The organism is Streptomyces sp. NPDC003038, from assembly GCF_040611115.1.
Lineage (GTDB): Bacteria > Actinomycetota > Actinomycetes > Streptomycetales > Streptomycetaceae > Streptomyces.
The window spans coordinates 55,523-111,205 of the sequence record NZ_JBEXNN010000002.1 but is presented as its reverse complement, the minus strand read 5'-3'; the positions used below and the strand labels follow the sequence as shown (position 1 = coordinate 111,205).

The following is a 55,683-nucleotide window of genomic DNA, read 5'->3' as shown; positions in this document are numbered from 1 at the left end:
TCCAGCTCGTCGAGGAGGGGCTTGACCAACTTCTCGTTGCGGCCTGAATAGATCACCAGTCCGGCGTCGTCCTCGTCGCTGCCGCAGCCTGCGACGGCGGGGAGGAGAAGCGCTGCCGCGAAGAGCGCGGACAGCCGTCGGGCCAAGGGGCGTCGCATGGGATGCCTTCCTGCGTGTGCAGCGTGTGCGGCGTGGTCACAGCGAGCAGCGTGAACCTGTGAATGCCCAATAAGTAAGGTAAAGCTAACCTAAAGGTCAAGAGTGACGCACGCAACGTTTTGATCGCGTCGAACAGGCGGCGGAGCCGACCCTACAGGTGTATTTCCTATGGATCTTCAATGGGCAGGATGTGACATCTCTGTGACTATGCCGTGAGGTAAGCCTTTCCTAAGATGCGCTGCGTGATAGCCGATTCCGGCCTGCTCCCAGGCGCACAGACCGTCCCGTTCGCAGTCGGCCTCGCCGGCCACGGCGACCGCACGGCGGTCCTCACCCCGGACGGGCCGGTGACTTACACCGAGCTCGCCGAGCGCGTGGGCGCGACCGCCCGCCGCCTCGGCCCGCACCGCCGCCTGGTCCTGCTCGTCGGCGCCAACACACTCGGCGCGCTCGTCGTCCACCTCGCGGCCCTCGCCGCCGGGCACCCCGTCCTGCTGGTGCCGGGCGACCATCCCGAAGCCGTGCAGTCGCTCATCGACGCGTACGACCCGGACGTGGTGGCACGCCCCGACGGCGGCGAGTGGGTTCTCGACGAGCGGCGCCCGGTCTCGGCGCACGTCCTGCACCCGGACCTCGCCCTGCTGCTGAGTACTTCCGGTTCGACCGGATCGCCCAAACTCGTCCGGCTCTCGCACGAGAACCTGCAGGCCAACGCGGAATCGATCGCCGCGTACCTGGGCATCGTGGACACCGACCGCGCCGCCACCACCCTGCCCATGCACTACTGCTACGGCCTCTCCGTCATCCACAGCCATCTGCTGCGCGGCGCCGGCCTGATCCTCACCGACCTGTCGGTCGCCGACCCCTGCTTCTGGGAGCTGTTCAGGTCCGGCCGCGGATCGACCTTCGCGGGCGTCCCGTACACCTTCGACCTGCTCGACCGGGCCGGCTTCGCCACGATGGAACTGCCCCACCTGCGCTACGTGACCCAGGCGGGCGGGCGGCTCGCGCCCGACCGGGTCAAGCGGTACGCCGCTCTGGGCCGGGCCGCGGGCTGGGACCTGTTCGTGATGTACGGCCAGACCGAGGCGACGGCCCGCATGGCCTACCTCCCTCCGGCCCTCGCCGAGACCCGCCCCGAAGCCGCCGGAGTCGCCGTCCCCGGCGGTTCCTTCCGCCTGCGGCCGCTGCCGGACTGGCCCGGCGAGGACACCGGCGAGCTGGTGTACGCCGGACCCAACGTCATGCTGGGCTACGCCCACACCCCTCGGGACCTCGGACTGGGCCGGACGGTGGACGAGCTGCACACCGGCGACATCGCCCGGCTCGCAGCGGACGGGCTCTACGAAATCGTCGGCCGCCGCAGCCGGTTCGTGAAGATCCTCGGCCTCCGGATCGACCCCGGACAGGTCGAGGCGCTGCTCGCCCGGCACGGCTTCACCGCCCTGTGCGCCGGCGACGACGAAGCCCTCGCCATCGCCGCCCTGGGCTCCGGTGCCATCGGTCCCGCCGAACTCGCCCCCGCGGGAGTCGGTCCCGACGAACTCCCTCCCGCAGGAATCGGTCCCGCCGAGATCAGCCCCGACGAGATCGGTCCCGACCCTGTCCGTGCCGGCGGCATACCCGCCGGTGCTTCGGACGCGCGCCGGATCCGGAAACTCGTGACGAGCGAGTGCGGTCTGCCGGCGCACGCGGTCCGGGTCCGCGTGCTGTCCGAGCTCCCCCGCCTGCCGACGGGCAAGCCCGACTACCGGGCCGTACGCGAGTCGGCCCGCCCCGCCCGCGAGGCCGCGGCGAGGCCGGCGCCCGCCCCCGGCGCCACCCCCGAAGCCCTGTGCGCCCTGTACGCGCTGATCCTCGACCGGTCCCCGGCCGACGTGACGCGGGACAGCTCCTTCGTCAGCCTGGGCGGGGACTCGCTCTCGTACGTGGAGATGTCACTCCACCTGGAGGAGCGGCTCGGCCACCTGCCGCCGAACTGGCACACGACGCCGATCCGTGAACTCAAGGCCCCGGAGCGCACGACGCCCTCCCGCGGCCGCGCCCTGGAGACCGGGGTCGCGCTGCGCGCCATGGCGATCTTCTGCATCGTCGGCTCCCACATCCACGTCTTCGGGATCAAGGGCGGCGCGCACCTGCTGCTCGCCCTCGCGGGATACAACTTCGCCCGCTTCCACCTGACCACCACCGAACGGCGCGAGCGGATCCGCCGGGTCTGGATCAGCATCGCCCGCGTCGCGCTGCCGAGCATGGCCTGGATCGGCTTCGTCCGCCTCTTCTCCGACGACTACACCCTGGCCAATCTCCTGCTGCTCGACAGCGTCCTGGGGCCTCCGGACAGCAAGACGGGCATGCACTTCTGGTTCATCGAGGCCCTCGTCTACATCCTGATCGCCGCCGTCGCCGTCCTCAGCCTGCCCGTCGTGGACCGGGCCGAGCGCCGCTTCCCGTACGCGCTGCCCCTGTCGCTGGCCGCCGTGGGTCTGCTCACCCGGTACGACCTCCTCGGCCTGCCCGACCGTACGCGCATCCCGGACGCGATCACCGTCTTCTGGCTGTTCGCGCTGGGCTGGGCCGCGGCGAAGGCCGGTACCGTACGCCGGCGCCTCGCGGTCACGGCCGTTGCGCTGGCCACGGTGCCCGGCTTCTTCCCCGGCGACCCGGGGCGGGAGGCGATCATCGTCGCCGGATTCGCGCTCCTGGTGTGGGTCCCGGCCCTGCCGAGCCGGGAGCGGATCAACCGAATGGCGGGTTTCCTGGCGACAAGTTCGCTGTACATCTACCTGACCCACTGGCAGATCTTCCCGCTCATCGACGGCTTCTCCCGGCATCTGGCGTTCCTCGCCTCGCTCCTCTTCGGCGTCGCCTACGCCACCGCCGCGACCCGCTTGATGCGGGCGCTGCCTTCGCCGCGCCACTGGCGGCCGGTGCGCCCCGCCCGTCCCGGATCGGGCCGTTTCAGCGCCGCCCGCCTCACCCGGCCGGCCGCGCCCGTGACGTCGTCGGCACGCCGGGCGCACCCACTTCCTGATAAGTGTTCCGGATAACTGTTATCGAGGCGGCCCTCGATGGTCTCCGAAGCATTGGGCATCATCGACCGCCGGTACGGACAGGGAACATCACATGAGTACTCAGGACACGGCAGCGCTGGTGGCTGCGGCCCGCGCGGGCGATCCCCGCGCGCAGGACGAGCTCGTCAGCTCCCATCTGCCGCTGGTCTACAACATCGTGGGGCGGGCCCTGAACGGGTCCTGCGACGTGGACGACGTGGTGCAGGACACGATGCTGCGGGCGCTCGACGGGCTGGGCGGCCTGCGGGCGGACGAGAGCTTCCGGTCCTGGCTCGTGGCGATAGCGATGAACCGGGTACGCGCGCACTGGCAGGCCGGCCAGAGCGGCTTCGGCGCGAGCGGCCTGGAGGCCGCCGGGGACGTCGCCGACCCGGGCGCCGACTTCGCCGACCTGACCGTCGTACGCCTCCAGCTGGCGGGGCAGCGGCGCGAGACGGCCCGTGCCACGCGCTGGCTGGACCCCGACGACCGGGCCCTGCTGTCCCTGTGGTGGCTGGAGTGCGCGGGGGAGCTGACCCGGGCCGAGGTGGCCACCGCGCTGGAGCTGTCTCCGCAGCACACGGCCGTACGGGTGCAACGCATGAAGGCGCAGCTGGAGTCGGCGCGGGTGGTGGAGCGGGCCCTGGAGGCGCAGCCGGCGTGCGAAGGGCTGCGGGCCGTGGCGGCGGGCTGGGACGGGCGGCCCTCGGCTCTGTGGCGCAAGCGAATAGCCCGGCACGCGCGTGAATGCGTACGGTGCTCCGGGCTCTGGAGCGGTCTCGTGCCTGCGGAGGGACTGCTGGCCGGACTGGCCCTCGTACCCGTCTCGGCGGCCCTGCTGGCAAGCGTGCGCCCGGCTGGAGCGGCCGGCTTCGACCTCGCGGGCACGGCCTTCGCCGACGGCGGTGCGGCGGACTTCGCCGACGCGGCGACCCAGCTGTCCCCGGCCGTGTCCGGCCCGGGCCGGGCGGCCCGGCGTCGCGGGGGCGAGCCGGGCACGCCGGACGGGGGCGATCCGGGCGCGGCCGGGCGCGGCGCGGTACGCAAGCGCCGGCGCGGGCGCGGGCGTCGCAGGGTGATCGGCGGCGCGGTGATCGCCGCGTGCGTCGCGGGCGGCGGCCTGGCCTACCTCGGCGGGCTCCCCGGTTCCGGTGGCCCCGGGCCCGACTCGGGCGCGGACGCCCCTCTGGCGGCGCTCTCGGCCACCGACTCGGCCGGCACGCCCTCGGGGGCGGCCTCGCCCTCGCCTTCCGCGTCCTCCTCCCCCTCGCCCTCCGCTTCACCGTCGCCGTCGGCCTCCGCTTCTCCCAGCCCGTCCGCCGGGAGCCCCGGTGCGAGCCCCAGCCCGACCCCCGCGCAGACCCGCGGCAACTCCCCGACGCCGCGCGCCTCGGCGCCGTCCCCGGCTCCCGCGCCGCAGGGCGCGGCGGGCCAGGTCGTGGCTCTGGTCAACAAGGAGCGGGCGGCGGCCGGCTGCGGCCCCCTCAAGGAGGACGCGCAGCTGCGTGCGGCCGCCCAGGCGCACTCCGCCGACATGGCGGCGCGGGACTTCTTCTCGCACACCAACCCCGACGGTGAGGACCCGGGCAAGCGGACGACCGACGCCGGCTACCGCTGGTCGACGTACGGGGAGAACATCGCGAAGGGGCAGCAGACTCCGCAGCAGGTCATGGACGCCTGGATGAAGAGCCCGGGACACCGCGAGAACATCCTCAACTGCTCCTTCAAGGACATCGGCGTGGGCATCCACCAGGGCGCGGGCGGCCCGTGGTGGACGCAGAACTTCGGCGCCCGCTGACCCGGCCGTCCGCTCCGCCGGTCTGAGCCTCTCCAGAGCCCGGGCCGGTGTCGGCGCGCCCTCACCGTGGCGGGCGCGCCCGCCTCGCCCGGTTCGCCGGCCGCCCGACCGCCGCTTCCGGCCGACTCTGCCGTGTGACCCCCTCCATAGCCGCCCGGTTCCACCGGATGAATTACTGGCAAGTAGGCTTTAGGTCGCAGATCTTCCCGTCCGAGACGTCGGAGCCGCGCCGGACGGGAAGATCATCCAACTAGTTCTACCGGCAACTTATCCGCAGATGTCCTGATAGCGGTCAACTGCCGTCCGCATCCTGGTACTTCTTCGGGTCATGAACAAGATCACCCGCCGTCGGGCCCTCGGGACCACCGTCGGCGCCCTCACCGTCTTCGGCCTCACCGCCGCCACCGCCAAGGCCGTCTCCGGGCCCGCACGACCCGCGCCCTCGGGCGCCGACGAGGTCTACCGGGGCCGCCGCATCCAGATCGTCCCCGGCGGAGGCGGCCAGCACGGCGGCCACCACTCCCCCGGGCTCCCCACCGTCCGCATAGACGGACGGGAACTGCACGTGATGCGCAACGCCGACGGCAGCTGGATCAGCGTCGTCAACCACTACGAGACCTTTCCCGACCCCGTCTCGCTCGCCCGAGCAGCGGTCCGCGAGCTCCAGGGCGCGGCTCTCGTCCCCTTCGGAGGCACGGCATGACGGTCCGCAAGAACCAGGCCGCGCTCACCGCCGAGGAGAAGCGCGCCTTCACGGCGGCCCTGCTGGAGCTCAAGCGCACCGGCACCTACGACCGCTTCGTCACCACCCACAACGGTTTCATCATGGGCGACACCGACTCCGGCGACCGCGTCGGTCATCGCTCACCCTCCTTCCTGCCCTGGCACCGCCGCTTTCTACTGGAGTTCGAGGCTGCGCTGCAGAAAGTGGATCCGGGCGTTTCGCTCCCGTACTGGGACTGGACCACGGAGCGCACCGCCCGCTCCTCCCTCTGGGCCGCCGACTTCCTCGGCGGCACCGGCCGGGCCCGCGACGGGCAGGTCCTCGACGGGGCGTTCGCGTACGCGGCGGGCAAGTGGGACATAGGCGTACGGGTGGACGGACGTGCGTACCTGCGCCGCGCGCTCGGCACCGGCGTCGCCCAGCTGCCGACGAAGGCCGAGGTGGAGTCCGTACTCGCCATGCCCGTCTACGACACGGCCCCCTGGAACAGCTCCTCGAACGGCTTCCGCAACCACCTGGAGGGCTGGCGCGGGGCCAACCTGCACAACCGGGTGCACGTATGGGTCGGCGGACAGATGGCCACCGGGGTCTCCCCCAACGATCCGGTGTTCTGGATGCACCACGCCTACGTCGACAAGCTGTGGGCCGAGTGGCAGGCCCGGCATCCGCAGTCCACCTACCTGCCCGCCGCGGGCACCGCCGACGTCGTGGACCTGAACGACACGATGCGGCCGTGGAACGACGTGACCCCGGCCGACATGCTGGACCACCGCAAGTTCTACACCTTCGACACCGAGCCGGCCGCCGGCCCGGCGGCCGCCGCCAGCCAGCGGTAGTGCAGCTCGGGGCGGCCGACCTGGCCGTAACGGGGGGTGCGGTCCGCGCGGCCGGTGTCCACCAGGTGCTCCAGGTAACGGCGGGCGGTGATCCGGGAGATTCCGGCCGCCTCGGCCGCCCCGGCTGCGGTCAGCCCCTCCGGCGCCGCCCGCAGCAGCGCGGCGACCCGGTCCAGGGTCGGCGCGCTGAGCCCCTTGGGGAGTTCGGCGGGACGGGGCGCGCGCAGGGCGGCCATCGCCCGGTCCACGTCGTCCTGCCCGGCCGCCTCGCCCGCCGTCGCGCGGAACTCGGCGTAGCGCAGCAGCCGTTCGCGCAGGGTCGGGAAGGCGAAGGGCTTCAGCACGTACTGGACCACGCCCAGCGAGACGCTCTCGCGCACCACGGCCAGGTCCCGCGCCGAGGTCACCACGATCACGTCGAGGGGGTGTCCGGCGGCCCGCAGCCCACGGGCGAAGCGCAAGCCGTGGCCGTCGGGCAGCCCCAGGTCGAGGAGGAGCAGGTCGACGCGGGTCCGCTCCAGGGCCCGCGTGGCCTCGGCCAGCGAGTGGACGACGCCGACGGCGGTGAATCCGGGCACCCGGCCGACGTACAGGGCGTGCGCGTCGGCGGCGACCGGATCGTCTTCGACGACCAGCACCCGGACGTCGTCGCGGCCGCTCACGCCGACCCGCCCGCGGCGTGCGCGGTGCCCCGGTGCGGCGGCAGCGGCGGCTGCGGCTGCCGCGCCGCCGGCAGGCGTACGGTGAACTCCGCCCCGCCGTCCTGACCTTGCGCGGCGCTCACGTCGCCGCCGTGGCGCTGGGCCACCTGGCGGACCAGCGCGAGGCCGAGGCCGCGGCCCTGCCCCTTGCCGGACCAGCCCCGGCGGAACACGTCCACTCCCTCGGGCAGCCCGGGGCCGTTGTCGGCGACCCGGAGCAGCAGCTCGTCCCCTTCGGGGCGCAGGGTGACCGCGACTCGCGCACCCGGGACGGCGGTGACCGCGTCGACGGCATTGTCGATCAGGTTGCCCAGCACGGTGACCAGGTCGCGGGCCGGAGGTACTCCGCTGCCGTCGATGGCGCTGCTGTCCGGGGTGACGACGAGTTCGACGCCCCGTTCGTGCGCCTGCGCGGCCTTGCCGAGCAGCAGCGCCACCAGCACCGGTTCCCCCACGGCGGTGACCACCTCGTCGGTGAGGGCCTGGGCGAGTTCCAGTTCGGCCGTGGCGAAGTCCACCGCCTCCTGGGCGCGGCCGAGTTCGATGAGGGAGACCACGGTGTGCAGCCGGTTGGCAGCCTCGTGGGCCTGGGAGCGCAGCGCCTGGGTGAAGCCTCGCTCGTGATTCAACTCGCCCGTCAGCGCCTGTAGTTCGGTGTGGTCGCGCAGGGTGACCACGGTGCCGCGGCGGCCGCCGCCCGCGACGGGTGAGCTGTTGACGACGAGCACCCGGTCGGCGGTCAGGTGTACCTCGTCCACCCGCGGCCGGTCCGCGAGCAGGGCGCCCGTGAGGGGCGCGGGCAGCCCCAGGTCGGTGACGCCGGAGCCCCTGATCTCACCGCGCAGGCCCAGCAGCTCCCGCCCGGCGTCGTTGATCAGGGTGATCCTGCGCCGCCCGTCGAGCATCAGCAGGCCTTCGCGGACCCCGTGCAAGGCAGCCTGGTGGTAGTCGTACATCCCGCTCAGCTCGGCCGCGTTCATGCCGTGCGTGTGGCGGCGCAGCCGGGCGTTGACGATGTAGGTGCCCAGGCCGCCGAGGGCGAGGGCGCCCGCCGCCACCCAGGCGAGCACGGAGAGCTGCTCCGCGAGGCGGTCGCTGATCGCCCGGACGGTGATTCCGGCACTGACCATGCCCACGACCCGGCCGCCGTCCGTCAGCGGGGTGACCACGCGGATGGAGGGTCCGAGGGTGCCGGTGTAGGTCTCGCTGAAGGTCTCGCCGCGCAGGGCCGGCGCGGTGTTGCCGAGGAAGGGCTCGCCGATGCGGCGCGGGTCGGGGTGGGTCCAGCGCCGCCCATCGGGAGCCATGATCGTCACGAAGTCCACCCCGGAGTCGGTACGGACCCGCTCCGCGTAGGGCTGGAGCGCGGCGGAGGGGTCACTCCCGCGCCCCGCCTGCCGTACGGCCTCACGCACCGACGGGGAGTCGGCGACCGCGTGGGCGACCGCCGCGGCCTGGCGCCGGGCGGCCTCCTCGGCCTGGCCGCGGGCGGTGGCGTAGGCGAAGACGGCGCATCCGGCGACGACCACGGCGACCAGCAGCACCTGCATGGCGAAGAGCTGGCCGGCGAGGCTGCGCGGGGGCCGGGGAAAGCGGAACATGGCGCTCAGTGTGCACCCGGCCGTGAACTCAATGAACGCAAGGGTGACCGGGGTCACAGCGGCGGGTGATGGTCTCCCGGAACGTATTTCACCACCAGGAGGCGACGTGGCCGCCAGGCGCGACAAGACCCACTATCTCTACATCGCGGTGATCGCCGCGGTGCTGCTCGGCATCGCCACCGGCTTCGCCGCACCCGGCGTGGCCGTCGAGCTCAAGCCGCTGGGCACGGGCTTCGTGAGCCTCATCAAGATGATGATCTCACCCGTGATCTTCTGCACGATCGTGCTGGGCATCGGCTCGGTCCGCAAGGCCGCCAAAGTGGGGGCCGTGGGCGGGCTCGCCCTCGGCTACTTCATGGTGATGTCCACGGTGGCGCTGGCGATCGGCCTGCTGGTCGGGAACCTGCTGGAGCCGGGCAGCGGACTGCACCTGACCGAGGCGGCGCGCAGCGCCGGCGAGGCCCAGGCGAAGGCGGGCGGGGCCGAGACCACGGCCGAGTTCCTGCTGGGCATCATCCCCACCACGCTGGTGTCCGCCTTCACCGGCGGCGAGGTCCTCCAGACACTGCTGGTGGCCCTGCTCTGCGGGTTCGCACTCCAGGCCATGGGCTCGGCGGGCGAGCCGCTGCTGCGCGGCATCGGCCATGTGCAGAAGCTGGTGTTCCGCGTGCTCGCCATGATCATGTGGGCGGCGCCGGTCGGCGCCTTCGGGGCGATCGCGGCGGTGGTCGGGGCAACCGGCATCGACGCGCTGAAGTCCCTCGCCGTCATCATGATCGGCTTCTACGCGACCTGTCTGCTCTTCGTGTTCGTGGTGCTCGGAACGCTGCTGCGGGTCTGCACCGGGGTCAGCGTGTTCGCGCTGCTGCGCTATCTGGGCCGTGAGCTCCTGCTCATCCTGTCCACCTCCTCGTCCGAGTCGGCGCTGCCGCGGCTGATCGCGAAGATGGAACACCTGGGCGTGTCGCGCCCGGTGACCGGGATCACGGTGCCGACCGGATACTCCTTCAACCTGGACGGAACCGCGATCTACCTGACGATGTCCTCGCTGTTCGTCGCGGAGGCGATGGGCACGCCCCTCGCGCTGGGCGAGCAGATCTCGCTGCTGCTGTTCATGATCATCGCGTCGAAGGGCGCGGCCGGGGTGACCGGCGCGGGCCTGGCCACCCTCGCGGGCGGGCTCCAGTCACACCGGCCCGAACTCGTGGACGGGGTCGGTCTGATCGTGGGCATCGACCGGTTCATGAGCGAGGCGCGGGCGCTGACGAACTTCGCGGGCAACGCCGTCGCGACGGTGCTCATCGGGACGTGGACGAAGGAGTTCGACCGCGAGCGGGCGACCGAGGTCCTCGCGGGGCGGCTGCCGTTCGACGAGACGACGCTCGTCGACGACGGACACGGGACGCCGCCTGCCGAGTCCCCCGAGTCCGGTACATCGGATGAAACCCGTGGATCCGCCGGAACCGGCGGGACGGCTACCGCCGTTCCGGTCCGGTCGGACAGCGGCAAGGACGGCGTCCCGGTGTAGCCGGTACGCCCGCACGGGCCGACCGGGCAGGGCTCGCCCCCACGGTGCCCAGCCCGGTCGGCCCCGCATTCCCCACCGCACGCGCACACCGCACCCTCACAGCGCACGCGCACACCGCACCCTCACAGCGCACGCTCACAGCACACTCGCCCCAATAGTCGGTTTTCGGCCACCGGTAAACGAACTGCCGTGTTGTAAAAGGTACTTCCATATCGGGGCATGCGTCTGACATCTTGCGTCCACCACTCGTTTCGTACGACCCGGCAGGTGCCACCCGCACCACCGGGTCATCGGAGGACGCATTGATACCCCACATATCCAGCCGACCTCGACGTACTCTGGTGCTGGCCGCCGCACTCGGCGCCTCACTGGCCTTCGGAGCTCCCGCCGCGCTCGCCGGCACCGCCCCGGTCTCCCCCTCCGCTCCGGCCCCCGCTCCCGCGCCGGCCGCCAAGGCCGCGGCGCCGACTTCCCAGAGTGCGACCTGGGTTGCCGGCACCCGCGCCTACCTCGTGATCACCGCCCCCGGTGACAGCTCGGCGGTGCGCTCCGCCGTCGCCGCCAACGGCGGCACCGTCTTCTCGTCCTACGACGCGATCGGCGTGATCGTCGCCCACTCCGCGTCCAGCGGCTTCGCCGCGACGATGCGCGGCGTGAGCGGCGTCCAGCAGGTCGGCGCCACCCGCACCTCGGACGTACCGGCCGACGCCTACAACCCGGCGCTGCCCGCCAACCCGGCGCAGGCCACCACGCCGACGGGCGAGCCGGTCCGCGCCGACATGACGCAGATCAAGGCGGATCAGGCCTGGGCCGTCACCACCGGCTCCGCCACCGTCAAGGTCGGCATCCTGGACACCGGTGTGGACGACCAGCACCAGGACCTGGCGCCGAACTTCAACGCGGCCGACTCCGCGTCCTGCGCCTACGGCAAGGCCGACACCCGCGCCGGCGCCTGGCGGGACGTCGGCACCCACGGCACGCACGTGGCCGGCACGGTGGCGGCAGCGAAGAACGGCAAGGGCGTCATCGGCGTGGCCCCCGGGGTGAAGATCTCCTCGGTCCGCATCGCCGAGCCCGGCTCCTCGCTCTTCTTCGCCGAGAACACCATCTGCGGCTTCATGTGGGCGGGCGACCACGGCTTCAAGGTCACCAACAACAGCTATTACACGGACCCGTGGCAGTTCAACTGCCCGGACAACGTCGACCAGGCCGCCATCATCGAGGGCACCCGGCGCGCCCAGGCGTACGCCGAAGGCAAGGGCTCGCTCCAGGTCGCCGCGGCGGGCAACTCCAACTACGACCTCGCCAACAAGACGACGGACTCCGAGAGCCCGAACGACTCGACGCCGGTCACCCGCACCATCACCAACGCCTGCATCGACATCCCGACCGAGCTCCCGGGCGTCGTGACGGTCTCCTCGATGGGCACCGCCACCGCCAAGGCCTCGTACTCCAACTTCGGCAAGGACGTCATCGACGTGGCGGCCCCGGGCGGCGACGCTGTCGGCATCTACAGCACCCTGCCGGGCGGCAAGTACGGCAGCATGAGCGGCACTTCGATGGCCTCCCCGCACGTCGCGGGCGTCGCCGCGCTGCTGGCCAGCACCAACCCGGGCATCACCCCGGCCCAGATCCGGGACAAGCTGGCCGTCCAGGCCACCGACATCGCCTGCCCGTCGGACAGCCGCTGCACCGGCACCACCGCGAAGAACGCCTTCTTCGGCGAGGGCCAGGTCGACGCCCTGAAGGCGGTGGGCGGCACCACCCCGCCGACCGGCAAGTACTTCGAGAACCTCGGTGACTTCGCCATCCGCGACAACACCACCGTGGAGAGCCCGCTCACCGTCAGCGGGGTGACCGGCAACGCTCCGGCCACCCTCAAGGTGGGCGTGAACATCGTGCACACCTACATCGGCGACCTGAAGGTGGACCTGCTGGCCCCCGACGGCACCGTGTACACGGTGCACAACCGGGCCGGCGGCAGCGCGGACAACATCAACCAGGTCTACACCGTGAACGCCTCCGCGGAGGTCGCGAACGGCACCTGGAAGCTCCGTGTGAACGACAACGCCGGCGGCGACGTCGGCAGGATCGACTCCTGGAACCTCACCTTCTAGCGAGACGCCGCAGCGCCACAGCGGGGGCCATCGGGGAGCGGTACGACCGCGCCCCGGTGGCCCCCGCCGTCTTTCCGCATCCCGGCGCCACACCCTTGCTCCCTCCTGTCCGCGCCCCCTCATACCCGCGCTCCGCCCGCTCCCCGCACGGCTACCTGGTCCGCAGCACACAGTCCCCGCACAGCCCGCCGCCCGGCACCTGGTAGTAGAGGCAGCAGCTGCGCCGTACGAAGGCGACCCCGAGCCCTTCCTCGTGGATGAAGGTGCCGGTCCCGGCCAGGGCCCCGCCATCGGCCAGCAGGCCGGCCGCCAGGTTCACGGCCGCGTCGCCCGGAACCCGGTCGATCAGTACCCGCACCGCTCCCACCAGCCCCGACGCCGCATTCCCCCGCAGGACCTTCGGCGACACCCCGAACCGCTCCCGCAGGCCCGCTTCGAGCTGCGCCAGATGCGCCAGGACGTTCTCCCCGAGCGCCTCGGCCGGGAGGTCCCCGGGCTCGGGCAGCCACAGCTCCAGGGACCCCGCGTCCGGCAGCCGCCACCACACCCGGCCGGCGGCCAGATCGGGCACCCGCCCGCCCAGCGCGGCGCACCCCAGCCCGAGCGACCACAGCCGCGAGGCGATCCCGAACTGCGCGGTCGAGGCCGCCACGCGCCCCGCCGCGCTGCCGATCCGCCGCCCCACCTCGGCGACGTAGGAGCCGAGGTGGTCCCCGTACAGGTCGGTGAGCGGCCGAAAGCCCGGCCCGGGCGGTTCCGTCCCGTACGGCACGGTGAAGAAGGGCCCCACGGCGGCGAGTCGCCGCAGTACGTCGTCCATACGGGGATGATCTCAGGCGGCGACGGCGGCTCAGAGCCCGCCCAGGAACTCCAGCAGGGCCCGGTTGAAGGCCTCAGGCTGTTCCACGCCCGGCAGGTGGCCGGCCCGCTCGATGACCGTGAGCACCGATTGCGGCATCAGCGCGTGCAGGGCCTCGGCCTCAGCGACGGGGGTGTAGACGTCGTCCGCGCCGACCACGATCAGACAGGGCTCGGTGGCGCCGGCCAGCACGGGCCGGTAGTCGGGGCGCTCGGCGCGGCCGCGCAGCGCGGCGGCCGCCCCCTCGGGGTCGGTCGCGCGCATCATCGCGCTGACGCGCGCTGCGGCCTCGGGCATGCCGGCGACGTTGTACGGAGCCAGCATCTTGTCGATGACCTCTTCGGCGTACGGCCGCATGCCCTCCGCGAGCAGCCGTTCGGCGAGCTCCCGGCGGGCCTTCTTCCCGTCCTGCGTCTCCGGCACCGGGGAGGTGTCGGAGAGGACGAGGGCCCGTACCAGACCCGGGTGGCGCAGCCGCATCTCCATGGCGATCTGCCCTCCCATGGAGACTCCGCAGATGACCGCCTGTTCGACGTCCAGTCGGTGGAGCAGAGCGGCGATGTCATCCGCGAGATCGGCGAGCAGAGCCATGCCGGGGAGCACCGGGCTCTGCCCGTATCCGCGCAGGTCAGGGGTGATGACACGGTAACCGGCAGCGGTCAGGGCGGCCGTCTGGGGGGCCCACATGGTGCGGTTGAACGGATGTCCGTGGATCAGGATCACGGGCGCTCCGCCACGGGGGCCGAAGTCGTCGAAAAACAGTGCCGCGTCGTTGCCTTCAAGGGGGTTCATGAGATCACGGTAAGGGGCTACATTGAGCCACTCGCGTTCACCTGACCGCCTGTTGCCTTTCACTCGTGTTTTGCACGGGGGGCGACGTCAGAAACGCAGACTGTGCAACCACCCCACCGCCCAGAAAGACCGAAGGCTCCGTGCCCGTACCCGTACTCCTCGCCGGCCGCACCGTGCGGCTCGAGCCCCTCGCCCCCCACCACACCGAGGCTTTGGCCATGGCCGGGGCCGAGGATCGTACGACTTACGCCTTCACTCCCGTACCCCACGGCGTGCAGGCGTCCCACGAGTACATCGACCGCGCCCTCGCCGATCAGGCGGCGGGTCGATCGCTCCCGTTCGCGGTGGTCAGAGCCGTCGACGGGCGGGTCGTCGGTTCGACCCGGTTCCTGGAACTCGACTACTGGCAGGGGCCGCTGGTGTGGCCCGCCGTACCGGGGGTCCCGTTCGGCGACCCGGCGACGGCGATCCCCGATGCCGCGGAGATCGGCAACACCTGGCTGTCCCCGGGCGCCCAGGGCACCGGCCTCAACACCGAGGCGAAGCTGCTCATGCTCCGCCATGCCTTCGAGACCTGGGGCGTCCGGCGGATCTCGCTGCGCGCCGACGCCCGTAACGGCCGCTCGCGAGCCGCGATGGAGCGGCTGGGATTCACCTCCGAGGGGGTCCGCCGAGCCCATTCGCGAGGGCTCGACGGCGCGGTCCGCAGTACCGCCTTCTATTCGGTCCTCGACGAGGAGTGGCCGGCCGTACGGTCGATCATCGAGCTGAGGATGTCGGCCGCCGGACAGCGCAAGCGGCGACGCAAGACGCTGGTCCCGGCGTAACGCCGGTGTCCCGGCCCCGCCCCGGTCCTCCTCGCCCGGGGACCGGGGTGCGGGCCGCCGCCACGAGCCGGGCAATGACCTCCCCCAGGGCGCCCCAAGAATGGGGAAAGTGCGCAACCCCGGCGCTCTTGTGTTCATCCTTCGAACGGAAGGACCCAGCCGCCAGAACACACCGCCCCATGGGGCAGCACCAGCCGGAGAGCAACCGCACATGTCGTACTCACCCGACGGACAGCACCAGGCACACCGGCCGGAAGGGCAGTACCAGCAGCAGCCGTACCAGCCCCCGGGTGGGCCGCAGCCGCCGCAAGCGGAAGGCGTGCACCGGCCGAAGTCCCGGGTTCGTCGCTGGGTGATCGCGGGCGCGTCCGTCCTCGCGCTGGCGGGCGTCGGGGCGCTCGTCATGAACCACTTCGAGATACCGCCGTTCACCGACAAGGGCGAGGCCGTGTCGTTCGGTCAGCCGCCCGCCGGCGGCTCCGGCCAGGCCGGCGGCGCGGCCCAGCAGCCCGCGGGCTCCAAGATGCTGATGCCCACCGGCCCGGCCGCCGAGTTCAAGAACTCCATGACGCTGCCCGACGGCACACACGTCGCCGTCACCACGCTGGACGGCAAGAAGTCCGGATTCAAGGGCAAGGTCTGGGTCTGGGCGCCCAAGGAGTACGACGACCCGAAGTTCGCCAAGAGCGGCTTCCCCGTCATGATCGCCCTCCCGGGCGGCGCCGGTTTCCCGAACAACTACTGGATGGGTACCGACCTCGGCCTCCAGACCAGCATCGGCAAGTGGTACGCGGAGGGCAAGAGCAAGCCCTTCATCCTGGCCATGCCGGTGCTCAACCCGGAGCCGGACGACAAGGGCATCTACTGGGACGGCTCCGACATCCCCGGCCAGCCCAAGATGGGTACCTGGCTGACCGAGGACGTGCCGGACCTGGTGAGGGCGAATTTCCGCACCGTCAAGTCGCGTGACGGCTGGGCCTTCATGGGCTCCTCCACCGGCGGGTTCGCGGGTCTGAAGGCCGTGCTGAAGCACCCCGACAAGTTCAAGGCCGTGATCGCCTCGGGCCCGGACATCGTCCCGGACTCCCCGCTGTGGAAGGGCCACGACAAGGAGAAGGCGGACAACAACCCGGAGGTGCTGGCGAAGCAGCTCATCGACCGCAAGGGTCCGGACGTGTACCTCGCCTTCCAGGTCGGCGACAGCGAGAACAACAAGAAGACGCTGCCGGACGTACAGAAGTTCATCGCCACCTACGGCAACAAGGGTCCGGTCCACACCGAGCTGAGGGTCATCAAGGGCGGGCAGCACAACGCCAAGACCTACGTCCCGAACATGGGCGAGGGACCCATCCAGTTCATCAGCAAGGTCATGGAAGGACCTGTCGAGTAACCGACGGCGCCTCGACCGCCTCGGGCACCGCCCGGTCGGGCTCCGGCCCGCCGAACACCTTCGGCGGGCCGTCGCCGTTCCAGGGCGCCCAGCCCGGATCGCCCGTCACGGCGAAGGCGACCCAGGCGGCGTGCATCTCGTCGGCCAGCGCCTGCGGAGCATGGGGACCGGCCAGCCACGCGGCCTCCGGGACGTCGAGCGTGTCGAATACGAAGCCCAGCTCCAGGGCGTGGCAGGCGCCGAGGCCGGGGACGCCGGAGCGCCAGGCGAACTCGTAGACGAAGCTCGGCGCCGCCCGCCGGGCCCCCGCGATCCGCCGCAGCGGGTCGCGCAGCAGCCGGTCGCCGAGCAGGTGTCCCGCGAGGTCGGCCGGGCCGGCCCCGGGCAGGGCGGCGCGCAGCGCCCGTACGGCGGTCCGGTCCTTGCCGCTGCGGGCACGCGCCAGCGCCACGGCGAGGGGGCCCAGCCGGTCCAGCAGCCGCATGGCGCCGGTCGGGGCGAGCCAGAGCCGGTGCTCCTCGGTGGTCCAGCCCAGCAGCAGCGGTACGTCACCGGAGGCGGCCGAGCCCACGAGGGCGTCGAGGGGGGCGCCGGGGATCGTGTCCGGGTCGGTGACCAGGCCGAAGGCGGGGCCGCCGACGAACGGGTTCGACTTGCGCAGCACGGCCGCCTGGGCGGCGAGCAGGGTGGGGCGGCCGACGGCGGCGAAGGCCTCGGCGGTGGCGGGGATCTTGAGCAGCGAGGCCATGCGCCGGACCATGGCACGGACCCGGTCGCGCGGCAGGACCTCGGGGGCTCCGCTCTGCAGCACGGCCCGGGAGAAGAGCCCGGCCGCGCGCGGGGCGGCGAGGAGGGAGCCGATGCTGATGGCTCCGGCGGATTCGCCGAAGACGGTGACGCGGGCGGGGTCTCCGCCGAATGCCTCGATGTTGTCCCGGACCCAGGTGAGGGCGGCGATCTGGTCCAGCAGGCCGCGGTTGGCGGGGGCGTCGGGGAAGAGCCCGTAGCCGAGGACGCCGAGGCGGTAGTTGACGGAGACGAGCACGACCCCGTCGCGGGCGAAGGCCGAACCGTCGTAGACGGGCACGGCAGACGAGCCGCGGGTGAGCGCGCCGCCGTGGATCCACACCATGACGGGGAGCCGGGCCGCGGGCGCCGGGTCGGGGGTCCACACATTGAGGTTCAGGCAGTCGTCCCCGGGGATCTCGGGGTCGGAGAGCAGGGCCGCGAACGGTTCCGGGTAGTCCGCCTTGGGCGCGGTGGGGCCGTACGCACCGGCGTCGCGTACGCCGTCCCACGCGGCGGGGGGCGCTGGCGCCGCGAAGCGCAGGGCGCCGACGGGCGGGGCGGCGTACGGGACGCCCCGGAAGACGGCGGTCCCGCCGGCCCCGGTCCGGCCCTCGACCACCCCGTACCCGGTTCTGACGCGGGGCCGGCCGCCGCCGCGCGCTGCGCTCATCGCATCCTCCTGCAGTTCCGACTTCCGGACGCCGGCTTCCCGACGCCGACTTCCCGACCCCGGCATCCCCGAATCCTGGAGCCCCGGGCGCCCCGGAGGGCTCACGCCGGGGTTCCGCGCACGGTCGCACAGACGTCCAACGGGTGACAAGGCGTGACCGTGCCCCGGCCGGGCGCGGTTGGACCGGCATGCGATCCCTGCGTATCCACACCGTACGAAGCATCGTCCGGGCCGGCTCGGTCCCCGTCCTCCTGCTGGCGGCCGCGGCACTCGCCGGCAGCCCGGCCCACGCCGCCGAGCCGGACTTCCAGTACGTCGGCCAGGACGACCGGGTCCACGGCCTCACCGCGCCGAAGGGCTGCGTCGAGGCGGAGGGCGGTAGCGCCCGGGCGGTCACCAACAAGACCCTGGGCACCGCGACCCTCTACCGGGAACCGGGCTGCGCGGGCCCTCCGGTGGCGGTCCTGCAGCCGGGCGCCGTGACCCAGGTGCGTCCCTACTTCGCCTCCGTGCGCTTTCCCGTCACCGGGTAGGCGCAGCGACCGTGACCCTTGGGCCATCGATGCGTTGTATGCCATGTCAAACGCCGCAGTTTCCGCGGCGTCCCACATCTCACGAGGAGATCTTGATGTCGCGTATCGCGAAGGCATTCGCCATCACCGCTGTCGCCGGTAGCGCCGTGGCCGCCGGTGCGGGTCTGGCCGTCGCCGATGCCGGAGCGCACGGTGCGGCGGTCGGCTCCCCCGGTGTCCTGTCGGGCAACCTGCTCCAGGTCCCGGTGCACGTCCCGGTCAACGTCTGCGGTAACACCGTGAACGTGATCGCCCTGCTGAACCCGGCGTTCGGCAACACGTGCGTCAACCAGTCGGACGGCGGCGACCACCACACCTCGGGCTACGGCCACTGATCGCCTGATCGACGAAGGGCCCTCGCCTTAGGCGGGGGCCCTTCCCCGTGTGCCGGGTGCCGGCTGCGCACCCGGCGGTCGGCACACCTCACAGCCCTCATTCGTAGCGGTACAGGCCCCGGTGCCCGAGCATCTCGCGCGGGGTGACGTCCCACGGGGGCATCGGCTCGTCCAGGGCGATGACCCGGCCGCGCTGGAGGTCACCCACGGTGAGCGGGGCCGCGGGCAGGTAGCCGGACCGGGGGTGCTTCTGCTGCCAGCGGTCCCAGATCAGGTCCACGAAGGCGTGGTGCAGCCAGAACACCGGGTCGTTGGGCGCCGTGCCGCCCGTCATGTGGCCGCCGATCCACTGGTGGACCTTGTTGTGGTTGCGCCAGCGCTCGCTCTTGGGGGCGGCCCAGCCCTCCAGCTTGTTGCGGAAGCCGCCGGCGGTGGCGGTGGAGTCCCAGGGGGAGACGTCGTAGGTGGGGTCGTCGATCGCCCACTGGAGTTCGGCCGGGGTCGGCAGGCTGATCGGGTTCTGCGGGCGGCCGAGGTTGCGGGTGAGGAAGCGGGATTCCGTGATGCCGACGGTGACGGTCCAGTTTCCCTTGTCGTGGGCGAACGGCCCGGTCATCACCTTGCGGTCGCTCGCGCGGCCGGTGCCGCCCAGGAAGTCGTCGGCCCAGAGGGAGGAGACCGGGCTGGTGTCGGTGGTCCAGTCCCAGTACGGGATGGAGACGCCGGAGTCCACGCGCCTCAGCTGCTTCTCGAACTCCAGCAGATAGCGCCGGTGCCAGGGGAAGAAGGACGGGGACATGTGTCCGACGCGGAGCTTGCGGTCCCGGTCGGGCACGAAGTACTTGTCGTGGGTGCGCACGAACTCGTCGTAGACGCCGTTGCGCTTGAGCTCCAGCACGGCCGCCGTGAAGCGCTTCTTCTGGGCACTGCTCAGGTTCTTCTGGTTCTGCCGGACGTACAAGGCGGGGCTCCTCCCGTCAGCCGTGGTGCGGGGCGGACATGGCCAGCTGGGCCGTTCCCAGTTCGTCGACCGCGGCACGGGCCAGTTCCAGCGGTGTCGCGAAGGACTGGAAGTGGTTGATCCCGCTGAGATAACTACCGTCGGCACGCCGCATGACGTGCAGCGGACGGCCGTCGATGCGGACCCCGGCTCGGTCGACCGCGATGTGCCGGCCGCGGTACGTCTCCTCCGCGAGCGGTGCCGGGGTGAGCGTCTGCCGGGGACGCCGGGCGCGCAGTACGGGGGCCAGGGCAGCGGCCGTGCCCGCGAGCACGGCCGCGGTGAAGGCCGTACGCAGGAGCGCACGGCGGGTCAGAGGTGCGGCGGCGATTGCTGCGTACATACGGTCTCCCTCGCTCGGTGGCCGGCGGCTACGGGTCTAACGCCGCGCGGCGGGCGAGGTCACACGTGAGGGTGCTGGTAAAGGAGCGCGGTGGGGTGCAGGCGGCCCGCGGGGTCGGTGGCGTAGTCGGGAATGGTGCAGGCGGCGTCGGTGCGGCTCCCGGCGGGGCCTTCGCCGGTACGCGAGACCCAGAGCGCGAGGGAGCCGTCCGCCACCCCGCTGCCCCGGCCCGGTGCGGGCCGGGGCAGCGGGGTGGCGCCGGCCGGGGGGCGAGCGGGGGCGCGGCGGGGGCCGTCTCCGCGCGGCGGCGCCGCTTACGGGGCGGGGAGTTCCGCGAAGTCCGCGACGAGGCTGCGGTGGTGGCCGGCCGTGCCGAGTGCGAGGGAGTCCGCCTTGGCCCGCTTGAGGTAGAGGTGGGCCGGGTGTTCCCAGGTCATGCCGATGCCGCCGTGCAGCTGGACGCACTCCTCGGCGGCGCGTACGGCGACGCCGGAGCAGTAGGCCTGGGCGACGGCGACCGTGAGCGGCGCGTCGGGCGCCTCGGTGGCGAGGGCGTCGGCCGCGGCCCTGGCGGCGGCGCGGGCGGAGGCCACGTCGAGCCAGAGCCGCGCGAGCCGGTGTTTGAGGGCCTGGAAGGAGCCGATGGGCCGGTTGAACTGGTGGCGGCCGCGGACGTGGGCGACGGTCTGCGTCAGGCACCACTCGGCGAGCCCGAGCTGCTCGGAGGCGAGCAGTCCGGCCCCGGAGAGCAGCGCTCCGGCGACGGCCGCGCGGGCGGTGCCGGGGTCGGCGAGCCGGACGCCTGCGGCCGCGTCGAGCGTGACGGTGGCGAGCGGGCGGGTCAGGTCCAGCGGGACCAGTGCCGTCAGCCGGACCGAGGAGGGGGCCCGCTCACCGGAGGGGTCGGACGAGGCGGACGGGTCGGACGAGGTGGACGAGGCTGGCGGGTCGCACGGGACCGCGTACAGCCCGGTGTCCGCGAGGACCAGCAGCACATCGGCGGCCACCGCGTCCGCGACGGAGGTGACGGTGCCGGTGAGGGTCCCGCCGGTCTCCCGGACGGCGGCCGGCAGGGACGCGCCGGAGGCCAGGGTCAGCGGCAGGGCCGGCACGCAGACCTGTCGGCCGGATGCCGTCTCCCGCAGCAGACCCGCGACTTCGGGGGCCGCCGTGTCGCACCCGAGCAGGATCTCGGTCGCCAGCACACCGCTCGTCAGATAGGGGACGGGCGCCACCGCCCGGCCCAGTTCCTCCAGGACCACCGCCGCTTCGCGGTGGCTCGCGCCCTGGCCCCCGAGCTTCTCGGGGACGAGGAGCCCCGCGGCGCCGATCCCGGCGGCCAGGGTGTGCCACAGGGCCGGGTCGTACGGCCGGCCGCTCTCGGCCCGGGTGAGGACGCTCGCGGGGTCGCAGCGGTCGGCGAGGAGCGAGCGTACGGCCGCCCTCAACTCGTCCTCCGTCTCGGAGTAGAGCAGGTCGAAGGGGGCACTCGGGGCGCTCGGGGCTGTCGAGTCGGTCATCGGGCCAGGTCCTTCCAGGCGAGGTCCTTGTCGTCGCGCGGCTCGGGGGGCAGGCCGAGGACGCGTTCGGCGACGATGTTGAGGAGGATTTCGCTGGTGCCGCCCTCGATGCTGTTGCCCTTGGCGCGCAGGTAGCGGTAGCCGGCGTCGCGGCCGGTGAAGTCGACCAGTTCCGGGCGGCGCAAGGTCCAGTCCTCGTACAACAGCCCTTGCTCGCCGAGGAGTTCCACCTCCAGGCCGCTGATCTCCTGGTTGAGGCGGGCGAAGGTGAGCTTCATTCCGGATCCCTCGGGGCCCGGCGCCCCGGCCGCGAGCTGCTGGCGCAGCCGCTCTCCGGTGAGGCGGGCGACCTCTGCCTCGACCCACAGCTCCAGCAGGCGCTGGTGGAGGGCGGGGGTGCGCAGCTCGGGGCGCTCGCGCCAGGTGGCGGCGACCGGCGCGATCATGCCGCCCTCACGCGGGATGCGCATACCTCCGATGGAGACGCGTTCGTTCATCAGAGTGGTGCGGGCGACCGCCCAGCCCTGGCCGACGGCGCCGAGGCGGTGGCTGTCGGGGATGCGGACGCCGGTGAGGAAGACCTCGTTGAACTCGGCCTCGCCGGTGATCTGGCGCAGTGGCCGGACCTCGACGCCGGGGGCGTGCATGTCGCAGAGGAAGTAGGTGATGCCCTGATGCTTGGGGAGCGCCGGGTCGGTGCGGGCGATCAGGATGGCCCAGCGTGCGGTGTGGGCGCTGGAGGTCCACACCTTCTGCCCGTCGACGACCCACTCGCCGGAGGCCTCGTCGAGGGCGGCGCGGGTGCCCAGGGCGGCGAGGTCGGAGCCGGCGCCGGGTTCGCTGAAGAGCTGGCACCAGACCTCCTCCCCGAGCCACAGGGGTCGCAGGAAGCGCTGCTTCTGCTCCTCGGTGCCGTAGGCGAGGATCGTGGGCGCGGCCATGCCGAGCCCGATGCCGATCCGGCGGGGGTCGTTGTCGGGGGCGCCCGCGGCCTCCAGCTCGCCGTCCACGACGGCTTGGAGGGCTCGGGGGGCGCCCAGGCCGCCGAGGCCTTCGGGGTAGTGGACCCAGGCCAGTCCGGCGTCGAAGCGGGCGCGCAGGAAGGCGGTGCGGTCGGCGTCCGTGGGCGGGTGCGTGGCGGGCGCGTGTGCGGCGAGCAACTCGCGGACCCGGGAGCGCAGTTCCTCGGCGGTGACGGTCATCGGGCGTCACCGCCGTCGAGGGCCGGTACGACGACCAGTCGGCCGGTGGTCGTGCCGTCGGCGAGGCGTTGCACCGCGTCGGCGGCTCCGGCGAGCGGGACCCGTTCGGTGACCAGCGGCTTGATGACGCCGGCTGCGGCGAGCCGGGTGAGCTCGGCGTGGCAGGCGGGGACGGAGGCCGGCTCCTTGGTGGCGTACAGGCCCCAATGGAGACCGAGGACGGCGTAGTTCTTCACCAGGGCGTGGTTGAGGGCGGGGGCGGGAATGGTGCCGCTCGCGAAACCGACGACGACGATGCGGCCCTCGAAGGCGACGCACTTGGCGGAGGCGGTGTAGGCGTCGCCTCCGACCGGGTCGTAGACGACGTCGGCGCCGCGTCCGCCGGTGAACTCCTTGACGCGGGAGACGAGGTCCTCACTGGTCCGGTCGATCACCAGATCGCAGCCGAGCCCTTCGGCCGTGCGGGCCTTCGCCTTGCCTCCGACGACCCCGATGACGGTGGCGCCGGCGGCCTTGCCGAGCTGGACGGCGGCGCTGCCGACCCCGCCGGCGGCGGCGTGCACGAGGAGGGTCTCCCCGGGCTGGAGACGGGCCCTGCGGTGCAGGCCGAACCAGCCGGTCTGGTAGCCGATGTGCAGGGCGGCCGCCTCGGCGTCGTCGAGACCGTCCGGCGCCGGGAGCAGGGCGCGGGCGGACGCGGTGACGCACTCGGCGAAACCGCCGTGCGGAAGGCTGGGGGTGGCGATGACCCGGCGGCCGTCCTCGGTCTCGCCGCAGATCTCGACGCCGGGGGTGAAGGGCAGCGGTGGGCGGATCTGGTACTGCCCTCGTACGAGCAGCGCGTCGGGGAAGTTGACGTTGGCAGCGAGCACCTTGAGCCTGACCTCGCCCTCGCCCGGCACGGGTTCGGGAACCTCTTCGAGGCGCATGGCCTCTCGGGGTTCGCCGGGGGTATGTACTCGCCATGCCTGCATCCGGGGCCTCCAGCCGCCGTCGAGGAACCACACTCCGCTGGCATACTAAGCGGTCGCTTGCACATCTGGGAACCACTCGGTCCACCGCGCTCGCGGACCCGCTTCCAAGCGGTCTACACCATTGCGACGACCGCCGGGTCCGAACGGGAAACAGCGGCGCGGCCGGGATCGCGGTCCGGACCGCGCGAGCGGGCGGGCGTGCACCGCCCGGAGCGGAAGCCGGAACCGAAACCGTCACGGCCATGGCGATCTCAGCGCCCGCGCGCTATCGATGCCCCATGACGGACTTCCGCCCGGCACCCCCTCAGCGCGGCCTGCCCGGGCCACCGGCCCTCGGGGCCGCCGCCCTGCCCCCCGGAACGTACGCGGGCCAGGTGGTCCTGGTCACCGGCGGCGGCACCGGGCTGGGCAAGGCCATCGCGGCCGAATTCGCCCGGCTCGGCGCGGACCTGGTGATCGCGAGCCGCCGCGCCGGGCAGCTCAAGGCGGCGCAGGAGGAATTGGCGGCCGTCCCCGGCGCGGGCCGGGTGACGGCCGCCGTATGCGACATCCGCGACCCGGAGCGGGTCGCGGAGGTCTTCGACGCGGCCGAGGCGGCGCTCGGACCGCCGGACGTGCTGGTCAACAACGCGGCCGCCAACTTCCCGAGCCCGGCGGAAGACCTGTCCGCCCGCGCGTGGCGGGCGGTGGTGGACATCACGCTGACCGGCACCTGGTTCATGACGCGGGAGTTCGGCCGCCGCCACCTCGCCGCCGGCACCCCCGGGTCGATCGTGAACATCGGCGCCTCGTACGCCTGGACCGGCGGGCCGGGCTTCGCCCACAGCGCCGCCGCCAAGGCCGGGGTGAAGAACCTGGTGGAGACGCTCGCCGTCGAGTGGGGCCCGTACGGCATCCAGATCAACGGGCTCGTACCCGGCCTGTTCCCGCACGCCGACATGGCCGAGGACATCCGGGAGGGCCTGGAGCGCGCCGCGCCCGACACCAAGGACGCCCGCCAGCCCGCCCTGCGCGTGGGGGCGCCCCGCGAACTGGGCTGGGCGGCGACCTTCCTGGCCTCGCCCTACGCCCGGTTCGTGACCGGCCACACCCTGGTGGTCGACGGTGCGAACTGGCAGCGCCGCGCGCTGGTCAATCCCGAGGTCGTGCCGGTGCGCACGCAGTTGGGCCGCGGCCCGTTCAGCCCGTGAACCGGCCCCGGGCGGGTCGTGACCCCGCACCGCCGGGGTGACCCCGCACCCCCGGGTCCGGCCCCCCGGCCTCAGCCTCCCGTGAAGTGCGGCGGGCGGCGGGCCGCCTTCGCCCCGTAGCCCTCGCGGCAGTCGTCCGAGGTGAGGGTGAGAGCCGCGGTCATCGCGACGCGGTCGAGGGCGGCCGGGAGGGCGGCGTCGGCGTAGGCGTCGATCGCGCGCTTGATCCCCTGGACGGCGAGAGGGGCGTTCGCGGCGATCTCCGCCGCCAGCGCGCGGGAGCTGGACTCCAGATCGGCTCGGGCCACGACCCGTTGCACCAGATTCAGGCGCTCGGCCGTCGGCGCGTCGATACGGCGGCCCGTCAGCGCCAGGTACTTGGCCCAGCCGGCGCCCGCCTCCCGCGCGATGCGGAGGTCGCCGCCCGCGTCCACCGCGACCCCCAACCGCGCCTCCGGCAGGGCGAAGACCGCGTCGTCGGCCGCCACCCGGACATCCGCCATCAACGCCAGCTCGAAGCCGAGGCAGTACCCCTGTACGGCGGCCACCACCGGCTGCGGGAGCCCGGCGAGGACCGCGAAGCGCTCGTGGACCCAGCGGATGCCCTCGTAGAAGTTGCGCGTCCGCTCGGCGGCGGATCCGCCCGTGATCGCGCCGCCGGGGGCGGTCACGTCGATGCCCGCGCAGAAGGCCCGGCCCTCGGCCCGCAGCAGGACCACCCGTACGGCGGGGTCGAAGCGGATGCGGTCCGCCAGCAAGCCGAGCTGACGGGTGGATTCCCAGCTCCAGCCGTTGAGCCGGTCCGGGCGGCAGAGGGTGAGAGTCGCGATCGCGTCCGCGACCTCCAGACGGATGCGTTCCTCACCCTCGGCGATCTCCGTGGTGACGGTGTCGATCACCTGGTCCGCCCCTCCCCTAACTGACGACTCGTCAGCTTAGCGGTGGCAGGTCAGCGCGGGAAGACCTCGAACGGGACCGCCGGACGGCCGCCGAACCGGGCCGCGGCCTGCTGGGCGTAGCCGGTGAGGAAGGTACGGACGTACTCCTGCGGATCCTGGTCCGTCAGGCCCTCGATGTACGCCTTGTGCTCCAGCAACGACGTCACCGAACGCTCCAGTCCCGGACCGGCGTCGGCCGCGTGCGTCGGGGTGTTGGAGCCGGCGACCGCGACCCAGCGCACGCCGTCCCACGGCTCCAGGCCCTGCTCGGTGATGAGTTCGGGGAAGATCCACCGGTTGCCCGCATCGGCGGCCGCGTCCAGGGTGGCCCGGCCCACCGCCTTGTGATCAGGGGTGTTCCAGGCGCCACCGCCGCCCACCCCGCCCCATGTGTCACGGTGGTTGAGGGTGATCACCAGCTCCGGGCGGTGCCGGCGGATGGCCGCGGCGATGTCCCGGCGCAGGTCGAGGCCGTACTCGACGATCCCGTCGCGGTAGTCGAGGAACTCCACCACCGATACCCCGACGACGGCCGCGCTCGCGCGCTGCTCCGCTTCCCGCAGGGGCGCGCAGTCGGCGGGGGCGAGGGTGTCGATGCCCGCCTCGCCGCGCGTCGCCAGGAGGTAGACGACCTCCCGTCCTCCGTCCGTCCAGTCCGCGATCGCGGCCGCGCAGCCGTATTCGAGGTCGTCGGGGTGGGCGACCACGGCGAGGGCGCGCTGCCAGTCGGTCGGCATGGGCTCCAAAGGCACGGGCTGATCCAGTTGTTCGGTCATGCGTCGCACAATAGGCGAACGGACCGGCCCGGGACCGCTCCGGCCGCGGGTGGAGCGGTGGTCCCGGCCCGCCCGTGCGGGGACCGTGCGGTGCGGCCGGTCCCGGGGCCCACCCGGAATCCGTCAGGTTCCCGCGCCCGCCGGAGCCGGCGGTGAGCCGGCCGGGGCACGGGTACGGCCGCGCCGGGCCGTCCCGCGACGCCGCCGGGGCCCCATCTCTCCGTGGCCTACGCCTCGTCGCGTACGAGCGCCAGCAGCCGGTCCAGGACGCGCGGGCCGCCCGCGCGGACGCCGTCGTGCTCGAACTCGTCCGTCACCCAGGTGCGCAGGCCCCGAATGGCGCGGGCGGTGCTCAGGGAGTGCGCGGTGTCGACGTACATGTCGTCGTGGTAGACGGCGGCCGCCACCGGAACCTCGTTGGCGGCGAGGCGGGCCGGGTCGTAGAGGGGTTCCCAGCCGGTACGGGCGGCCAGTAGTTCGGCGGTCTCGCGCAGCGGGGCCAGGGCCGGATCGACCGTGAAGTGCCAGGGGTGGACGGTCTCGCCGGTGAAGAGGAGGGGCTCGTCGCCCGCGAGGGACGTGGCGGCGTCGAAGCGGGGATGGCCGGCGCGGACCCGTTCGGCAGTCCAGCCGGTGGGCGTGGCGGGGTCCTGGGCGTAGATCGACTCGTGGATCAGCGCGCACAGCGGGTGCCCGGCGAAGGAGAGGAGGCCGCGGGCGCCCTCCAGGAAGGCGTCGCAGAGCGCGGGGCCGGCGGAGGTGGGGACGAAGGCGTCCTCGAGCAGGTAGTGCAGCTGGTGGCTGCCGTCGCCGGCGCCGAGGAGGATGCCGAGGGACTGGAAGCCCTCGACGGTGAGGCGGTAGCCGCCGGGGAGTTCGGCCGGGTGCCGCGCCAGGTGGGCGGCGATGCGCCGGGCGCGGTCGACGTCCATCGGGTAGCGGGCGTAGTGGGCGAGGTTCTTGCGCTCGATGCGGGGGTACGCGGCCTCGTACACCTCCTCGGCGGTGGCGGTCAGGGAGGGGAGTCCGCCGGTGATCAGGGCGGCGGTGAGGCCCTCGGGCGCGGTGGAGAGGTAGCGGGTGGCGCAGAAGCCGCCGAAGCTCTGGCCGAGCACGGTCCAGGGCGCGCCGCCGGTCAGGCCGGGGCGGATGGCCTCGGCGTCGCGCACGATGGAGTCCGAGCGGAAATGGGCGAGGTAGTCGGCCTGCTGGGCGGGGCCGCCGCGCAGGGGCAGGGTCTGCCGGCTCACCGGCGTGGAGCGGCCGGTTCCGCGCTGGTCGAGGAGCAGGACCCGGTATTCGGCGAGGGCCCGCTCCAGCCAGGCCTGACGGCCGATGAACCGCCGGGCGCCGAAGCCGGGGCCGCCCTCCAGGTACAGCAGCCACGGCAGGGTCTCGGGGTCCTTGCCGGCGGCGACGACCTCACGGGCGTAGAGCTCGATCTGCTCGCCGTCCGGGCGGGCGTGGTCGAGCGGAACGGTGAAGTGGTGGTCGGTGAGGACGACACCGGGCTGGCGGTAGGTGTGGGCTATGGTCACGGACGGCCCCTGGGGGTGAGAGGTGCGGTGGCACGCGCCCCGGCCGGGTCACGGACGGGGTACGGACGGGGTACGGATGTGGCGGTCGGCCGAGTCTAGTACGGGGTACCGAAGCGGCCCGGGGCTTACAGGTGAGCCGCGCGCCCGGCGGTGGGGCACGCGGTCAGGACGGTCAGCGGCCCGCGGGCAGCGGGTCAGCCGGGGCCGGAGGTCGACGGGTCAGAACGCGACGACCGAACGGAGCACCTCGCCGCGTTCCATCCGCGCGAATGCGGTCTCCACCCCGTCGAGGGGGATGGTCTCGGAGACGAAGGCGTCGAGGTCCAGGCGGCCCTGGAGGTAGAGGTCGATGAGCAGGGGGAAGTCCCGCTCGGGCAGGCAGTCCCCGTACCAGGAGGACTTGAGGGCGCCGCCGCGGCCGAAGACGTCGAGGAGCGGGAGTTCGAGCTTCATCTCCGGCGTGGGCACGCCGACCAGGACCACGGTCCCGGCGAGGTCGCGCGCGTAGAACGCCTGGCGGTAGGTCTCCGGGCGGCCCACGGCGTCGATGACCACGTCCGCGCCGTTTCCGCCCGTCAGGCCCTGGACGGCCTCGACCACGTCCTGCGTGCGGGCGTTGACGGTGTGCGTGGCGCCCAGCCCCCGGGCCCACTCCAGCTTCCGGTCGTCCAGGTCCACGGCGATGATCCTGGAGGCGCCCGCCAGCCGGGCGCCTGCGACCGCCGCGTTGCCCACTCCCCCGCAGCCGATGACGGCGACGGAGTCGCCCCGCCCGACGTTGCCCGTGTGCAGGGCGGCGCCGAGGCCGGCCATCACTCCACAGCCGAGGAGTCCGGCGGCGGCCGGCGAGGCGGCCGGGTCCACCTTGGTGCACTGGCCGGCCGCCACGAGGGTCTTCTCGGCGAAGGCGCCGATGCCCAGCGCCGGCGAGAGCGGAGTGCCGTCCTCCAGTGTCATGGGCTGGGTGGCGTTGTGCGTGGCGAAGCAGTACCAGGGGCGTCCGCGCCTGCACGCCCGGCAGGTTCCGCACACCGCACGCCAGTTGAGGACGACGAAGTCGCCGGGCGCGACCGAGGTGACGTCCGGGCCGACCGATTCGACGACCCCGGCGGCCTCGTGGCCGAGCAGGAAGGGGAACCCGTCGTTGATGCCGCCCTCGCGGTAGTGCAGGTCGGTGTGGCAGACCCCGCACGCCTGGACCCGTACGAGCGCCTCGCCGGGCCCCGGGTCGGGCACGAGGATCGTCGTCGTCTCCACCGGGGCGCCCTTGCTCCGGGCGATGACCCCTCGTACGCGATGCGTCACGTCGTACTCCGCTCTCGTCGGCTCCGACCCGAACGTACACGGCTCGGCGCCCGCGTACGGGAGTTATGTCACTCCCTGGCGTGCGATCCGGCCAGTTCAGGCGGTACGGCCGCCCGCAGGGCCACGCCGAAGGCCGCCACGGCCGGGTGGGCACCGGCTCCCCTGCGGAAGGCGAAGTTGGTACGGCGCTGCATGAGCAGGCGGGTCAGTTCGACGCCCGGACCGGTGTGCTCACCGATCCCGAGCTGCGGTACGACGGCCACCCCCTGGCCGGCCGCGACCAGGGCGAGCACGGTGGCGAACTCGTCGACCGGGTGCCGGATCCTCGGCGTGAAGCCGGCCGCCTGGCAGGCCCGTACGGTCATGGCGTGGCAGAGGGTGCCGGGGCTGGCCGTGATCCAGGGGGCGTCCGCGTGCGTACGGAGGACCGCCCCCTGGTCGCCGTCGGCGGCGGGACCCGCCGCGGCGGCGTGATCCGTGGGCGCGGCCAGGTACATCGCCTCCTCGTACAGCGGCTCGGCGGCCAGCCCCGGCTCCTGCGCCGCCGGTACGAAGTCGTACTCGTGGACCAGGGCCACGTCCAGGTCCCCGGCCCGCAGGGCGTGCGCGACCGCCGCCGGGTCGGTCTCCGACACCATCGGCTCCAGGGCGGGGTGACGGCGGGCCAGGGCGACGAGGGCGGCCGGGACGATGGCCCGGGTCGCGGTGGGGAAGGCCCCGATCCGCAGGGCGCCGGCCGGCCCGCTGCGGGCCTCCGCGAGGTCGGCGTCCGCCTGTTCGAGCCGTTCGAGGACGGCCTCGGCGTGCCGGACCAGGTTCAGCCCCGCCGGGGTGAGCCGGACCCTGCGGCCGGTGCGCTCCAACAGCGGCAGGCCGGCCTCGCGTGGATATGACGGGTCGGCCGGGCGAGGCTCGACGCATGGCACACGAACTCTCCCTGCACGGGATCCACGTACCGCTCATCACCCCCTTCACCCGGAACGGGGACATCGCCGCCGATGCCCTGGAAGCGCTCGCCCACGAGGTGCTGGACGCGGGCGCCGCCGGGATCGTCGCCCTCGGCACCACCGCCGAGACGGCCACGCTCGACGAGGCGGAGCGCGACCTCGTCGGCGATGTCTGCGCCCGGGTCTGCCGGGAGCGCGGGGCACCGCTGACCGTCGGCGCCGGGGCGAGCGGAACCCGGGCGGCCGAGGCTTCGCTGGCACGGCTGACGCGGTGGCCGCAGGCGCGGGCGGCGCTGGTGACCGTCCCCTCGTTCGTACGGCCCTCGGCGGCGGGGGTGCTGGCACACTTCGCGCGGCTTGCCGAGGTCAGCCCCGTACCGCTGATCGTCTATCACATCCCGTACCGCACCGGGCAGCCCCTGGACGTGAGCGCGCTGCGGGCACTCGGATCGCTCGCGGGGGTGGCCGGGGTGAAGTACGCGGGCGGCCGCATCGACCAGGACACGGTGGCGCTGCTGGCGGATCCGCCGGACGGGTTCGACGTGCTGGCGGGCGACGACGTGTACCTTTCGCCGCTGCTGGCGATGGGCGCGGCGGGCGGGATCCTGGCCTCGGCGCATCTGGCGACGGCCCGGTTCGTGGAGCTCGGCGCGGCCTGGCGGGCGGGCGACGCGCCGCGGGCACGGACGCTGGGGCACGCGCTGGCCAGGCTGTCGGCGGCGGCCTTCGCCGAACCCAGCCCGTCGGTCATCAAGGGGGTGCTGCACGCGCGGGGCAGGATCCCCACTCCCGATGTACGGCTTCCCCTGCTGCCGGCCTCCCGAGGGGCGGTGGCGGACACGCTGGAGCGACTGGCGGAGCTCGCGGAGCCCGCCTGAGCACAGCGGCCCGACCGGGCACCCCGGCGGGCAAGGGGACGGGGGCAAGGGGACGAGGCAAGGGGACGAGCAGACGCGCGGGCTGAGGAGCGCGCCGGAAAGCACCCCTCATGGGCGATTCGCCAGCAACGCCCCAGTCGCCCGAATGAGGCATGCCGAGCGGGGACTTGCCCGTATTGACCCCAGGGCCGTCCCGTCGTGATGTGAGTCACGCCGACGAGGTCAACATCATTTCCGTTCGAGAGGCCGATTCCTTTTCCCGGAAAGGGAATCGGCTATTACCCAGAAGGCGTCACCATGGTCATTTACATCCCCGATAGCGGGAAGTCGATCTCCCGCCGGAATTCCGGCCTTGTTCAGGCCCCTCGCACTCGCTTACGGTCACCCTCGTTCCCGGCGGCCAACTGCCGAATCAGGCCGCCGCCCGGGCTCTCCCGTCCCCCCACGTGAGGAATTCCGCCATGCCTGCAAAGGGTAAGCACCGTCGGCCGAAGCACCACCCGATCACCCGCAGGCTGGCCCTCGCGGGCACCGGTAGCGCGGCCCTCGCCCTCCCGCTGATCAGCGCGACCACCGCCGGGGCGGCGGAGACCACCGCCGCGCCGACGGCATACAAGGCCGCCGCCAAGACCGTCACCAAGGCCGCCGCGCCCACCACCTATTCCGTGGTCACCGGTGACACGCTTTCCCACATCGCGGCGGAGCATTCCGTCAGCGGCGGCTGGAAGCAGCTCTACGAGGCGAACCGCAGCATCGTCGGTGACAACCCGTCGATCATTCGGCCCGGCCTCAAGCTGACCCTCGGCACCCAGGCGAAGACCGCCGCGGCGAGCACCACCACCTATGCGAACAATCTCGACGGCTGGATCCGCGAGTCGCTCGCCGTCATGGCCAAGCACGGGATTCCCGGCACCTACAACGGAATTCACCGCAATGTGATGCGGGAGTCCTCGGGCAATCCGATGGCGATCAACAACTGGGACATCAACGCCAAGAACGGCGTCCCGTCCAAAGGCCTGCTCCAGGTCATCGACCCGACCTTCCGTGCCTACCACGTGCCCGGCACCTCGCAGAACTCCTACGACCCGGTCGCCAACATCACCGCCGCCTGCAACTACGCGGCCGCCCGCTACGGCTCCATCGACAACGTCAACGGGCCCTACTAGAACCCATCCTGGCCCGGACCAGGATGCGCAGGGGCGCCGCCACCCCGTAGCCGACGTCTCGGCGCAGGGCGTCGGCGCCCGCACGCTCCACGGCGGTCAGCTGGTGCGACATCAGCTCCACCATCGTGGTGATGACGGGCCGCAGCCCCGGCTCGGCGAGTGCGAGGATGCCGGCGGTGCCGGCGCCGTCCAGGGCCGAGTCGAGGGCGGTCCGGGCACGTCGCGTCTCTGCGGAGAGGAGCGCCCGTACCGCCCCGGTGTCACGGGCCTGTTCCAGGTCGGCTCGGGTCACGGAGTGCTCTGCGAGGCGGTCGCGGGGGATGCAGAGCCGGCCCTCCGCGAGGTCCCCGGCGAGGTCGGCGAGGAAGTCGACGCGCTGGGCGGCATCGACGAACCGCCGCCACCCCGCGGCCTGTTCGGCGGTGGGCCCGCCCTGGTACTGGAGGCCGGTGAAGACCAGCACCCCCGGCCAGGCGTAGGCGTCGAGGTAACCCTGGAAGTCCGCCTCGGTGGCGAAGCCGTCGAAGCCCGCCTCAACGGTGGAGGCCCCGTCGAGGAACCGGGAGATCCACTGGACGGGCAGCCCGCGGGACGTCACGGCGTGGGCGTAGGCGCGCAGCAGCGGGTCGGGGCTGTCCCCGGACGTCAGCGCCTCGTCCACGCGCTCGGCCAGCGCGGCCAGCCCGGCGATCCGTTGGGGTGCGGTGCCCGCCTCGGCCACGTCGTCGACCAGGTTCATGAACGCGAGGCCCGCGGCGAGTTGGGGCACCAGGGGCGGCGCGGCGAGCAGGCGCAGGGCGAGATACGGGGCGGGCTCGCGGCGCAGCACCCGGCGGGCGGCGCAGGTGTAGTCGTCCCGCAGTCGTGGTCCCGATATCCCACCCGCGGTCAGTGTGCTGCGCCAACTGGGCATGGTGGTCGTGCTCCCTCGGGGCTCTTCGACGCGTACGTACGGAGATCAGCATGACAGCCGCGTGCCACGGGCCGGTTTCCCGCCCCGCGCGCAGCCCCTCGGTGGATGGGGCGCGCCCACGACGTCGCAGACGCTCCACACCATGCCCCTGCCGCCCGGCGCCTGCCGACGGCGCCCGGGGGCGCCGGGCTCAGCAGCGGCGGCGGTCCACCGTGACCGTTCCCTGCACGGTGGCCACCGTACGGTCATAACATCCCCCCACGGCCTCGGAGCCGTACAGCCGGTAGCGGGAGGACGTGGCGCCGACCGCGTGCCGCTGGTCGCGCGGGACGTTCGCCGTGTAAGTGGCATCGCCCGTGTACCGGTCGTCGAGCCGGGACCGGTCGACGCTCCGGCCTCCGCGCAGGGTGACGGTGTCCGCCCCGTCGCCGAGCGAGAGGACGGTGCGCAGCCGGTCGTCGGCGCCGAGGGTGGTCTCGCCGTCCATCGTGTAGGTGCGCGCCGTGCGGGTGGTGGTGGTCCCCCGGGTCACGCTTTCCTCGTCGGTCCAGGTGGCGGTGAGCGCGTCGCGGTTCTCCCCGTCGGTCCAGCGGTGGAGAGAGGTGTTCCGCACGGCGCGGGTGACGGTGGTGGTGATCCGGCCGTGGGAGGTGTCCAGGTGCCCGGCAACGGTCAGCCGGTGACCGCCCTCGGTGTCCAGTCGGTGTTCGGCCCCGGGCGCGGCGGGCGTCCAGCGGGAGAAGCCCGTCGGTTCGCTCGCCTCGTGGCGGGTCAGGGCGCCGGTGACGACGTCGCGGGCCTCGTCCAGCCACAGCAGCAGGTTGGTGGGGGTGCTCCAGCCGCTCTGCCCGGCCGGCACGCCGGCGACGGACACCTCGATCCGGTGCGGGAGCCCGTCGTTGAGCAGGGCGGCGAAGGGGGTCAGGTCGTAGAGGACCGGCTGTACGTCGAAGGCGCGGGGGCCGGGGGTGACGTACCACAGGAAGGGGTTGGACCAGCCGCCGGTCCAGACGGTGGGGAAGGGCGCGGCGAGGCCGGCGAGCCGGCCGTCCACGGAGATGCGCACCTCGCGGTACGGGCCGTCGTACGCCTTGCAGGAGTACGGGGCCGCGACCGGGGTGGTCAGGTACCAGTACTCCTCGCAGCCGCCGCCCGAACCCGTGGCGTACACCTCGGCGAGGAGCCGCTCGGTGTTGCGCGGGGTGGTGACGTCCGGGGAGGTGAGCGCGAGGACGCGGTCCGGGGTCGCGGCGGGTCCGGTGGCACCCTCGGCGGCGTAGAAGGTGAGGGTGACCTTGACGTCGATGACCCCGGTGTAGGTGTCGTTGACGACGTTGCCGATGAGCATCTCGACGGGCTGCGGACGGGCGAGCGTGTCGCGGTAGCGGGTGACGTCCTTCTCGACGGACCAGGTGATGCCGTCGGGCGAGGGCTGGGGGGTGGAGGTGCGGAGGATCTCGACGCCGCCGAGGGAGAGGTGTCCGAGGCGGTCGTACTGGCGGCCCTTGACCTTGCCGTCGAGGCGCAGCACCACCTTGGCCCAGCCCTCGGAGCCGCAGCCCGTGGGCGGCAGGTAGCTCCCCCGGTAGGGGGTGAAGTCGCGGAACTGCGCCTCGGCGAGGGTGACCCGGCAGGACCGGGTCGCTGGCCGGGCGACGGGCGGGGCCGCGGTGAGGGGGTCGTGCCAGTCGGTGCCGAACTCGGCGGGCGGGGCCGGTCCGTCGCCCGTTGCGCGGGCCGCCCCGGGGGCGGCGGCGGTCGCGGGTCCCGCCGCGCCGGCCAGGGTCGCGGCGGCGAGGGTCAGCGCGCCGATCAGGCCCATGAACCTGTGTCGTCCGTGTCGTCTCATGGACCCGCAGTGAAACCCGGCGGGCTCGGGCGCCGCCAGGGGTCCGGGTCCGGGCTTGGCCTGATCTCGCCCCCCCGCCGGGATGCCCGGCGATCCCGCGGGGACACGAGTCAGCGCTTCAGGGCGCGGTACCGCTTGAGCAGGGCCGTGATCTTCTCGGGGTCCGCCTCGCCGTTCAGTTCGGCGAGCAGATCGTCGGGGCAGAGCTCGTAGAGGTCGCCCCACCATCGGCCGCCCCGGGTCTTCCAGATGCGGTAACCGCCGGGCACGCCCCGTGCCACGTAGGCGCGCCTGCTCATGCCTCGTCCCCCGTCCCGGTGTCGAACGTTCCGTCGTGCTCCGCCGTGCTCAGTCGCGCGAATTGCCGAACAGGATCCGGTAGCCGATCAGCAGCACCAGTGAGCCCGCGATGGCGGAGCCCCAGGTGGCCATGTCGAAGAACTCCGTCTGGATCGGCCGGTCCAGGAGCTTCGCCGAGAGCCAGCCGCCGATGAAGGCTCCGGCGACGCCGATGAGGGTGGTGCCGATCAGGCCGCCGGGATCACGGCCGGGCAGCAGGACCTTGGCGATCCCTCCGGCCAGCAGCCCCAGGATGATCCAGCCGATGATCCCCATGCCCCGTCACTCCGTTTCGTTCGTGCAGACGTTCTCCACGGAGGACGCGGCCGGGGCCGATTCGGTTCTGTGGGCGACCCGACTGGGCACGATCGGCGGTCGGTCAGCGGTGACGGGTCCGCAGCAGCGCGACCGCGCCGAGAGACGATCCGTCAGCCATGCGGCTCATGCTGCCACCCGGCTGACCGCCGCGGCGGATCCCACCGACCCCACGGACCCCACGGCAGCGGCGGCGGCATCAGCGGCGGACGGCACCGACGCCGCCGGCGTCCGGGTCAGCAGCAGCACCCCGCGCGCCGCCGCGACGGCTCCGGCCACCGCCAGCAGCACGCCCGCCGCGCCGCCCTGGAGGCGTTCGCCGAGCAGGATCATTCCGATGGCGGCCGCCGCCAGCGGATTGGCCAGGTTGACCACGGCCAGCGGGGCACCGAGCCCGCCCCGGTACGCCCGCTGTGACAGGAGCATCCCGCCGACCGCGAAGACCACGACGAGCAGGGCCACCACGGCGACCCGGACGCTGAGCAGGGCTCCGCCGCGTCCGCCCGCCACGGCCACCGTCTGGGTCAGGGCGGAGGCGGCCGCGGAGGCCACTCCGGACGCCGTCGCGTGCCGCAGCCCCGAGCGCGGGTCCTTGGCGGCGGTCAGCAGCAGGATCACGGCGGCCGTCGCTCCGGAGACGAGGAGCGCCTCGGCCAGGGTGAGGGTGTCGTCCGGCGCCGGGCCGGATGCCGGGAGCAGCAGCAGCCCGAGCCCGGCGACGGTGGCCAGGGTCCCCCGCCACTCGGTGGCCGCCACCCGTCGGCCGGCTCCGCGTGCGCCGAGCGGTACGGCGGCCACGAGGGTGAGCGCGCCGAGCGGCTGGACCAGAGTGAGCGGCCCGTACCTCAGGGCCCCGGCGTGCAGCAGCGCGGCGGCGGCGTTCAGCCCGGCCGACCACCACCAGGCGCCGGAGCCGAGCAGGGCCTTGGCGCTGCGGGCGGCGGCGGCGCGGGCGAGCCGTTCCTGGGCGACGGCCGCGGCCGCGTAGGCCACGGCCGAGGCGAGGCACAGCAAGACGGCGAGCGCGGTGGCGTTCATCGCCCGGCCCCCACGTCCGCCGGTGCACGGCGTGGGCGCGGCTGTCGGCGTACACCGGCGGCGTCCCCGGTAACAGCACCGGCGGCGTCCCCGGCGTCGGCACCCACACCGGAATCGGCACCGGCACCAGTGGCCGTGGCCGTGGCCGTCGCCGTAGCGCCCGGTCGCGGGACCACCAGCAGCGCCGCCCCGAGCAGGACGGCCGCCACGATCGCGTCGAGCCAGTAGTGGTTCGCCGTGCCGACGACCACGAGCAGGGTCAGCAACGGGTGCAGCAGCCACAGCACGCGCCAGCGCGTGGGGGTCCCCCCGGGCGGAGTCTGAGCGGGGGTGGCAGCGATCATGCCGAGCGCGAGCATCAGGGCCCAGCCGAAGTGCAGTGAGGGCATCGCGGCGAACTGGTTGGCCAGGGTGTCGGCGGCCGGCGCGGCCCGGTAGACGGTGGGGCCGTAGACCTGGCCGGTGTCGACCAGATGCGCGGCGCCGAGCATCCGCGGAGGCGCGAGGGGGAAGGCGAGGTGCAGGGCGAGGGCGGCTCCCGTGACCACGGCGAGGACCCGGCGTGCCCACAGGTAATGGCCGGGGCGCCGGACGTAGAGCCAGACCAGGAAGAGTGCGGTGGCGGGGAAGTGGACGCCCGCGTAGTACGTGTTCGCGGTGTGGACGAGGGCGTCCCCGTGCAGCAGCAGCCGCTGTATCGCTCCTTCGCCCGGCAAGCGCAGGGTGCGCTCGGCGTCCCATACCCGGGCGGCGTTGCGGAAGGCCTCGTCGGTGCGGCCCGTCGAGAGCATCCGTCCCGCCTTGTAGGCGGTGAACAGGGCAGCGACGAGCAGCAGCTCCCGTATGAGGCGGCGGCGCGCGGCCCGGCGCCCCGGTGCCGGGGACGGCGGCGCGGGCGGGTCGGCAGCCGACCCGTCCTCCCGTCCGGCAGGTGTGGTGTGGGAGGTCATCCCCCTGGTCTCTCTTCCTGTACGCGGAGCGCGGCAGCGGCTTGGTCGGGGCCCCGCAGGCATCGACACGCCAGTGTATCGATACATCAGCGTATCGATACGCCGCTGTACCGATACGCTCGCGTTCCCGTACACTCGGGTCCTGGAGACCCCCGCCGAGGAACCTCAAGGAGAGCCGCACCCCATGACGTCGACGCCGAGCACCGCGCGCCGCTCCAAGATCACCCCGGAGCGCGAGCAGGAGTTCTACGACGCCGTTCTGGAGCAGCTGCGCGAGCACGGCTACGAGGCTCTGACCATGGAGGGTGTGGCAGCCCGGGCCAGTTGCGGCAAGTCCACGCTCTACCGGCAGTGGAAGACCAAGCCGCAGCTCGTCGCCGCCGCCCTGCGGGCGGGCCGCCGGGGCACGCTCGTCGCGGTGGACACCGGCACGTTGGCGGGCGACCTGCGCGAGGCGGCCCGGATCGCCGCCGGCACGTCGGGGCGCGACACCCGGCTCACGCAGGCCCTCGGGCACGCCGTGCTCAGTGACGAGGAGTTGCAGGCCGCGCTGCGGGAGGCGCTGGTCGAGCCGGAGCTGGCGGCGTTCGACGTGATGGTGCGTCGGGCCGTGGCCCGGGGCGAGATCGCCGCGGACCATCCCGCCGTGGAATTCCTGCCGGCGCAGTTGATGGGTGTGCTCCGGATCCGGCCGGTCTTGGAGGGGCGGTACGCCGACGCCGACTACCTGGTCCGGTTCGTCGACGTGTCCCTGCTCCCGGCCCTCGGCCTGGCACCGCCGCAGGCCCCCTGAACCGGCGGGCCGCCGTCCCCGATGACCGGACGGCTGCCTGCCCGCGCTGCCTCGTGGGGACGGCGGCAGCGCGCCACCCGGACCGGGTGGCGGCCTCTCCCCGAGGGAGCGGCCGCCGCCCGGTCCGTGCGGGACACCGAGTCGGGTACCGGCTCCGGAATACCTCCCTCCGCCCCTGTACGGTTCCGTCGGGTCTCGTGCTCGACCGCCTGGCCGCGTCGCCGCGTCGCCGCCGAGGCCCGTTACGTCCCCTGCCCGCAGGACCCCAGGAGCACCACACATGTCCCACTTCATACGGCCGGCCCGTTCCGCGGCATTCGCCGCTGCGGCACTCCTGACGGCCGCCGCCCTCGCCGGATGCGGCAGCGGCGACGAGAAGGACGGCGCCGAGAAGGGCGAGAACCCGGCCGGCTCGGCCACCGCGAGCCCCTCCGCCGTCGCCCTGCCCGCCGCCCTCACCGGCCAGCAGCTCGCCTGGGCAGCCTGCCCCGCCCCCTCGGTCGCCCAGGGCGGCGGCGAAGCCCCCGGAGCCGGATGGGAGTGCGCCGCCATGAAGGCTCCGCTCGACTACGGCAAGCCGGCCGGCGAGACCATCGACCTGGCCCTGATCCGCAAGAAGGCCACCGATCGGGGCAAGCGCATCGGATCCCTCGTCTACAACTTCGGCGGCCCCGGCGCCTCGGGCGTGAAGACCCTCCCCCAGCTCGCCGCGAAGGACTACAAGAAGCTGAACTCCGCGTACGACCTGGTGAGTTTCGATCCGCGCGGTGTGGGCGACAGCGCTGGTGTCTCGTGCGTCGACGACAAGACGATGGACGAACTGAACGCCTCGGACAACACCACGGAGAGCTGGAAGAGGTTCGCCGACGGCTGCCGGAAGAACTCCGCGAAGATCCTTCCACACGTCGGCACCGCCAACGCCGCCCGCGACCTGGACCTCATGCGCCAAGTGCTCGGCGATCAGAAGCTCAACTACTTCGGCATCTCCTACGGCACGGAGCTGGGTGGGGTCTACGCCCACCTCTTCCCGAAGAACGTCGGCCGTACCGTCTTCGACGCCGTCGTCGACCCCACCCAGGACACCGTCCAGCAGCGCCTCGGCCAGCTCAAGGGCTTCCAGCTGGCCCTTGAGCACGCCATGCGGTTCTGCGTGAAGGAGTACGCCGCCAACTGTCCGACCGGGCCGGACGCGGCGAGCGGCGTCAAGCGCATCAACGCCATGCTGGATCAGCTGGAGAAGAAGCCCGCCGCGACGGACAGCGGCCGCAAACTCACCGCCGGGCAGGCGCGCAGCGGCATGATCGCCACGCTCTACAGCGAGGAGAGCTGGGACCACCTGGTGCAGGGGATCGGCGAAGTGCAGCTGAACGGCACGGGGAATCTCCTCCTCGCGTACGCCGACTCCATGAACGGCCGGGACGAGAAGGGCCGTTACGACAGCTCCACCGGCGCCCAGGGAGCCATCAGCTGCGCCGACGACAACACCCGGATCACCGCCGAGCAGGCCGCGGCCCTGCTCCCCGAATTCCGCAAGGCCTCACCCGTCTTCGGAGACCTCACCGCGGAGGATCTGACCACCGGCTGCCAGGACTGGCCCGTGCAGGGTGAGCGGGCCAAGCCCGAGGTGAGCGCCCCGGGCGCCGCGCCGATCGTCGTCATCGGCAACACGGGTGACCCGGCCACGCCGGTCGAGGGCGCCCGCCGGATGGCGGACGCCCTCGGCAAGGGCGTGGGCATCGGCCTGACGGTCAAGGGCGAGGGCCACGGAACCTACGGGGTCAACAGCTGCGCGACCAAGACCGTCGACGAGTTCCTGATCGACGGGAAGGTCCCGGCGGACGGCGCCACCTGCTCGTGACGCCGTCCGTCCACGGGCGCCGTCCGGTCCGACCGCCGACCGCTCTCGCGGTCAGGACCGGACGGCGCCCATGGACCGGGCGAACTCCTCCGGGCCGACGTCGAAGCCGTGCAGCTCCGCCTTCAGCGCCCATCCGCCCGACGCGTCGCGGGTGAACTCGGCGACCGTGGCCGCGGTGGCGGCCGGGATGGACTCGAAGCCGGTCTGGGCGAGGTCGGTGTGGCCCTCGCGGATCCGGACCCCCGTGCCGTCGATGTCGGCGAAGGTCCTCGTACCGTCCGCGCCCGCTCCGGCGCCGGCGTCCTGGATGACGACACCCACCACCACCCGCCGCAACTCCGGCGCCATCCGGTCGAGTTCGAGCGTCATCACCTCGTCGAAGCCGAAGCCCTGACCGGTGTGGCTGTCCCGGTTGAGCGTGATGGTCCCGTCGGGAGACCGGCTGCCGAAGTGAACGAGGTAGACCGGCTGCCCGTGGAGATCCGCCGCGCCGTAGACCGCGACGACGATGTCGAGGTCGTGCGCGGGCGTACCGGCGCGGCTGGGATCCCACCGCAGCGCGACCTCCACCTTGGCCAGGCCCTTGCGTACACCAGTCACCGAACTCCCCCTCCGTACACCGGGCATCACCCGGCCATCGTCCCACGTCTGCGCCCGCACGGCCCGGAGCACCGTACGTTCCCGGCCAGTTCGGGCCCGGCTACCAGTCGCCGTCCCGTACGGGCCTGCCCGGCCTCGGGGCGGTCCCGAGCGGCTTGACCTGGCCGGGGGCCGGCTCCGCCCACGGGGTGTGGTCGTCGCCGAGCCACTCCCCCACCGGCTTGACCCCGCCCAGGGCTTCGGACGGGGCGAGGTCGGCGGCGGAGTCGTCGTAGTAGTCGAACCAGGGCAGTCCGGCCTTGGTGTAGGCGGCCCGGTCCACCGGCGAGGGCGGCGCCTCCTCGCCGGTGATACGGCGCCACTCGGGCGGGGTCACCAGGTGGACGAAGACCCGCGCGGACGGCTCCCGGGACCAGTCGGACAGCGGCCGGTCGTCCTGGTAGACCTCCTGGCGCATGGAACCGCCGACCCCGAGTCCCATCGCCGGCGCGGCGGGCGGAACCGCGGCGCCCCGCGCCTCGGCGGCCGGGGCCGCGGCCGGCATCGCGAATCCGCCGGGTGCCGCCGCCATGGGAGGCAGGGGGACCCCGCCGCCGTAACCGCCGAAGGCCCCGGAGCTCCCGTAGCCCCCGAACGCGCCGGTACCGCCGGGCGGCGGGGCCCCGTACACCGCGGTCGGGCCCTGGGTACGCGCCCGCTCCGCCTCCCGCCACGCGGCGAGCGCCTGCGCGCCCAGCGGGAAGGCCTGGAGCTGCACGCCGCCCGTGGTCTCCTCGCCGGTGACCTGCCCTTCGACGGTGGCGCCGAGCCCGAGCGGTACGGCGACGAACTGACGCACCGTCCCGTCCCCCGAGTTGATCCCGTCCAGCCACGGCTGCCGGGGCAGCACCACGTAGTTCTGCGGGGTGCGTGCCGGTCGCCCGGTCCAGCGCTCGCCCGAGACCGCGCACACCTTGCCCACCCCGACCTGGAGCGCGGCGGGTTCGCGGGTCCCGGCGAAGCTCAGCCACATGGCCTCGCGCAGGTACACGGGCAGCATCACACCGCCCTTGGCCAGCCACTGCGGCGGCGCCGTGTCCGGGTAGTCCTCCACCCGCCGCAGCGGGAACTCCCCCAGTCCCGGCGGCAGCGCGTGCGTGCCCGACTCGGGCAGCCGCAGGGTCCGGATGAACCGGATCTGCACCCCCTCGCCCAGCAGCAGCGCATTCCCGTCGACCCGTACCGGTCCTGTCCCCACGTCCAGCCCCCTTCTTCTCCCGCTCCAGCCCCGATCCGCAGCAGAATCTGCGGCCGAACCGGATCGTTATCCTCAAGTTTTGCTCAGATCTAGTGACGCTGCGCCCGTCACCTTCCTAGCTTCCTCGTACAAGTGTCGAGTAGCTCGCGCGGTTCCGCGTCCGGTGATCCCTCATTCAGCCACCGCTGAGAGGCAGCCGGGCATGGGCCGCGTTCCAAGGAAAGAGTGCAGCATGAAGGTTCCCAAGGCCGGCGCGGTCGCCGCAGTGATCGCGCTCGTCCTGACCGCCTCCGGGTGCGGCGGTGACGACGAGGACCAGGGGACTCTCTCCATCGGCATCAAGTTCGACCAGCCGGGCATCGGGCTGCGCGAGCCCGACGGCAGGTTCACCGGTTTCGACGTGGACGTCGCCACGTATGTGGCCAAGGAACTGGGCTACGAGCCGGACCGGATCGAGTTCAAGCAGGTCTACAGCAACGACCGCGAGCTGCTGATCCAGTACAACGAGGTGAAGTTCGTCGTCGCGAGCTACTCGATCAACGACAAGCGCAAGGAGAAGGTCGACTTCGCCGGCCCGTACTTCCTCGCGCACCAGGACCTGCTGGTCCGCGCGTCCGACACCAGCATCACCAAGGCCGAGGACCTCAACACCAAGCGGCTGTGCTCGGTGGCCGGCTCGACCTCGGCGGAGAACGTCAAGAAGAACCTCGCCCCGAAGGCGAGCGTCCCCCTGGAGCTCGGCGGCTACTCCGAGTGCCTCGTCGCGCTCCAGGACAACCTGGTCGACGCCATGACCACGGACAATTCCATCCTGGCCGGGTACGCCGCCCGGAAGGGCAACGAGGGCAAGTTCAGGCTGACGGGCCTGAGCCTGAGCAACGAGAACTACGGCATCGGCCTCAAGAAGGGCGACAAGGAGCTCCAGGTCAAGATCAACGCCGCGCTCAAGAAGATGGTCGCGGACGGCTCCTGGGAGGCGGCCGTGAAGAAGAACTTCGGCGCCGACTACAAGTTCGAGCCGGCCCCGCCGCTCACCACGGTCAGGTGACGATCGCCGTGGCGGTGGCCGGATCCGACCGGTCGGCGCGGACGCGGGCGTTGACCCCGTGGAACCGGCCCCCGCACACGGCCCCGTTCTTCGGCCACCCGAAGCGGGTCGCCTCCATCCGGTGACCCCCCGGGGCAGCCATGGCCCGCCCGCGTGGGTTGGGCCGTGCCAGGCCGGGTATTCGCAGGCCAGAGGCTGCGGTCCGCGCCCGACGGCAGCAGCGGATGGAGGTCGTCGTCATGGACGGAGCCGGACTCTCGGATCGCGAGCAGCGCGCACTCTCCGCGATCGAAGCCCACTTGAAGGGTGACCGTTCCCTCGACCGGATCCTGCGCTCCGCGCCCCGGCGTCACCGCCTCGTGGCGGCCTGCCTGCTGGGTGCGGTGACCGTGGCGCTGCTGGTGGCGGCCTCCGTCACCGTGGCGCAGCCCCTGATCTGGGGCTTCGCGGCGGCCTGGATCCTGACGGTGGTCACGGCCCTGCCGCTGGTCGCCCAGTCGGTGCGGCGGCGCTGGCAGCGCCGGGAGCGCGCGGGCCGGTCGTAGGGGCCGGCCAAAGGGGTCGGCCGTAGGGGGCCGCCCGGCAGCCGAGACCGCCGCGACTGTGACCGGGCTCCGGGCACCGGGCACCGGGCTACAGCCGGTCGGCGAGGGCCTTGAAGCCGGTCCAGGGCTGAGACGGCGGGCGGTCGTCCCACACCTTCTGGGACAGGGCGGCCAGCGGCAGTCGGATGCCCGCCGCCACTTGGGCCTGAGTCTGCGCGCCGGACAGATCGCACCAGACGGCGAGGCGTGCGCCCAGTATCTGGTTCCCGTACCGCGTCGGCACGGCGGTGGTGCCGCGCAGCACCAGCGGGGTCCACTGTTCGTAGATCCGCCGGCCCGTGGGGTAGGTGAACTGGTTCGGTTCACCCAGCACGTAGTAGAGGTACTCGTCGTTGAGGTTCACGACGTCGCGGCCCTCGCGCAGGTACTCCAGCGGCGGGCGGGCGCCGAGCTCCTTGCCGGTCCAGTACTCCGCCTGGATGTCCTTGGCCGCGGGAACCACCCCACCGGCGAAGAAGCCGTCGTTCCAGGCCTTGAGCGCCTTGCCCGACGGGCGCACGACGGCGGCGCGGTCGTTGAGCCAGCCCGTCGCCAGATCCTGTACGCGTGCCGAGGGGCCGTACCGCTGCTGCGCCGCCCGGGCCAGCTGGGGGAAGGAGGCCTCCGGGTCGCGGACGACCAGCGCCTGGTACTCGTCGGCGCCCAGGTGCCACCCCGAGCCGGGGAACAACGGCAGGTACTCGCGCAGTAGTTCGTCGACGAGTTTGGCCGCCGCCGGGTTGGATATGTCCACCGCACCCTGCACGGCCCTGCCCTGTACGTCGCGCAGTTGCAGTCCCGGGTGGGCGCGCAGGACAGCGCCGAGGTGGCCGGGCGAGTCGATCTCGGGGACGACGGTGATGTGCAGGCGGGCGGCGAGCGCCGTGATGCGGCGCACCTCCGCCTTGGTGAGGTGCGGGCTGGAGACGATCTCGGGGTGGCTGTCGGACTGGATCCGGAAGGCCTGGTCGTCGGAGAAGTGCAGGCCCAGCTGGTTGAGTTTGAGGTCGGCCATCTCACGCAGCCGGTCTTCGATCCAGTCGGGGGTGAAGTGCTTGCGCGCGATGTCGAGGTTGAGGCCGCGCTGCGGCTTGGCCGGCCTGTCGTTGACCGTGCCCTCGGGGGCCGAACCGCCCGACGTGACGGCCTGTTTGAGCGTGCGCGTGCCGTAGAACACTCCGGCCTCGTCCGGGCCGGTGATACGGACCTGGCCGTCCCGCACGGCGACGCTGTACGACTCGGGCGGACCGGAGTCCTTCTCGCCCAGTGCGAGTTCGACGTCACCGCGGCGTGGTGCGCCCGAGTCCGCGAAGGCCATGCGCAGTTCACCGGCGAGCAGTCTGCCCTCGTCGGCCAGCGCGGCCGTGTCACCTGCCGCGACGACGACGCGGGCCTCGGGGGCGGGCTTCCAGCCGGGGCCGCGGGCCGGGGTGTGCTCCCGTACGGCCGGAATGGTGCGCGGGGCGGTCGACATGGGGTAGGTCGGGGAGGGCGTGGCCTCGGCCGTTCCGGGCGATGTCGGGGAGACCGGCGGGCTCGTGGGGGCGCTGGTGCCGGGAGTCGGGGCGGCGGGGGCCCGGGCGCCGTCCGAGGCCGCCGTACAGCTCGGGACGGCGAAGGTGACCAGCGCGGCGGCTATGGCCGTCCCACTCGCGTGGGCCCTCCTGTGCTGCTTCGGTTTCCGCATGATGCACCCGTGTCCTGCCATTTGTGTCCCCCGTACCAACCTGGCACGGGGGACACGGGGGCGCGACCCGGTGGGGGACCGGCCCCGTCAGGGGAGGCTGGACAGGGCCGCGGCGGCGAAGCCGTGGCCCTGGTCGGGGGCCCCGCCGTGCCCCGCCGTGCCCCACCGGCACCGCGCCCCGCACCCCGGCAAGGCGTGGTGGCTCGGGGGCGGGTCATGGGCGGGGGGCACGGGCGGATCAGCGGTGGGCGGGGACGGCCGCGGGGGCTCCGGCCGCGACGACCCGGCCGCCGCCCGGTCGGGCTGCCGTACGGCGTTCCAGCGCGCCGGAGACGAGGGCGAGCACGAGGGCGGATCCGGCGAGGGCCGCGCCGACCCAGTTCGGGGCGGTCCAGCCGAGCCCGGCCGCGATCACGATGCCGCCGAGCCAGGCGGCCAGCGCGTTGCCGAGGTTGAAGGCGCCGATGTTGACGGCGGAGGCCAGGGTGGGCGCGCCGGCGGCCTGGTCGAGGACCCGCTTCTGGAGGGGTGGCACGGTCGCGAACCCGAGGGCGCCGATGAGCACGATGGTGACGGCGGCTCCGGCCTTGCTGTGGGCGGTGAGCGTGAAGAGGGCCAGCGTGACGGCGAGGGCGCCCAGAGACACGTACAGCATCGGCATCAGCGCGCGGTCGGCGAACCGGCCGCCGACGAGGTTGCCGCCGACCATGCCGAGACCGAAGAGCACGAGGAGCCAGGTGACGGACGTGTCGGCGAAGCCGGCGACGTTGGTCATCATCGGGGTGATGTAGGTGATCGCGGCGAAGACTCCGCCGAAGCCGAGGACGGTCATCGCCATCGCGAGCAGTACCTGGACGTTGCGGAACGCGGCCAGTTCGTGGCGGATCCGGACGCCCTCGGGCCGGGGCAGTTCGGGCACCAGTTTGGCGATGCCGAGCAGGCCGAGGACGCCGAGCGCGGCGACGATCAGGAAGGTCACGCGCCAGCCGAGGGTCTGCCCGACGAAGGTGCCGAGCGGGACGCCGACCACGTTGGCCACCGTCAGGCCGGTGAACATCATGGCGATGGCGCCTGCCTTCTTCTCGGGGGCGACGAGCTCGGCCGCGACGACCGCACCGATGCCGAAGAAGGCGCCGTGGGCGAGGGAGGCGACGACGCGCCCGGCGAGCATCACGCCGAAGGCGGGGGCGAGCGCGGAGAGGACGTTGCCCACGATGAACAGCCCCATGAGCAGCATCAGCATGCGCTTGCGGGGGATACGGGTGCCGAGCACGGTCATCAACGGGGCGCCGAGCACGACGCCGAGGGCGTAGCCGGTGACCAGGAAGCCCGCGGTGGGGATGGAGACTCCGTAGTCGCCGGCGACCTCGGGGAGGAGGCCCATGATGACGAATTCGGTGGTGCCGATCCCGAAGGCCCCGATGGCGAGGGCGAGGAGTGCGAGAGGCATGAGGGGAAGTGCCCTTCAGGGGAGGGGGCGGTGCCGGGCGGCGCCGGTGCGGGGCTCGGCCGGCCGGCCGAGGTGCGACGCGGCGCGCGGCCTGTGGCTCGTTGCCCGTGGCGCTACCGCTGCTGTCGCTGCTTACGTGCGTCCACATTAATTGCAGACGCGGGATAATTGCAAGCGCGGGCTATTGCACAGCTGGCCTATCCTGGGGAAGCAGGTACCGCACACATCGCAGGAGGAGCCATGACGGCCACGGACAGCGCACTCACCGCCCTCTCCCAGGGCTGGTGCGCCCTCTCCCTGCTGCACGGGCGGATCGAGGCGCACATCGAACGGGCGCTCCAGGCGGGGCACGGGCTCAGCGTGCGCGAGTACTCGCTCCTGGATGTCCTCAGCCGCCAGCACAGCGGCCCCGGCGGACACCTGCGCATGCACCAGGTCGCCGACTCGGTGGTACTCAGCCAGAGCGCGACCACACGCCTGGTCAGCAGGCTCGAAGACCGCGGGCTGCTCAAGCGCTACATCTGCGACACCGACCGGCGGGGCATCTACACCGACGTCAGCGAGGCCGGCCTGGCCCTCCTCGGCGAGGCCCGGCCCACGAACGACGCCGCCCTGCGCGAGGCGCTGGACGAGGCCGCGCGGAACCCGGAACTCGCCCCGCTGGTCGCGGCGGTGGAGAACACGGCGCCGGGCTCCTGCTAGGCCCTGTCGTCCACGCATCGCCCGGCGCGCAACGCCTGGCGTGCGAGGCCCGGCGCCGCAGGCCTTACCGGCGCTCCTTTGACGACAGGACCTGGGACTCGGTCGGTACCGCGCCCCCCGGTCGGGCGGACGGGGACAGCGACGAGGGGGCCGGAGACCTCGAACCGGACGGCGGCGGTGACCATGAGGGCGACGGAGTCGCCGACGGCAACTGCCTGGACGGCGTGGATCGGGACGGGGTGGGGCCGGACGGCCTGGATCCGGACGGCGTGGGGCCGAAGGGCGTGGGGCCGAAGGGCGTGGGCGGCGACGACTGGCTCGCCGGCTCGGATTCGGGTGTCGGGGCGGGAGCCGGAGTGATGAGCTCCGGTGGTGAGGCGGGGGGCAGGGGGCGAACCGGGGAGGCTTCCGGAGCGAACACCAGGTAGCCCACCACGGCGGCCGCCGCGGCGGCCAGTCCCGCCAGGGGCAGGGTGAAGCTCCGCAGCCGCAGCCAGGCCGCGGGAAGCCGTCGTGTGCGCGGTCCCGGCGGATCTGCGGGGCGCAGCCGGCGGACGTCGACACCGGCCGCACGCGCCTCGAGGGCCTGCCGCAGCCGCCGCTCGACGGGGCGTTCGCCGTCGGACGTCGTACGCGTCATATCCGTCCCTCCAGAATCCGTTCCAGCGCGTCCAGGCCACGGCTAGCGTTCGATTTGACCGCTCCCCGGCTGATGCCGAGGGTGGTCGCGATCTCCGCCTCGCTGAGGTCCGCCCAGTACCGGAGCACCAGGACCTGCCGTCGCCGCGGGGTCAGCCGGGCCAGCGCGGCCAGCACTTCGCGATGTGCCTCGTCGAGGACGACGGCTGCCTCCGCGGACGGTACGTCGGTCTGCGGGGGCGGTGTCCAGGCGCGGGCGGTCCGCCTGCGGCGCAGCACGGAGCGCGAGGTGTTGACGACGGCGGTGCGCAGGTAGCCCAGGGCGTTGTCGACCTCGGTGATGTGCTCCCCGTGGCGGCGGTACAGGGCCGTGAAGGCGTCCTGGACCACGTCCTCGGCGGTGGCCAGGTCGTCGACGAGCAGCACCGCCAGCCGGACCATGCGCAGCCGGTGCGCGTGGTAGAGCTCGGTGAGGGTGGGAGGCGCCGACGGCTGCGGGCCGCCGTGGCCGGAGGCGTGGCCGCCGCCGGTCCGGTCATAGGTGTACGGGGTCCCGTACGGCCGTGGAGAAGCCGGCGGGGCGGAGCGGTCGCGCCGCAGCAACGACCACAGGCCCCGCCGGGCCCGGTCGAAGACGGGGACGGCGGGGCCGGCTGATGGTGCGAGGTGGAGCACGGGTTCCTCAGCCGTTGGCGCGGCGCCGCACGGTGTACAGGGCCCCCGCACCCGCGGCGATGAGTACGGCGGCCCCGGCCGCCAGCCCGGTGGTGGTCTCGGAGGAGCCAGTATCCGCGAGCTCGGCCCCGGCGGGCGAAGCGGAGGGCGCGGGCCCGGCGCCCGGGGCGCGGGTCGGCGCCGCGCTCGGGGCCTCACTGGGAGTGGCGCTCCGGGCCTCACGGGGAGACGCGGTCCGGGCCTCACTGGGCGCGGCGCTGGGGACCGCGCTGGGAGCGGCGCTGGGCCTGGCGCCGCCCGGCGTCGGCGTGGCGCTGGCCGGGGTGCTGGTCGACGGGGCGGGCGCGGGCGCGGCGGCGGCGAAGGCCGGCCCGGCGAGAGCGACGAACACCCCTGCGGCGGCCGCGGTGACGGCCGCCGTGACGGCCGGCCTGCGGGCGGGCTGGGGGACGCGCTTCAGGTTCTTCACGGTGGTTCTCCAGGGTCGGGCCGAGGGCGCGGGACTACGCCCTTCACCCCCGCACGACGCGCGACCCTCCCCGAGGTTGCCGCTGTTGCGGAAAAACTTTCCGCACCGCAAAGGTTTCCCCACCGCTCGCCGCCGCCCGGTCGGAGGCGGAGCCGGTATGGAGCCCCCGGGGTGCGGCGCGGTGCCGCGGAGGGCGGCGGGGGCGCCGAACCGGCCGTCATCGCCGTGGCGGTGGGCTCCGTACCGGTTCTGCTCGGTCTGCTCGGCCCGTTCCTGGAAGGCGGGCGTCCCAGCCGCCAGGTGCTCGTCGCCGCTCCCGTCGTCGTCGCCGGGGCCGTCCTGGTCGAGGGGACGGGTCGTACGGACGCCGCCGGGGTGGCCTGGGCCGCGCTCGCGCTGGGCTGCGAGGCCGCGTTCACCCTGCTCGGGGTGCCCGTGCTGCGCCGCCACGGCGCATGGGGAGTGTCGGTGCACGCGGTGTGGCTGGGGGCGGTGATGCTGGTGGGGCTCACCCTGCTCTTCGAGGACCCGTCCGACCTGGTGTCGCTCGGCTCGACCCAGTGGGCGGCCGCCGGGTACCTCGCCGTCATGGTGACCGCGGTGGCGTTCGTGCTCTGGTACCGCACGGTGGCCGCCGTGGGCTCCGGGCGGCCGGCCTGCTGACCGGCGTCGCGCCCCTCGCCGCGGCGGGCGCCGGGGTGCTGACGGGCAGTAGGGTCCCGGAGCCGACGGTGTGGCTGGGTCTGCTCGTGGTGATCGCCGGTCTGGCGGTGGGACTTCGCCCGGGCCCGGACTCGCGTACGCCCGCTCCACGGGCCGCGACGGAGGCGGCGCCGCCTCGGCCCGGCGCGGACCGGGCTCCCGCGTCCCCTTGAGGGCGCCCCGCCTTGTGGATCACAATCCGCAGATGGCCACGCCCCCGTACAGCAGCTGGATGCGGTACTTCTCCCCCACCGCCAACCACCGCAGGCTCGGCCTGGTCTGCCTCGGGGTGGGTGTGCAGCAGGGCGTGCTGCCGGTCGTGGGCCCGCGCGCCCTCGACCACCACGTCGCCGTCGTCGTCACCCGGGGCCGGGGCTGGTTCAGCCACGGCGGCCGCCCGGCGCAGCCGGTGGCCGCGCCCGCACTGCTGTGGCTGGTGCCGGGGGTGGAGCACCACTACGGGCCGGATCCGCAGACCGGCTGGGACGAGTGCTTCGTCGACTTCGCGGGCGGCGGCGTGGAGGCGTACACCGACCTCGGCTACGTCACCCCGGACCGCCCGCTGGTCCCGCTGAGCGGCACGGCCGGTGTGCAGCACGTGATCGACGGGATCGTACGGGCGGCCCGGCGCGGCGGCCCGCTGCTGGAGGTGGAGGCCGCGGCCGCCGTCCACGGCCTGCTCGTGGCGTTGCGCTACGCCCGCGCGGAGGTGTCCCGGCACGGGGACGCCGTGATGGACGCCCTCGCGCGGGACGCCCTGCTGCCCATATCGGTGGCCGAGCACGCCGCCCGGCTCGGGATGCCGCTGCCCCAGCTGCGGTGTGCGGTGCGGCGCAGTACCGGGGAGGGGGTGAAGGAGTACCTCCTCGGTATCAGGCTCAGCCGGGCGAAGGAACTGCTGGCCCGCACCGACCTGCCGGTGGCAGGGGTCGCCCGGCGGGTCGGGTACGAGGATCCGGCCTACTTCAGCAGGCTGTTCAGCCGCCGGGTGGGCATGGCGCCGGTCCGCTTCCGCGCCCAGCAGTCGGTACGGGGTCCAGGACGTTGACGCGGTGCGGTTCCCCCAGCCCGGCGGGCAGCGCTATGCCGACGGGGGCGCCTCGGGCCGCCGCGCGTAGCAGAAGAAGTGCTCCTCGGGCCCGGCCAGATCGTCGTCGGGCCGGAAGAGCGCCGTGTGGTGGTGCAGCACCTCCAGTCCCTGAGCGGCCAGCCGTGCGAGGTGGTCCTCCTCGGACAGGCTGCTGACGGTGACCTTGTGCCCCATCCACTCGATGTCGAGGCGGCGGATGTCACCCGGCACCGTGGCCATGACGAGGTACCCGCCCGGCACCACCCAGGAGGCCATCCGGTCCAGCGCCGCCGCCACCTCCGGCTGGTCCATCACCAGCAGCGGGAAGAAGGCGCAGACCGCGTCGAAGTCGCGCTCCGCCGGGCTGTACGTCCGTACGTCGGCCTGTTCGAAGCGGGCCTGCGGCACCCGGGCCCGCGCGAGGCCGACCATCCGGGCCGAGACGTCGATGCCCGTCACCGCGCAGCCGGCCCGGACCAGTGTCTCGGCGGCGGGCCGGCCGGTACCGCTGCCCACGTCCAGGACGCGGGCGCCCGGGGCCAGCCTGGCCGTCAGCCAGTCGAGCGCGGCGAGCTGGCCCGGAAGCCGCCCGAACGCGGTCTCGTAGCGCTCGCCCAGCTCGTCGAACACCTCTGCCGCGGACGTGCCGTCACTCATGGTTTCTTCCCTTCAGCGCAGGATGCCGGCTTGGCGGGCGGCCCGTACCCAGGACGGGAACTCGGACAGGAGCCGGTCGTACAGTTCCGGATCGGAGATCTGCTCGATGTCGTCGACCGCGAAGAAGCCGACGTTGTCGACCCGTCTCCCGGGCAGGGTGTCGAACCGCTCCAGCACCCCGTACTGGGCCTGGCCCAGGCCGATGAACTGCCAGAAGACCGGTTCCTCGACCGCCGCGCGCAGTTCCCGCTCGATCTCGTCATTGCGGTACACCCCGCCGTCGGAGAAGAACAGGACCAGCGTCGGTTCCGGCACCGGGTGTTCGCGCACGAAGGCCCGGACCTCGGCGATGACCTTCTGCTCCTCGTTGCCGATGCCGACCGTGCGCATGTCGATCTGGCCCGGGAGCAGGCCCTTCGGCGGCTTCTTGCGGCCGAACAGGCTGAACTGCCCGCAGCGCACGTGCAGGCGCAGCCACTCGGGCAGTTCACCGATCACCAGGTCGGGCAGGCGCGCCGGATGGGAGGCGAAGGTCCAGGCCTGCATCCGGCCGTCGTCGTCGAGCTGCGCCGCGACGGCGGCCATCCGTTCGGCGACGCCCGCGACGGTGCCGCGTCCGTAGTGGCTCGCCATCGAGCCCGACGCGTCCAGGACCAGGACGACCCGGACGGTCAAGGCCGTGACACCCTGCTTGCTCAGACTGACCGCGACCTGTTTCTTGCGCAGCGAAAGGCGCTCCCGCACGTCCGCCGGCAACTGCTCCTCACCCTTGGTCATCCGGGCGGCGGACCCACCGGTGCGGGCGGCGGCCGAGGGGGCGGAGGGAGCAGAAGCGGCGGAGGGAGCGGAGGGGGCGACGGCGGGAGGTGCCGTGTACGCCGTGTGCCCGGCAGGGGCGGCGGCCGGAGGCGGCTCCTCGTCCACGCTGATGCCGAAGTCCGTCGCCACGCCGGCCAGCCCGCTCGCGTACCCCTGTCCGACGGCCCGGAACTTCCATGCGCCCGCCCGCCGGTAGAGCTCGCCGCTCACGTACGCGGTCTCCGGGCCCGCCGCCATGTCGAAGCGGGCCAGTTCGGCCCCGGACAGCGCGTCGAGCAGCCGCAGGTGCAGCCCCGGCACCTGCCCGAAGGTGCCGCCGTCCGCGGAGGCGCACAGCGCCACCCGCTCGATCTCCGGTTCCAGCGCGCCCAGGTCGAGCGCGATGGTGTCGGTGCCGGACTGCTTGCCGATGTGGCGCACGGCTCCGGAAGCGTGCCGGGGCTGGTTGTAGAAGACGAAGTCGGCATCGGAACGGACCCGCCCGCCCCCGGTCAGGAGCAGGGCGGACGCGTCCACGTCCGGTACGCCGGGCCCGGGCGACCATCCGAGGACGGCCTGCACGACGGTGGCCACGACCGGCAGGTTGGCGCCTTTGTTCAGTGTCGTCACGGCACTCAGTCTGCCTGCCGGCCGCCGGTCCTGTGAGGGGTTCCGCTACGGCGGTCTACGGCCGGTAGCCGATGTTGAGTTCCGCGACCGAGGTCCAGGCGTTGCCGCCGACCTCGCTCGTGGCCTTCAGCCTGACGTAGCGCGCGGCCCGCCGGCTGAAGGCGACGTCCTGCTGGGCGGCGCTGTTCACGAAGGTTCCGGAAGCCGCCGCCGTCCCCCAGGTGACCCCGTCGGCGGAGGTGAACACCTGGTAGTCGGCGATGCGTCCGTTGCTCTGGCTCTGCCGGGGCAGGTAGTGCAGCGCCGTGACGTCGTACGAGGCGCCGAGGTCCAGGGTGATCTCGTGAGGCATCGGCGCGGTGGCGGCGTACCACTGCGTGTGCCAGATGGTGGAGCCGTCGCCGTCCAGGACGTGGGCGGCGCTGCCGTTCTCGCCGGTGGTCTCCTGACTGTCGACGGTCTTCACGCTCATCTGGTGCTGCGGGACCAGGAGTTCACCGCCGTCGCCCGGGCCCAGGTCGTCGATGGTCAGGTCGTCGAGAATGAGGTCGGCTTCGTTGTGGGAGTTCTCGGGGGTGACCTTGCGTACGCCGATCCAGGCGTCGGCGCCGGCGGTGAAGGTCCGGGTGAAGGTGGTGGGCGTACGGGCCTGGTTCAGCGCGGTGGCGGTCTCGGTGGAGCCGGAGCCGATGACGAACTGGTAGTCGCCGCTGAAGCCGGCCTCGTAGCTGAAGGTGACCTCGTACGAGCGCCCCTGGGCCAGGCGCAGCGTCTGCGGCAGGGTCCGGTAGACCAGTCCGGTCCGCTCCTCGTGCGACTTGAGGGAGTTCTGCCCGCTGATCACGTCGTCGACGAGCTTGCCGTTCCAGCCCGCCTGTGTGTACGGGGCGTTGCGCTGGGCGATGTGGGTGCGCGGGTCGGTGGCCGAGCCGCCCGCGCCGCCGAAGGCGAAGGGGCCCCAGCCGGCGTCCACGTTCTCGAAGTCCTCGGCGAACCAGTGCCCGCCGAGCGGGGTGCGGGCGGAGGGGACGACGCGCACGTCGTCCAGGTGGACGGTGCCGGTACCGGATCCGGCGCTCGCGGACAGCTTGAGGGTGGCTGTGGACCTGCCGGCCGGGACGTCGAAGAGCACCTTCATGCGCTGCATCCTGGTGCCGTTCTTCTCGCTGCCGCCGAGGCTGTCGGTCAGCGGTGAGGAGTCGGCGTACACGGAGGCCGCGGCGCCCCCGGCGGGGGTGACGGTGAGGGTGGTGGCCCGGCCGGTCGGCGTGGAGACCCAGACGGAGGCCGCGTAGGTGCCGGGGGCGAGGCCGGTGAGCTGCTGAGACACGGCCGGGGTGGCGCCGGGGGCGAAGGTGAGCTCGCTCTGGCCCTGCGCGTTGCGGGTGACGGCCGCGCCGGGGCCGGTGACGGTCCAGGCGTTCAGGTTCCCCGCGTAGAAGGACGGGTCCTTGACGGGGGTGCCCTCGCCCCACCCGGGGTCGCCCTGGGCGGGCGCGGCGCCGTTCGTGACCACGTACGCGGTGCGGGCGGTGGCGTTGACGGTGATCCGGCCGCCGGCGCCGACGGCGAGGTCTCCGACCAGCTGCCTTCCCGTGTCGGTGAGCTTGTAGAGCTTGGGCGAGGTCCAGCCGCCGGGCAGGGTCCAGGTGGTGGAGCCGCCCGTGTCGTTCCAGTGGTAGAGCTTGCCCTCGCGCGGGAGCAGGAAGCTGCCGCCGTTCAGGACGGTGCGGCCGCCCGTGGTGATCTTGCGGGTGCCGCCGGCGGTGGTGACGGTGGTGCCGTCGGCGAGGGTGACGGTGGTGCCGTCGGCGAGGGTGACGGAATCGGCGGTCCACTTCACGACCGGTGACTGCTGGAGGTATTTGGTCGGCAGGTTGACGGCGAAGGTGGTGTTGAGGAAGGCGGTGAAGTCCTTCTTTCCCTGCCACCCCTCGTAGGCGGTGATCTCGGCGCCGCCGAGCAGCGGATGGCGGGCGATCCAGTCGTCCTTGGTGTGGTTGGCGATGAACCGGGCGATGGTGGAGTTGATGCCCTTCAGGTCGTTGCCGCCGTAAGCGACGTCGGTCGCCCAGTGGTGCCAGAGGGACTGCTCGGTGAGGGTGTGGGGGAACTCGGTCGTCAGCTGCAGGCCGAGCCCGGAGATTTCGCGCTGG

General features: G+C 73.1%; 53 protein-coding genes (2 of these 53 only partly in view). 20 read left to right on the top strand and 33 right to left on the bottom strand.

What is annotated here, in order from left to right:
• Positions 1-158: the beginning of an iron ABC transporter substrate-binding protein gene (locus ABZX75_RS03160; RefSeq protein WP_355407236.1), read on the bottom strand. 862 nt of this gene lie to the left of the window's left edge; the window shows 158 of its 1,020 coding nt (coding positions 1-158); it begins with the start codon at positions 156-158; its stop codon lies off the left edge, out of view.
• Positions 159-401: 243 nt separating this feature from the next.
• Here ABZX75_RS03160 and ABZX75_RS03155 point away from each other — a divergent pair, with 243 nt between their 5' ends.
• The 4 genes from ABZX75_RS03155 (at position 402) to ABZX75_RS03140 (ending at position 6,567) form a co-directional block, all read left to right on the top strand.
• On the top strand, positions 402-3,206 hold the full coding sequence (locus ABZX75_RS03155; RefSeq protein WP_355407234.1) for an AMP-binding protein: 2,805 nt from the start codon (positions 402-404) through the stop codon (positions 3,204-3,206).
• A 76-nt stretch (positions 3,207-3,282) separates the two neighbouring features.
• Positions 3,283-5,007: a sigma-70 family RNA polymerase sigma factor gene (locus ABZX75_RS03150; RefSeq protein WP_355407232.1), complete on the top strand. Its 1,725-nt coding sequence runs from the start codon at positions 3,283-3,285 to the stop codon at positions 5,005-5,007.
• A gap of 328 nt (positions 5,008-5,335) precedes the next feature.
• The gene (locus ABZX75_RS03145; RefSeq protein ID WP_355407230.1) at positions 5,336-5,710 is read left to right on the top strand and encodes a tyrosinase cofactor; all 375 of its coding nucleotides are present in this window, start codon (positions 5,336-5,338) and stop codon (positions 5,708-5,710) included.
• Positions 5,707-6,567 carry a tyrosinase family protein gene (locus ABZX75_RS03140; protein ID WP_355407228.1) on the top strand — a complete coding sequence of 287 codons (861 nt, stop codon included), beginning with the start codon at positions 5,707-5,709 and terminating at the stop codon, positions 6,565-6,567. Before ABZX75_RS03145 ends, ABZX75_RS03140 begins: the two co-directional genes overlap by 4 nt.
• Here the strand turns inward: ABZX75_RS03140 and ABZX75_RS03135 are convergent.
• Complete coding sequence (locus tag ABZX75_RS03135; protein ID WP_355407226.1) at positions 6,510-7,229, bottom strand: response regulator; 720 nt, start codon at positions 7,227-7,229, stop codon at positions 6,510-6,512. The genes ABZX75_RS03140 and ABZX75_RS03135 overlap by 58 nt on opposite strands.
• A complete protein-coding gene (locus tag ABZX75_RS03130) occupies positions 7,226-8,869 on the bottom strand; it encodes a sensor histidine kinase (protein WP_355407224.1) in 1,644 nt (547 codons plus the stop codon). Before ABZX75_RS03130 ends, ABZX75_RS03135 begins: the two co-directional genes overlap by 4 nt.
• Before the next feature lie 106 nt (positions 8,870-8,975).
• Here ABZX75_RS03130 and ABZX75_RS03125 point away from each other — a divergent pair, with 106 nt between their 5' ends.
• On the top strand, positions 8,976-10,397 hold the full coding sequence (locus tag ABZX75_RS03125; protein ID WP_355407222.1) for a cation:dicarboxylase symporter family transporter: 1,422 nt from the start codon (positions 8,976-8,978) through the stop codon (positions 10,395-10,397).
• Positions 10,398-10,738: 341 nt separating this feature from the next.
• A complete protein-coding gene (locus tag ABZX75_RS03120; RefSeq protein ID WP_355407220.1) occupies positions 10,739-12,514 on the top strand; it encodes a S8 family serine peptidase in 1,776 nt (591 codons plus the stop codon).
• A gap of 151 nt (positions 12,515-12,665) precedes the next feature.
• Here the strand turns inward: ABZX75_RS03120 and ABZX75_RS03115 are convergent, their stop codons facing one another.
• Both ABZX75_RS03115 and ABZX75_RS03110 read right to left on the bottom strand, forming a co-directional pair.
• Positions 12,666-13,334: a (2Fe-2S)-binding protein gene (locus tag ABZX75_RS03115; protein ID WP_355407218.1), complete on the bottom strand. Its 669-nt coding sequence runs from the start codon at positions 13,332-13,334 to the stop codon at positions 12,666-12,668.
• Positions 13,335-13,364: 30 nt separating this feature from the next.
• Entirely contained in the window at positions 13,365-14,165 is an 801-nt protein-coding gene (locus ABZX75_RS03110; protein WP_355407216.1) for an alpha/beta fold hydrolase, read from the bottom strand.
• 140 nt (positions 14,166-14,305) lie between these two features.
• Between ABZX75_RS03110 and ABZX75_RS03105 the strand changes: the two genes are divergently transcribed.
• Positions 14,306-14,992: a GNAT family protein gene (locus ABZX75_RS03105; RefSeq protein ID WP_355407214.1), complete on the top strand. Its 687-nt coding sequence runs from the start codon at positions 14,306-14,308 to the stop codon at positions 14,990-14,992.
• 403 nt (positions 14,993-15,395) lie between these two features.
• Positions 15,396-16,382, top strand: coding sequence for an alpha/beta hydrolase-fold protein (locus ABZX75_RS03100; RefSeq protein ID WP_355407918.1), 987 nt, complete (start codon positions 15,396-15,398; stop codon positions 16,380-16,382).
• Here ABZX75_RS03100 and ABZX75_RS03095 read toward each other — a convergent pair.
• On the bottom strand, positions 16,360-17,841 hold the full coding sequence (locus tag ABZX75_RS03095; RefSeq protein ID WP_355407212.1) for a carboxylesterase family protein: 1,482 nt from the start codon (positions 17,839-17,841) through the stop codon (positions 16,360-16,362). The genes ABZX75_RS03100 and ABZX75_RS03095 overlap by 23 nt on opposite strands.
• Before the next feature lie 188 nt (positions 17,842-18,029).
• Between ABZX75_RS03095 and ABZX75_RS03090 the strand changes: the two genes are divergently transcribed.
• Together ABZX75_RS03090 and ABZX75_RS03085 are read left to right on the top strand one after the other, a co-directional pair.
• Positions 18,030-18,374 (top strand): hypothetical protein, encoded by a 345-nt coding sequence (locus ABZX75_RS03090; RefSeq protein WP_355407210.1) that lies wholly within the window; start codon positions 18,030-18,032, stop codon positions 18,372-18,374.
• A 95-nt stretch (positions 18,375-18,469) separates the two neighbouring features.
• Positions 18,470-18,748 carry a chaplin gene (locus ABZX75_RS03085; protein WP_355407208.1) on the top strand — a complete coding sequence of 93 codons (279 nt, stop codon included), beginning with the start codon at positions 18,470-18,472 and terminating at the stop codon, positions 18,746-18,748.
• A 97-nt stretch (positions 18,749-18,845) separates the two neighbouring features.
• On the opposite strand, the gene ABZX75_RS03080 is transcribed toward ABZX75_RS03085, so the two are convergent.
• From ABZX75_RS03080 to ABZX75_RS03055, 6 genes are all read right to left on the bottom strand, one after another.
• Positions 18,846-19,709, bottom strand: coding sequence for a tyrosinase family protein (locus ABZX75_RS03080; RefSeq protein ID WP_355407206.1), 864 nt, complete (start codon positions 19,707-19,709; stop codon positions 18,846-18,848).
• Between the two features lie 16 nt (positions 19,710-19,725).
• Entirely contained in the window at positions 19,726-20,091 is a 366-nt protein-coding gene (locus ABZX75_RS03075) for a tyrosinase family oxidase copper chaperone (RefSeq protein ID WP_355407204.1), read from the bottom strand.
• Between the two features lie 59 nt (positions 20,092-20,150).
• Positions 20,151-20,306 (bottom strand): hypothetical protein, encoded by a 156-nt coding sequence (locus ABZX75_RS03070; protein WP_355407202.1) that lies wholly within the window; start codon positions 20,304-20,306, stop codon positions 20,151-20,153.
• Between the two features lie 99 nt (positions 20,307-20,405).
• Positions 20,406-21,611, bottom strand: coding sequence for an acyl-CoA dehydrogenase family protein (locus ABZX75_RS03065; RefSeq protein WP_355407200.1), 1,206 nt, complete (start codon positions 21,609-21,611; stop codon positions 20,406-20,408).
• A complete protein-coding gene (locus ABZX75_RS03060) occupies positions 21,608-22,813 on the bottom strand; it encodes an acyl-CoA dehydrogenase family protein (protein WP_355407198.1) in 1,206 nt (401 codons plus the stop codon). The genes ABZX75_RS03065 and ABZX75_RS03060 overlap by 4 nt, the downstream gene beginning before the upstream one ends.
• Positions 22,810-23,787 carry an NADPH:quinone oxidoreductase family protein gene (locus tag ABZX75_RS03055; RefSeq protein WP_355407196.1) on the bottom strand — a complete coding sequence of 326 codons (978 nt, stop codon included), beginning with the start codon at positions 23,785-23,787 and terminating at the stop codon, positions 22,810-22,812. The genes ABZX75_RS03060 and ABZX75_RS03055 overlap by 4 nt, the downstream gene beginning before the upstream one ends.
• A gap of 278 nt (positions 23,788-24,065) precedes the next feature.
• On the opposite strand from ABZX75_RS03055, the gene ABZX75_RS03050 reads away from it, so the two are divergent.
• Entirely contained in the window at positions 24,066-24,977 is a 912-nt protein-coding gene (locus ABZX75_RS03050) for an SDR family oxidoreductase (RefSeq protein ID WP_355407194.1), read from the top strand.
• 71 nt (positions 24,978-25,048) lie between these two features.
• Here the strand turns inward: ABZX75_RS03050 and ABZX75_RS03045 are convergent, their stop codons facing one another.
• The 5 genes from ABZX75_RS03045 to ABZX75_RS03025 form a co-directional block, all read right to left on the bottom strand.
• On the bottom strand, positions 25,049-25,876 hold the full coding sequence (locus ABZX75_RS03045) for an enoyl-CoA hydratase/isomerase family protein (RefSeq protein ID WP_355407193.1): 828 nt from the start codon (positions 25,874-25,876) through the stop codon (positions 25,049-25,051).
• Positions 25,877-25,926: 50 nt separating this feature from the next.
• On the bottom strand, positions 25,927-26,691 hold the full coding sequence (locus ABZX75_RS03040; protein ID WP_355407191.1) for a PIG-L family deacetylase: 765 nt from the start codon (positions 26,689-26,691) through the stop codon (positions 25,927-25,929).
• 227 nt (positions 26,692-26,918) lie between these two features.
• Positions 26,919-28,223 (bottom strand): alpha/beta fold hydrolase, encoded by a 1,305-nt coding sequence (locus tag ABZX75_RS03035; protein ID WP_355407916.1) that lies wholly within the window; start codon positions 28,221-28,223, stop codon positions 26,919-26,921.
• Between the two features lie 225 nt (positions 28,224-28,448).
• Entirely contained in the window at positions 28,449-29,534 is a 1,086-nt protein-coding gene (locus tag ABZX75_RS03030) for an S-(hydroxymethyl)mycothiol dehydrogenase (RefSeq protein WP_355407189.1), read from the bottom strand.
• Positions 29,535-29,602: 68 nt separating this feature from the next.
• Positions 29,603-30,460, bottom strand: coding sequence for a LysR substrate-binding domain-containing protein (locus ABZX75_RS03025; RefSeq protein WP_355407187.1), 858 nt, complete (start codon positions 30,458-30,460; stop codon positions 29,603-29,605).
• Between ABZX75_RS03025 and ABZX75_RS03020 the strand changes: the two genes are divergently transcribed.
• On the top strand, positions 30,454-31,359 hold the full coding sequence (locus tag ABZX75_RS03020; protein WP_355407185.1) for a dihydrodipicolinate synthase family protein: 906 nt from the start codon (positions 30,454-30,456) through the stop codon (positions 31,357-31,359). The genes ABZX75_RS03025 and ABZX75_RS03020 overlap by 7 nt on opposite strands.
• Positions 31,360-31,820: 461 nt before the next feature.
• On the top strand, positions 31,821-32,525 hold the full coding sequence (locus ABZX75_RS03015; RefSeq protein WP_355407183.1) for a LysM peptidoglycan-binding domain-containing protein: 705 nt from the start codon (positions 31,821-31,823) through the stop codon (positions 32,523-32,525).
• On the opposite strand, the gene ABZX75_RS03010 is transcribed toward ABZX75_RS03015, so the two are convergent.
• The 6 genes from ABZX75_RS03010 to ABZX75_RS02985 all read right to left on the bottom strand — a co-directional run bounded on the left by ABZX75_RS03010 (position 32,509) and on the right by ABZX75_RS02985 (position 37,929).
• Positions 32,509-33,438 (bottom strand): squalene/phytoene synthase family protein, encoded by a 930-nt coding sequence (locus ABZX75_RS03010; RefSeq protein ID WP_355407181.1) that lies wholly within the window; start codon positions 33,436-33,438, stop codon positions 32,509-32,511. The two genes, ABZX75_RS03015 and ABZX75_RS03010, sit on opposite strands and share 17 nt — an antisense overlap.
• Positions 33,439-33,628: 190 nt before the next feature.
• Positions 33,629-35,287: a peptide-N4-asparagine amidase gene (locus ABZX75_RS03005; protein ID WP_355407179.1), complete on the bottom strand. Its 1,659-nt coding sequence runs from the start codon at positions 35,285-35,287 to the stop codon at positions 33,629-33,631.
• 110 nt (positions 35,288-35,397) lie between these two features.
• Positions 35,398-35,586: a hypothetical protein gene (locus ABZX75_RS03000; protein WP_355407177.1), complete on the bottom strand. Its 189-nt coding sequence runs from the start codon at positions 35,584-35,586 to the stop codon at positions 35,398-35,400.
• Positions 35,587-35,635: 49 nt separating this feature from the next.
• Positions 35,636-35,902, bottom strand: coding sequence for a GlsB/YeaQ/YmgE family stress response membrane protein (locus tag ABZX75_RS02995; RefSeq protein WP_355407175.1), 267 nt, complete (start codon positions 35,900-35,902; stop codon positions 35,636-35,638).
• Positions 35,903-36,067: 165 nt separating this feature from the next.
• The gene (locus ABZX75_RS02990) at positions 36,068-36,979 is read right to left on the bottom strand and encodes a hypothetical protein (RefSeq protein WP_355407173.1); all 912 of its coding nucleotides are present in this window, start codon (positions 36,977-36,979) and stop codon (positions 36,068-36,070) included.
• A complete protein-coding gene (locus ABZX75_RS02985; protein ID WP_355407171.1) occupies positions 36,976-37,929 on the bottom strand; it encodes a phosphatase PAP2 family protein in 954 nt (317 codons plus the stop codon). Before ABZX75_RS02985 ends, ABZX75_RS02990 begins: the two co-directional genes overlap by 4 nt.
• A 184-nt stretch (positions 37,930-38,113) precedes the next feature.
• On the opposite strand from ABZX75_RS02985, the gene ABZX75_RS02980 reads away from it, so the two are divergent.
• Both ABZX75_RS02980 and ABZX75_RS02975 read left to right on the top strand, forming a co-directional pair.
• Positions 38,114-38,722: a TetR/AcrR family transcriptional regulator gene (locus tag ABZX75_RS02980; protein WP_355407169.1), complete on the top strand. Its 609-nt coding sequence runs from the start codon at positions 38,114-38,116 to the stop codon at positions 38,720-38,722.
• Between the two features lie 280 nt (positions 38,723-39,002).
• Positions 39,003-40,580: an alpha/beta hydrolase gene (locus ABZX75_RS02975; protein ID WP_355407167.1), complete on the top strand. Its 1,578-nt coding sequence runs from the start codon at positions 39,003-39,005 to the stop codon at positions 40,578-40,580.
• Positions 40,581-40,631: 51 nt separating this feature from the next.
• Here ABZX75_RS02975 and ABZX75_RS02970 read toward each other — a convergent pair whose 3' ends face one another.
• Together ABZX75_RS02970 and ABZX75_RS02965 are read right to left on the bottom strand one after the other, a co-directional pair.
• The gene (locus ABZX75_RS02970; protein WP_355407165.1) at positions 40,632-41,180 is read right to left on the bottom strand and encodes a TerD family protein; all 549 of its coding nucleotides are present in this window, start codon (positions 41,178-41,180) and stop codon (positions 40,632-40,634) included.
• Between the two features lie 100 nt (positions 41,181-41,280).
• Positions 41,281-42,417 carry a hypothetical protein gene (locus tag ABZX75_RS02965; RefSeq protein WP_355407163.1) on the bottom strand — a complete coding sequence of 379 codons (1,137 nt, stop codon included), beginning with the start codon at positions 42,415-42,417 and terminating at the stop codon, positions 41,281-41,283.
• Positions 42,418-42,649: 232 nt separating this feature from the next.
• Here ABZX75_RS02965 and ABZX75_RS02960 point away from each other — a divergent pair, with 232 nt between their 5' ends.
• Positions 42,650-43,465 carry a glutamate ABC transporter substrate-binding protein gene (locus ABZX75_RS02960; RefSeq protein WP_355407161.1) on the top strand — a complete coding sequence of 272 codons (816 nt, stop codon included), beginning with the start codon at positions 42,650-42,652 and terminating at the stop codon, positions 43,463-43,465.
• On the opposite strand, the gene ABZX75_RS02955 is transcribed toward ABZX75_RS02960, so the two are convergent.
• On the bottom strand, positions 43,458-43,583 hold the full coding sequence (locus ABZX75_RS02955) for a hypothetical protein (protein ID WP_355407159.1): 126 nt from the start codon (positions 43,581-43,583) through the stop codon (positions 43,458-43,460). The genes ABZX75_RS02960 and ABZX75_RS02955 overlap by 8 nt on opposite strands.
• 121 nt (positions 43,584-43,704) lie before the next feature.
• On the opposite strand from ABZX75_RS02955, the gene ABZX75_RS02950 reads away from it, so the two are divergent.
• A complete protein-coding gene (locus tag ABZX75_RS02950) occupies positions 43,705-44,010 on the top strand; it encodes a DUF3040 domain-containing protein (protein ID WP_355407157.1) in 306 nt (101 codons plus the stop codon).
• Between the two features lie 88 nt (positions 44,011-44,098).
• Here ABZX75_RS02950 and ABZX75_RS02945 read toward each other — a convergent pair whose 3' ends face one another.
• The gene (locus tag ABZX75_RS02945) at positions 44,099-45,736 is read right to left on the bottom strand and encodes a family 20 glycosylhydrolase (RefSeq protein WP_355407155.1); all 1,638 of its coding nucleotides are present in this window, start codon (positions 45,734-45,736) and stop codon (positions 44,099-44,101) included.
• A 238-nt stretch (positions 45,737-45,974) separates the two neighbouring features.
• Positions 45,975-47,186, bottom strand: coding sequence for an MFS transporter (locus ABZX75_RS02940; RefSeq protein WP_355407153.1), 1,212 nt, complete (start codon positions 47,184-47,186; stop codon positions 45,975-45,977).
• Between the two features lie 240 nt (positions 47,187-47,426).
• On the opposite strand from ABZX75_RS02940, the gene ABZX75_RS02935 reads away from it, so the two are divergent.
• Positions 47,427-47,888, top strand: coding sequence for a MarR family transcriptional regulator (locus ABZX75_RS02935; protein ID WP_355407151.1), 462 nt, complete (start codon positions 47,427-47,429; stop codon positions 47,886-47,888).
• 636 nt (positions 47,889-48,524) lie between these two features.
• Here ABZX75_RS02935 and ABZX75_RS02930 read toward each other — a convergent pair.
• Positions 48,525-49,202, bottom strand: a complete 678-nt coding sequence (locus ABZX75_RS02930; protein ID WP_355407149.1) for a SigE family RNA polymerase sigma factor — start codon at positions 49,200-49,202, stop codon at positions 48,525-48,527.
• Between the two features lie 7 nt (positions 49,203-49,209).
• Positions 49,210-49,671, bottom strand: coding sequence for an LAETG motif-containing sortase-dependent surface protein (locus ABZX75_RS02925; protein ID WP_355407147.1), 462 nt, complete (start codon positions 49,669-49,671; stop codon positions 49,210-49,212).
• Between the two features lie 171 nt (positions 49,672-49,842).
• On the opposite strand from ABZX75_RS02925, the gene ABZX75_RS02920 reads away from it, so the two are divergent.
• Positions 49,843-50,334 carry a hypothetical protein gene (locus ABZX75_RS02920; protein ID WP_355407145.1) on the top strand — a complete coding sequence of 164 codons (492 nt, stop codon included), beginning with the start codon at positions 49,843-49,845 and terminating at the stop codon, positions 50,332-50,334.
• 244 nt (positions 50,335-50,578) lie between these two features.
• Positions 50,579-51,421, top strand: a complete 843-nt coding sequence (locus ABZX75_RS02915) for an AraC family transcriptional regulator (RefSeq protein WP_355407143.1) — start codon at positions 50,579-50,581, stop codon at positions 51,419-51,421.
• A 33-nt stretch (positions 51,422-51,454) separates the two neighbouring features.
• On the opposite strand, the gene ABZX75_RS02910 is transcribed toward ABZX75_RS02915, so the two are convergent.
• The 3 genes in view from ABZX75_RS02910 to ABZX75_RS02900 are tightly spaced (at most 55 nt apart) and all read right to left on the bottom strand, a layout consistent with a single transcriptional unit that may run on beyond the window.
• Positions 51,455-52,099 carry a methyltransferase domain-containing protein gene (locus ABZX75_RS02910; RefSeq protein ID WP_355407141.1) on the bottom strand — a complete coding sequence of 215 codons (645 nt, stop codon included), beginning with the start codon at positions 52,097-52,099 and terminating at the stop codon, positions 51,455-51,457.
• 12 nt (positions 52,100-52,111) lie between these two features.
• Positions 52,112-53,527 carry a VWA domain-containing protein gene (locus ABZX75_RS02905; protein WP_355407139.1) on the bottom strand — a complete coding sequence of 472 codons (1,416 nt, stop codon included), beginning with the start codon at positions 53,525-53,527 and terminating at the stop codon, positions 52,112-52,114.
• Between the two features lie 55 nt (positions 53,528-53,582).
• Positions 53,583-55,683, bottom strand: the 3' portion of a protein-coding gene (locus ABZX75_RS02900; protein ID WP_355407137.1) for an endo-alpha-N-acetylgalactosaminidase family protein. It continues 1,370 nt past the right edge of the window; 2,101 of the gene's 3,471 nt are visible here — the last part of the coding sequence; the start codon falls outside the window, past its right edge — the gene reads right to left on this strand; the stop codon is at positions 53,583-53,585.

Excerpts from the sequence above, each read along its gene's own strand:
- ABZX75_RS02910 (WP_355407141.1), bottom strand. The coding sequence starts at position 52,099 with ATGAGTGACGGCACGTCCGCGGCAGAGGTGTTCGACGAGCTGGGCGAG.
- ABZX75_RS02935 (WP_355407151.1), top strand. The coding sequence starts at position 47,427 with ATGACGGCCACGGACAGCGCACTCACCGCCCTCTCCCAGGGCTGGTGC.
- ABZX75_RS03140 (WP_355407228.1), top strand. The coding sequence starts at position 5,707 with ATGACGGTCCGCAAGAACCAGGCCGCGCTCACCGCCGAGGAGAAGCGC.
- ABZX75_RS03095 (WP_355407212.1), bottom strand. The coding sequence starts at position 17,841 with ATGAGCGCAGCGCGCGGCGGCGGCCGGCCCCGCGTCAGAACCGGGTAC.
- ABZX75_RS02960 (WP_355407161.1), top strand. The coding sequence starts at position 42,650 with ATGAAGGTTCCCAAGGCCGGCGCGGTCGCCGCAGTGATCGCGCTCGTC.
- ABZX75_RS02940 (WP_355407153.1), bottom strand. The coding sequence starts at position 47,186 with ATGCCTCTCGCACTCCTCGCCCTCGCCATCGGGGCCTTCGGGATCGGC.
- ABZX75_RS02995 (WP_355407175.1), bottom strand. The coding sequence starts at position 35,902 with ATGGGGATCATCGGCTGGATCATCCTGGGGCTGCTGGCCGGAGGGATC.
- ABZX75_RS03005 (WP_355407179.1), bottom strand. The coding sequence starts at position 35,287 with ATGAGACGACACGGACGACACAGGTTCATGGGCCTGATCGGCGCGCTG.
- ABZX75_RS03145 (WP_355407230.1), top strand. The coding sequence starts at position 5,336 with ATGAACAAGATCACCCGCCGTCGGGCCCTCGGGACCACCGTCGGCGCC.
- ABZX75_RS03040 (WP_355407191.1), bottom strand. The coding sequence starts at position 26,691 with ATGACCGAACAACTGGATCAGCCCGTGCCTTTGGAGCCCATGCCGACC.
- ABZX75_RS03110 (WP_355407216.1), bottom strand. The coding sequence starts at position 14,165 with ATGAACCCCCTTGAAGGCAACGACGCGGCACTGTTTTTCGACGACTTC.
- ABZX75_RS03015 (WP_355407183.1), top strand. The coding sequence starts at position 31,821 with ATGCCTGCAAAGGGTAAGCACCGTCGGCCGAAGCACCACCCGATCACC.
- ABZX75_RS03100 (WP_355407918.1), top strand. The coding sequence starts at position 15,396 with ATGAACCACTTCGAGATACCGCCGTTCACCGACAAGGGCGAGGCCGTG.
- ABZX75_RS02950 (WP_355407157.1), top strand. The coding sequence starts at position 43,705 with ATGGACGGAGCCGGACTCTCGGATCGCGAGCAGCGCGCACTCTCCGCG.
- ABZX75_RS03050 (WP_355407194.1), top strand. The coding sequence starts at position 24,066 with ATGACGGACTTCCGCCCGGCACCCCCTCAGCGCGGCCTGCCCGGGCCA.
- ABZX75_RS03020 (WP_355407185.1), top strand. The coding sequence starts at position 30,454 with ATGGCACACGAACTCTCCCTGCACGGGATCCACGTACCGCTCATCACC.
- ABZX75_RS02990 (WP_355407173.1), bottom strand. The coding sequence starts at position 36,979 with ATGAACGCCACCGCGCTCGCCGTCTTGCTGTGCCTCGCCTCGGCCGTG.
- ABZX75_RS03150 (WP_355407232.1), top strand. The coding sequence starts at position 3,283 with ATGAGTACTCAGGACACGGCAGCGCTGGTGGCTGCGGCCCGCGCGGGC.
- ABZX75_RS03075 (WP_355407204.1), bottom strand. The coding sequence starts at position 20,091 with ATGTACGCAGCAATCGCCGCCGCACCTCTGACCCGCCGTGCGCTCCTG.
- ABZX75_RS03085 (WP_355407208.1), top strand. The coding sequence starts at position 18,470 with ATGTCGCGTATCGCGAAGGCATTCGCCATCACCGCTGTCGCCGGTAGC.
- ABZX75_RS02980 (WP_355407169.1), top strand. The coding sequence starts at position 38,114 with ATGACGTCGACGCCGAGCACCGCGCGCCGCTCCAAGATCACCCCGGAG.
- ABZX75_RS03010 (WP_355407181.1), bottom strand. The coding sequence starts at position 33,438 with ATGCCCAGTTGGCGCAGCACACTGACCGCGGGTGGGATATCGGGACCA.
- ABZX75_RS03000 (WP_355407177.1), bottom strand. The coding sequence starts at position 35,586 with ATGAGCAGGCGCGCCTACGTGGCACGGGGCGTGCCCGGCGGTTACCGC.
- ABZX75_RS02955 (WP_355407159.1), bottom strand. The coding sequence starts at position 43,583 with ATGGAGGCGACCCGCTTCGGGTGGCCGAAGAACGGGGCCGTGTGCGGG.
- ABZX75_RS03065 (WP_355407200.1), bottom strand. The coding sequence starts at position 21,611 with ATGACCGACTCGACAGCCCCGAGCGCCCCGAGTGCCCCCTTCGACCTG.
- ABZX75_RS02985 (WP_355407171.1), bottom strand. The coding sequence starts at position 37,929 with ATGACCTCCCACACCACACCTGCCGGACGGGAGGACGGGTCGGCTGCC.
- ABZX75_RS02975 (WP_355407167.1), top strand. The coding sequence starts at position 39,003 with ATGTCCCACTTCATACGGCCGGCCCGTTCCGCGGCATTCGCCGCTGCG.
- ABZX75_RS02945 (WP_355407155.1), bottom strand. The coding sequence starts at position 45,736 with ATGCGGAAACCGAAGCAGCACAGGAGGGCCCACGCGAGTGGGACGGCC.
- ABZX75_RS03115 (WP_355407218.1), bottom strand. The coding sequence starts at position 13,334 with ATGGACGACGTACTGCGGCGACTCGCCGCCGTGGGGCCCTTCTTCACC.
- ABZX75_RS03130 (WP_355407224.1), bottom strand. The coding sequence starts at position 8,869 with ATGTTCCGCTTTCCCCGGCCCCCGCGCAGCCTCGCCGGCCAGCTCTTC.
- ABZX75_RS03055 (WP_355407196.1), bottom strand. The coding sequence starts at position 23,787 with ATGCAGGCATGGCGAGTACATACCCCCGGCGAACCCCGAGAGGCCATG.
- ABZX75_RS02915 (WP_355407143.1), top strand. The coding sequence starts at position 50,579 with ATGGCCACGCCCCCGTACAGCAGCTGGATGCGGTACTTCTCCCCCACC.
- ABZX75_RS03060 (WP_355407198.1), bottom strand. The coding sequence starts at position 22,813 with ATGACCGTCACCGCCGAGGAACTGCGCTCCCGGGTCCGCGAGTTGCTC.
- ABZX75_RS03090 (WP_355407210.1), top strand. The coding sequence starts at position 18,030 with ATGCGATCCCTGCGTATCCACACCGTACGAAGCATCGTCCGGGCCGGC.